At 72.8% G+C, this 56,310-nt stretch carries 53 protein-coding genes (2 of these 53 running past the window's edge); 14 read left to right on the forward strand and 39 right to left on the reverse strand.

Annotated features, from left to right (window positions below; translation table 11 throughout):
- The 14 genes in view from nuoN to V2S66_RS08170 are tightly spaced (at most 45 nt apart) and all read right to left on the reverse strand, a layout consistent with a single transcriptional unit that may run on beyond the window.
- A protein-coding gene (gene nuoN, locus V2S66_RS08105) for an NADH-quinone oxidoreductase subunit NuoN (protein ID WP_330793833.1) crosses the window boundary here: on the reverse strand, positions 1-950 show its 5' portion. Its footprint begins 715 nt before the window's first position; the window shows 950 of its 1,665 coding nt (coding positions 1-950); it begins with the start codon at positions 948-950; its stop codon lies beyond the left edge, outside the window.
- Positions 947-2,548, reverse strand: a complete 1,602-nt coding sequence (locus V2S66_RS08110; RefSeq protein WP_330793835.1) for an NADH-quinone oxidoreductase subunit M — start codon at positions 2,546-2,548, stop codon at positions 947-949. Before V2S66_RS08110 ends, nuoN begins: the two co-directional genes overlap by 4 nt.
- 5 nt (positions 2,549-2,553) lie before the next feature.
- Positions 2,554-4,458 carry an NADH-quinone oxidoreductase subunit L gene (gene nuoL, locus V2S66_RS08115; RefSeq protein WP_330793837.1) on the reverse strand — a complete coding sequence of 635 codons (1,905 nt, stop codon included), beginning with the start codon at positions 4,456-4,458 and terminating at the stop codon, positions 2,554-2,556.
- A 12-nt stretch (positions 4,459-4,470) separates the two neighbouring features.
- Positions 4,471-4,770, reverse strand: coding sequence for an NADH-quinone oxidoreductase subunit NuoK (gene nuoK / locus V2S66_RS08120; RefSeq protein WP_330793838.1), 300 nt, complete (start codon positions 4,768-4,770; stop codon positions 4,471-4,473).
- Complete coding sequence (locus tag V2S66_RS08125) at positions 4,767-5,660, reverse strand: NADH-quinone oxidoreductase subunit J (RefSeq protein ID WP_330793839.1); 894 nt, start codon at positions 5,658-5,660, stop codon at positions 4,767-4,769. The genes nuoK and V2S66_RS08125 overlap by 4 nt, the downstream gene beginning before the upstream one ends.
- A complete protein-coding gene (gene nuoI, locus V2S66_RS08130) occupies positions 5,657-6,307 on the reverse strand; it encodes an NADH-quinone oxidoreductase subunit NuoI (protein ID WP_330793841.1) in 651 nt (216 codons plus the stop codon). The genes V2S66_RS08125 and nuoI overlap by 4 nt, the downstream gene beginning before the upstream one ends.
- Entirely contained in the window at positions 6,300-7,712 is a 1,413-nt protein-coding gene (gene nuoH, locus V2S66_RS08135; protein WP_330793842.1) for an NADH-quinone oxidoreductase subunit NuoH, read from the reverse strand. The genes nuoI and nuoH overlap by 8 nt, the downstream gene beginning before the upstream one ends.
- The gene (locus V2S66_RS08140; protein WP_330793843.1) at positions 7,709-10,192 is read right to left on the reverse strand and encodes an NADH-quinone oxidoreductase subunit G; all 2,484 of its coding nucleotides are present in this window, start codon (positions 10,190-10,192) and stop codon (positions 7,709-7,711) included. Before V2S66_RS08140 ends, nuoH begins: the two co-directional genes overlap by 4 nt.
- Positions 10,189-11,523: an NADH-quinone oxidoreductase subunit NuoF gene (gene nuoF, locus V2S66_RS08145; protein WP_330793844.1), complete on the reverse strand. Its 1,335-nt coding sequence runs from the start codon at positions 11,521-11,523 to the stop codon at positions 10,189-10,191. The genes V2S66_RS08140 and nuoF overlap by 4 nt, the downstream gene beginning before the upstream one ends.
- On the reverse strand, positions 11,523-12,398 hold the full coding sequence (gene nuoE / locus V2S66_RS08150) for an NADH-quinone oxidoreductase subunit NuoE (protein ID WP_330793845.1): 876 nt from the start codon (positions 12,396-12,398) through the stop codon (positions 11,523-11,525). The genes nuoF and nuoE overlap by 1 nt, the downstream gene beginning before the upstream one ends.
- Positions 12,395-13,741 carry an NADH-quinone oxidoreductase subunit D gene (locus V2S66_RS08155; RefSeq protein WP_330793846.1) on the reverse strand — a complete coding sequence of 449 codons (1,347 nt, stop codon included), beginning with the start codon at positions 13,739-13,741 and terminating at the stop codon, positions 12,395-12,397. The genes nuoE and V2S66_RS08155 overlap by 4 nt, the downstream gene beginning before the upstream one ends.
- Entirely contained in the window at positions 13,741-14,472 is a 732-nt protein-coding gene (locus V2S66_RS08160; RefSeq protein ID WP_330793847.1) for an NADH-quinone oxidoreductase subunit C, read from the reverse strand. Before V2S66_RS08160 ends, V2S66_RS08155 begins: the two co-directional genes overlap by 1 nt.
- A complete protein-coding gene (locus V2S66_RS08165) occupies positions 14,469-15,023 on the reverse strand; it encodes a NuoB/complex I 20 kDa subunit family protein (protein ID WP_330793848.1) in 555 nt (184 codons plus the stop codon). Before V2S66_RS08165 ends, V2S66_RS08160 begins: the two co-directional genes overlap by 4 nt.
- A gap of 45 nt (positions 15,024-15,068) precedes the next feature.
- Entirely contained in the window at positions 15,069-15,428 is a 360-nt protein-coding gene (locus V2S66_RS08170; protein ID WP_330793849.1) for an NADH-quinone oxidoreductase subunit A, read from the reverse strand.
- 567 nt (positions 15,429-15,995) lie between these two features.
- Between V2S66_RS08170 and V2S66_RS08175 the strand changes: the two genes are divergently transcribed.
- A complete protein-coding gene (locus V2S66_RS08175) occupies positions 15,996-16,901 on the forward strand; it encodes a C40 family peptidase (RefSeq protein ID WP_330793850.1) in 906 nt (301 codons plus the stop codon).
- Positions 16,902-17,159: 258 nt separating this feature from the next.
- Positions 17,160-17,489 carry a hypothetical protein gene (locus V2S66_RS08180; RefSeq protein WP_330793852.1) on the forward strand — a complete coding sequence of 110 codons (330 nt, stop codon included), beginning with the start codon at positions 17,160-17,162 and terminating at the stop codon, positions 17,487-17,489.
- Between the two features lie 48 nt (positions 17,490-17,537).
- Here V2S66_RS08180 and V2S66_RS08185 read toward each other — a convergent pair whose 3' ends face one another.
- From V2S66_RS08185 to V2S66_RS08205, 5 genes are all read right to left on the reverse strand, one after another.
- Positions 17,538-18,827: a geranylgeranyl reductase family protein gene (locus V2S66_RS08185; protein ID WP_330793854.1), complete on the reverse strand. Its 1,290-nt coding sequence runs from the start codon at positions 18,825-18,827 to the stop codon at positions 17,538-17,540.
- A 126-nt stretch (positions 18,828-18,953) separates the two neighbouring features.
- Positions 18,954-20,483, reverse strand: a complete 1,530-nt coding sequence (locus V2S66_RS08190; RefSeq protein ID WP_330793856.1) for a hypothetical protein — start codon at positions 20,481-20,483, stop codon at positions 18,954-18,956.
- 347 nt (positions 20,484-20,830) lie between these two features.
- Positions 20,831-21,541: a demethylmenaquinone methyltransferase gene (locus V2S66_RS08195; protein WP_330793857.1), complete on the reverse strand. Its 711-nt coding sequence runs from the start codon at positions 21,539-21,541 to the stop codon at positions 20,831-20,833.
- 49 nt (positions 21,542-21,590) lie between these two features.
- Positions 21,591-22,793: a cyclic dehypoxanthinyl futalosine synthase gene (gene mqnC, locus V2S66_RS08200; protein WP_330793858.1), complete on the reverse strand. Its 1,203-nt coding sequence runs from the start codon at positions 22,791-22,793 to the stop codon at positions 21,591-21,593.
- 176 nt (positions 22,794-22,969) lie between these two features.
- Positions 22,970-23,266, reverse strand: coding sequence for a WXG100 family type VII secretion target (locus V2S66_RS08205; protein WP_330793859.1), 297 nt, complete (start codon positions 23,264-23,266; stop codon positions 22,970-22,972).
- A gap of 292 nt (positions 23,267-23,558) precedes the next feature.
- On the opposite strand from V2S66_RS08205, the gene V2S66_RS08210 reads away from it, so the two are divergent.
- On the forward strand, positions 23,559-24,560 hold the full coding sequence (locus tag V2S66_RS08210; protein WP_330793860.1) for a hypothetical protein: 1,002 nt from the start codon (positions 23,559-23,561) through the stop codon (positions 24,558-24,560).
- 13 nt (positions 24,561-24,573) lie between these two features.
- Here the strand turns inward: V2S66_RS08210 and V2S66_RS08215 are convergent, their stop codons facing one another.
- Positions 24,574-25,437, reverse strand: coding sequence for a menaquinone biosynthetic enzyme MqnA/MqnD family protein (locus V2S66_RS08215; RefSeq protein ID WP_330793862.1), 864 nt, complete (start codon positions 25,435-25,437; stop codon positions 24,574-24,576).
- Positions 25,438-25,690: 253 nt separating this feature from the next.
- Between V2S66_RS08215 and V2S66_RS08220 the strand changes: the two genes are divergently transcribed.
- A complete protein-coding gene (locus V2S66_RS08220; RefSeq protein ID WP_330793863.1) occupies positions 25,691-25,894 on the forward strand; it encodes a cold-shock protein in 204 nt (67 codons plus the stop codon).
- Between the two features lie 95 nt (positions 25,895-25,989).
- Here V2S66_RS08220 and V2S66_RS08225 read toward each other — a convergent pair whose 3' ends face one another.
- Both V2S66_RS08225 and V2S66_RS08230 read right to left on the reverse strand, forming a co-directional pair.
- Positions 25,990-27,900: an AMP-dependent synthetase/ligase gene (locus tag V2S66_RS08225; RefSeq protein WP_330793865.1), complete on the reverse strand. Its 1,911-nt coding sequence runs from the start codon at positions 27,898-27,900 to the stop codon at positions 25,990-25,992.
- A gap of 541 nt (positions 27,901-28,441) precedes the next feature.
- Entirely contained in the window at positions 28,442-29,737 is a 1,296-nt protein-coding gene (locus tag V2S66_RS08230) for an acetyl-CoA C-acetyltransferase (RefSeq protein WP_330793866.1), read from the reverse strand.
- A 140-nt stretch (positions 29,738-29,877) separates the two neighbouring features.
- Here V2S66_RS08230 and V2S66_RS08235 point away from each other — a divergent pair, with 140 nt between their 5' ends.
- The gene (locus V2S66_RS08235) at positions 29,878-31,140 is read left to right on the forward strand and encodes a 3-oxoacyl-ACP reductase (protein ID WP_330793868.1); all 1,263 of its coding nucleotides are present in this window, start codon (positions 29,878-29,880) and stop codon (positions 31,138-31,140) included.
- 1 nt (position 31,141) lies between these two features.
- Positions 31,142-32,026, forward strand: coding sequence for a MaoC/PaaZ C-terminal domain-containing protein (locus V2S66_RS08240; RefSeq protein ID WP_330793869.1), 885 nt, complete (start codon positions 31,142-31,144; stop codon positions 32,024-32,026).
- Positions 32,027-32,086: 60 nt separating this feature from the next.
- Here V2S66_RS08240 and V2S66_RS08245 read toward each other — a convergent pair whose 3' ends face one another.
- The 6 genes from V2S66_RS08245 to V2S66_RS08270 all read right to left on the reverse strand — a co-directional run bounded on the left by V2S66_RS08245 (position 32,087) and on the right by V2S66_RS08270 (position 36,337).
- Positions 32,087-32,731: a TetR/AcrR family transcriptional regulator gene (locus V2S66_RS08245; protein WP_330793870.1), complete on the reverse strand. Its 645-nt coding sequence runs from the start codon at positions 32,729-32,731 to the stop codon at positions 32,087-32,089.
- Between the two features lie 127 nt (positions 32,732-32,858).
- Complete coding sequence (locus tag V2S66_RS08250; protein WP_330793871.1) at positions 32,859-33,164, reverse strand: DUF4229 domain-containing protein; 306 nt, start codon at positions 33,162-33,164, stop codon at positions 32,859-32,861.
- A gap of 63 nt (positions 33,165-33,227) precedes the next feature.
- Positions 33,228-33,749, reverse strand: coding sequence for a GNAT family N-acetyltransferase (locus V2S66_RS08255; RefSeq protein WP_330793872.1), 522 nt, complete (start codon positions 33,747-33,749; stop codon positions 33,228-33,230).
- Positions 33,750-33,806: 57 nt separating this feature from the next.
- Positions 33,807-34,970: an aminofutalosine synthase MqnE gene (gene mqnE, locus V2S66_RS08260; RefSeq protein ID WP_330793874.1), complete on the reverse strand. Its 1,164-nt coding sequence runs from the start codon at positions 34,968-34,970 to the stop codon at positions 33,807-33,809.
- A gap of 79 nt (positions 34,971-35,049) precedes the next feature.
- Positions 35,050-35,505, reverse strand: coding sequence for an Lrp/AsnC family transcriptional regulator (locus tag V2S66_RS08265; RefSeq protein ID WP_330793875.1), 456 nt, complete (start codon positions 35,503-35,505; stop codon positions 35,050-35,052).
- A gap of 154 nt (positions 35,506-35,659) precedes the next feature.
- Entirely contained in the window at positions 35,660-36,337 is a 678-nt protein-coding gene (locus V2S66_RS08270) for a UbiX family flavin prenyltransferase (protein WP_330793876.1), read from the reverse strand.
- A 221-nt stretch (positions 36,338-36,558) separates the two neighbouring features.
- Here V2S66_RS08270 and V2S66_RS08275 point away from each other — a divergent pair, with 221 nt between their 5' ends.
- Positions 36,559-37,098, forward strand: a complete 540-nt coding sequence (locus V2S66_RS08275) for a rhomboid family intramembrane serine protease (protein WP_330793920.1) — start codon at positions 36,559-36,561, stop codon at positions 37,096-37,098.
- A 191-nt stretch (positions 37,099-37,289) separates the two neighbouring features.
- Positions 37,290-38,459 (forward strand): hypothetical protein, encoded by a 1,170-nt coding sequence (locus V2S66_RS08280; RefSeq protein WP_330793877.1) that lies wholly within the window; start codon positions 37,290-37,292, stop codon positions 38,457-38,459.
- Between the two features lie 39 nt (positions 38,460-38,498).
- On the opposite strand, the gene mqnP is transcribed toward V2S66_RS08280, so the two are convergent.
- Both mqnP and V2S66_RS08290 read right to left on the reverse strand, forming a co-directional pair.
- Positions 38,499-39,416 (reverse strand): menaquinone biosynthesis prenyltransferase MqnP, encoded by a 918-nt coding sequence (gene mqnP / locus V2S66_RS08285; protein ID WP_330793878.1) that lies wholly within the window; start codon positions 39,414-39,416, stop codon positions 38,499-38,501.
- Positions 39,413-40,870: a menaquinone biosynthesis decarboxylase gene (locus V2S66_RS08290; protein ID WP_330793879.1), complete on the reverse strand. Its 1,458-nt coding sequence runs from the start codon at positions 40,868-40,870 to the stop codon at positions 39,413-39,415. Before V2S66_RS08290 ends, mqnP begins: the two co-directional genes overlap by 4 nt.
- 96 nt (positions 40,871-40,966) lie before the next feature.
- Between V2S66_RS08290 and V2S66_RS08295 the strand changes: the two genes are divergently transcribed.
- On the forward strand, positions 40,967-41,371 hold the full coding sequence (locus V2S66_RS08295; protein WP_330793880.1) for a PLD nuclease N-terminal domain-containing protein: 405 nt from the start codon (positions 40,967-40,969) through the stop codon (positions 41,369-41,371).
- 1 nt (position 41,372) lies between these two features.
- Here the strand turns inward: V2S66_RS08295 and ccsB are convergent, their stop codons facing one another.
- The 7 genes from ccsB to hemL all read right to left on the reverse strand — a co-directional run bounded on the left by ccsB (position 41,373) and on the right by hemL (position 50,270).
- Positions 41,373-42,494: a c-type cytochrome biogenesis protein CcsB gene (gene ccsB / locus V2S66_RS08300; protein ID WP_330793881.1), complete on the reverse strand. Its 1,122-nt coding sequence runs from the start codon at positions 42,492-42,494 to the stop codon at positions 41,373-41,375.
- Positions 42,491-44,281 (reverse strand): cytochrome c biogenesis protein ResB, encoded by a 1,791-nt coding sequence (gene resB, locus V2S66_RS08305; protein WP_330793882.1) that lies wholly within the window; start codon positions 44,279-44,281, stop codon positions 42,491-42,493. The genes ccsB and resB overlap by 4 nt, the downstream gene beginning before the upstream one ends.
- A 4-nt stretch (positions 44,282-44,285) precedes the next feature.
- Entirely contained in the window at positions 44,286-45,059 is a 774-nt protein-coding gene (locus tag V2S66_RS08310) for a cytochrome c biogenesis CcdA family protein (RefSeq protein WP_330793884.1), read from the reverse strand.
- Between the two features lies 1 nt (position 45,060).
- A complete protein-coding gene (locus V2S66_RS08315; protein WP_330793886.1) occupies positions 45,061-45,675 on the reverse strand; it encodes a TlpA family protein disulfide reductase in 615 nt (204 codons plus the stop codon).
- 99 nt (positions 45,676-45,774) lie between these two features.
- A complete protein-coding gene (locus V2S66_RS08320) occupies positions 45,775-47,031 on the reverse strand; it encodes a polysaccharide deacetylase family protein (RefSeq protein ID WP_330793887.1) in 1,257 nt (418 codons plus the stop codon).
- Positions 47,032-48,240: 1,209 nt separating this feature from the next.
- Positions 48,241-48,942: a histidine phosphatase family protein gene (locus V2S66_RS08325; protein ID WP_330793889.1), complete on the reverse strand. Its 702-nt coding sequence runs from the start codon at positions 48,940-48,942 to the stop codon at positions 48,241-48,243.
- A 20-nt stretch (positions 48,943-48,962) separates the two neighbouring features.
- Positions 48,963-50,270 (reverse strand): glutamate-1-semialdehyde 2,1-aminomutase, encoded by a 1,308-nt coding sequence (gene hemL / locus V2S66_RS08330; RefSeq protein WP_330793922.1) that lies wholly within the window; start codon positions 50,268-50,270, stop codon positions 48,963-48,965.
- Positions 50,271-50,388: 118 nt separating this feature from the next.
- On the opposite strand from hemL, the gene V2S66_RS08335 reads away from it, so the two are divergent.
- Positions 50,389-51,057: a hypothetical protein gene (locus tag V2S66_RS08335; protein ID WP_330793890.1), complete on the forward strand. Its 669-nt coding sequence runs from the start codon at positions 50,389-50,391 to the stop codon at positions 51,055-51,057.
- A 123-nt stretch (positions 51,058-51,180) separates the two neighbouring features.
- Here V2S66_RS08335 and V2S66_RS08340 read toward each other — a convergent pair whose 3' ends face one another.
- The gene (locus V2S66_RS08340; RefSeq protein WP_330793891.1) at positions 51,181-52,422 is read right to left on the reverse strand and encodes an acyltransferase family protein; all 1,242 of its coding nucleotides are present in this window, start codon (positions 52,420-52,422) and stop codon (positions 51,181-51,183) included.
- Positions 52,423-52,773: 351 nt separating this feature from the next.
- Here V2S66_RS08340 and V2S66_RS08345 point away from each other — a divergent pair, with 351 nt between their 5' ends.
- From V2S66_RS08345 to V2S66_RS08360, 4 genes are all read left to right on the forward strand, one after another.
- The gene (locus V2S66_RS08345; RefSeq protein WP_330793892.1) at positions 52,774-53,394 is read left to right on the forward strand and encodes a cyclodeaminase/cyclohydrolase family protein; all 621 of its coding nucleotides are present in this window, start codon (positions 52,774-52,776) and stop codon (positions 53,392-53,394) included.
- Positions 53,391-54,296 carry a bifunctional 5,10-methylenetetrahydrofolate dehydrogenase/5,10-methenyltetrahydrofolate cyclohydrolase gene (locus tag V2S66_RS08350; protein WP_330793893.1) on the forward strand — a complete coding sequence of 302 codons (906 nt, stop codon included), beginning with the start codon at positions 53,391-53,393 and terminating at the stop codon, positions 54,294-54,296. The genes V2S66_RS08345 and V2S66_RS08350 overlap by 4 nt, the downstream gene beginning before the upstream one ends.
- Positions 54,297-54,386: 90 nt before the next feature.
- A complete protein-coding gene (locus V2S66_RS08355; RefSeq protein WP_330793894.1) occupies positions 54,387-54,908 on the forward strand; it encodes a hypothetical protein in 522 nt (173 codons plus the stop codon).
- 113 nt (positions 54,909-55,021) lie between these two features.
- Positions 55,022-55,783 (forward strand): SDR family oxidoreductase, encoded by a 762-nt coding sequence (locus V2S66_RS08360; RefSeq protein WP_330793895.1) that lies wholly within the window; start codon positions 55,022-55,024, stop codon positions 55,781-55,783.
- Positions 55,784-55,812: 29 nt separating this feature from the next.
- On the opposite strand, the gene V2S66_RS08365 is transcribed toward V2S66_RS08360, so the two are convergent.
- Positions 55,813-56,310 carry the 3' portion of a type 1 glutamine amidotransferase domain-containing protein gene (locus V2S66_RS08365; protein WP_330793896.1) on the reverse strand. It continues 198 nt past the right edge of the window, so 498 of the gene's 696 nt are visible here — the last part of the coding sequence; the start codon falls outside the window, past its right edge; the stop codon is at positions 55,813-55,815.

A 56,310-nucleotide genomic window follows, 5' to 3' on the forward strand; every position in this document is an offset into this window, starting at 1 on the left:
GCCATGAAGCCGGTGACCGGGGTGGGCGCGCCCTGGTAGACGTCGGGCGTCCACATGTGGAATGGCACCGCGCCGACCTTGAACAGCAGGCCCGCCGCGACCATCGCGAGACCGATCAGCAGCAGCGCGTCGTTGCCGGTGGAGTCGGCGAGGGCCGGTGTCATCTTCGCGGTGCCGTCGATCACCGACGAGATGCCGGAGTACGAGACGGTGCCCGCGTAGCCGTACAGCAGCGCGATGCCGAACAGCAGGAAGGCCGAGGAGAAGGCGCCGAGCAGGAAGTACTTGACCGCGGCCTCCTGGGACATCAGGCGGTTGCGGCGGGCCAGCGCGCACAGGATGTACAGCGGCAGCGAGAAGACCTCGAGGGCGACGAAGAGCGTCAGCAGGTCGTTGGCGGCCGGGAAGACCAGCATGCCGCCGACCGCGAAGAGCAGCAGCGGGAAGACCTCGGTGGTGGTGAAGCCGGCCCGGACCGCGGCCTTCTCCTGGTCGCCGCCGGGCACCGCGGACCCCTGCGCGGCGAAGGAGTCGACGGGCAGGCCGTGCGCCTTGGGGTCGAGGCGGCGCTCGGCGAAGGTGAACACGGCGACGATGCCGACCAGCAGGATGGTGCCCTGCAAGAAGAGCGCCGGGCCGTCGACTGCCACCGCGCCCATCGCCGCGATGTGCGCCTTGGTGGTGCCGTAGCCCTTCTCGGCCAGCGCGACGACCGCCGCGAAGGCCGCGGCGAGGCCGACCACGGAGAGCACGATCTGCGCGGTGTAGCGCTGCCGGCGCGGCAGGAAGGCTTCGAGCAGGATGCCGAGGGCCGCCGCACCGAAGACGATGAGGACCGGCGACAGCTGGGCGTACTCGATGTGCGGGGCCGGGATCTTGTCCGCGGGCGCCGCCGTCGTCCACAGGCTGTGGACGGACTGCGCCGCCGTGACGGCTGCGGGTGCGCTCACTTCTTCGCCTCCAGCGCGGGCTTGGGGTCGGTCTTGTGCACGTCGGAGAGCGTGTGCTGGACCGACGGGTTGACGATGTCCGTCACCGGTTTCGGGTACACGCCGAGGAAGAGGAGCAGGGCGATCAGCGGGGTGACGACGACGAGTTCACGCGCCCTCAGGTCGGCCATGCCCTCGACGCCGGCTTTCACCGGGCCGGTCATCGTGCGCTGGTAGAGCACCAGGACGTACAGCGCGGCCAGCACGATGCCGAGCGTCGCCACGATGCCCAGCACCGGGTAGCGGCTGAACGTGCCGACCAGCACCAGGAACTCGCTGACGAACGGCGCGAGCCCCGGCAGCGACAGCGTGGCGAGCCCGCCCACCAGGAAGGTGCCGGCGAGCACCGGCGCGACCTTCTGCACCCCGCCGAAGTCGGCGATGAGCCGCGAGCCGCGGCGGGTGATCAGGAAGCCCGCCACCAGCATCAGCGCGGCGGTGGAGATGCCGTGGTTGACCATGTAGAGCGTCGCGCCGGACTGGCCCTGGCTGGTCATCGCGAAGATGCCCAGGATGATGAAGCCGAAGTGCGACACCGACGCGTAGGCGATCAGCCGCTTGATGTCGCGCTGGCCGACGGCCAGCAGCGCGCCGTAGATGATGCTGATCACCGCGAGCACCAGGATGGTCGGGGTCGCCCACTTGGACGCCTCGGGGAAGAGCTGGAGGCAGAACCGCAGCATCGCGAAGGTGCCGACCTTGTCGACGACCGCGGTGATGAGCACCGCGACCGGCGCCGTCGACTCGCCCATCGCGTTGGGCAGCCAGGTGTGCAGCGGCCACAGCGGCGCCTTCACCGCGAAGGCGAAGAAGAAGCCGAGGAACAGCCAGCGTTCGGTGGACGTCGCCAGCTGGAGCCGGCCCGAGGCCCGCGCGCTCAGGATCTCCTGGAGCGAGAAGGTGCCGGTGCCGAGCTGCTTGGCGGTCGCCGCGTACAGCCCGATCACCGCGGCGAGCATGATCAGGCCGCCCGCCAGGTTGTAGAGCAGGAACTTCACCGCGGCGTACGAGCGCTGCCTGGCCGCCTCCTCCTCGCCGGCCGCGTGCGCGCGGTCGCCGAAACCGCCGATGAGGAAGTACATCGGGATCAGCATGGCTTCGAAGAAGATGTAGAAGAGGAAGACGTCGGTGGCCTCGAAGGAGAGCACCACCATCGCCTCGACCATCAGGATCAGCGCGAAGAAGCCCTGCGTGGGCCGCCAGCGCCGGTTCGGGTCGGCGTCCTCGAGGGGGTCCGCGTCGTGCCAGCCGGCGAGCATCACGAACGGGATGAGCAGCGCGGTCAGCGCGACCATCACCACCGCGATGCCGTCGACGCCGAGGTCGTAGCGCAGACCGAAGCTCTTCACCCAGGCGTGCGACTCGGTGAACTGGTAGCGGTCGCCGCCCGGGTCGAAGCGGACCAGGGTGACGAACGCCAGCACCAGCGTGGCCAGCGAGAAGCCCAGCGCGGTGAGTTTGGCGGCGGCCCGCCGGCCGGCCGGCACCGCCGCGGTGACGAGCGCGCCGACCGCGGGCACGGCGGCGGTCACCGTGAGGATCGGGAAGGAATCAGCCATGGGGTTCAGACCGCCCTCATCAGAAGGGTCGCGGCGACCACGACCGCGGTACCGCCGAGCATCGAGACGGCGTACGACCTGACGTAGCCGTTCTGCAGCTTGCGCAGCCGGCCGGACAGGCCGCCGACCGAGGCGGCGGTGCCGTTGACGACGCCGTCCACCAGGGAGTGGTCGAGGTAGACGAGCGACCGGGTCAGGTGCTCGCCGCCGCGGACCAGCACGACGTGGTTGATGTCGTCCTGGTACAGGTCGCGGCGCGCGGCCCGGGTGAGCAGGCTGCCGCGCGGCGCGACCGCGGGGACCGCCTTGCGCCCGTACATCAGCCAGGCGAGGGCGACGCCCACCACCAGCACCACCATGGTGCCCGCGGTGACCGCACCGGCGCTGACCGGCGAGTCGCCCTCGCTGTGGCCGGTGACCGGCTCCAGCCAGTGCAGGAACGACGAGTTGATGCTGAACAGCCCGCCCGCGAAGACCGAGCCGAAGGCCAGCACGACCATCGGGACCGTCATCGACTTCGGCGACTCGTGCGGGTGCGGCTCGTGGCCGTCCGCGTCAGCGGCCCAGCGCTTCTCGCCGAAGAAGGTCATCAGCATCACGCGGGTCATGTAGAAGGCGGTGACCGCCGCGCCGAGCATCGCCGCGCCGCCGAGGACCCAGCCCTCGGTGCCGCCCTTGGCGAAGGCCGCCTCGATGATCTTGTCCTTGGAGAAGAAGCCGGAGAGCCCCGGGAAGCCGATGATCGCCAGGTAGCCGAGGCCGAAGGTGACGAAGGTGACCGGCATGTACGTTCGCAGGCCCCCGTAACGCCGCATGTCGACCTCGTCGTTCATGCCGTGCATGACCGAGCCGGCGCCGAGGAAGAGGCCGGCCTTGAAGAAGCCGTGGGTGACCAGGTGCATGATCGCGAAGACGTAGCCGATCGGGCCGAGCCCGGCGGCCATGATCATGTAGCCGATCTGCGACATCGTGGAGCCGGCCAGCGCCTTCTTGATGTCGTCCTTCGCGCAACCGACGATCGCACCGTAGAGGAGCGTGACCGCGCCCACGGTGACCACCGCGGTCTGCGCGTCCGGAGCCGCGTTGAAGATCGCGCCGGAGCGGGTGATCAGGTAGACGCCCGCGGTCACCATCGTCGCCGCGTGGATCAGCGCGGAGACCGGGGTCGGGCCCTCCATCGCGTCACCGAGCCAGGACTGCAGCGGCACCTGCGCCGACTTGCCGCACGCGGCGAGCAGCAGCATGAAGCCGATGCCGGTGATGGTCGCGTGCTGCGAGCCCGACGCCTGGCCGACCTTGGGGAAGACGTCCGAGAAGGCGAACGACCCGAAGGTGGTGAAGAGCAGCATGATCGCCACCGAGAGGCCGATATCGCCGACCCGGTTGACCAGGAACGCCTTCTTCGCCGCGGTCGCCGCGCTCGGCTTGTGCTGCCAGAACCCGATCAGCAGGTACGAGGCGAGGCCGACGCCCTCCCAGCCCGCGTAGAGCAGGAAGTAGTTGTCGGCGAGCACCAGCAGGAGCATCGCGGCGAGGAACAGGTTGAGGAAGCCGAAGAACTTCCGCCGGTTCTCGTCGTGCTCCATGTAGCCGATCGAGTAGATGTGGATGAGCGAGCCCACCCCGGTGATCAGCAGTACGAACGTCATCGACAACTGGTCGAGCTGGAACCCGACCTGGGCCTGGAAGCCCTCCACCGGCACCCACGTCCACAGGTGCGAGGTCAGGGTGCGCTGGTCGGTGTCCTTGCCCAGCATGTCGAGGAACAGCACCACGCCGAGCGCGAAGGACACCAGGGCCAGCAGCGTGCCGAGCAGGTGGCCGGAGCGGTCGAGCCGCTTGCCGCCGGTCAGCAGGATGCCCGCGCCCAGCAACGGCGCCGCCACCAGCAGTCCGATCAGGGTTTCCACTGCGCAGCCCCTCTACAGCTTCATCAGGTTGGCGTCGTCGACCGAGGCCGAGTGGCGCGAACGGAAGATCGACACGATGATCGCCAGCCCGACCACGACCTCCGCCGCGGCCACCACCATCGTGAAGAAGGCGATGACCTGGCCGTCGAGGTTGCCGTGCAGGCGCGAGAAGGTGACGAACGCCAGGTTGCAGGCGTTCAGCATCAGCTCGACGCACATGAAGACCACGATCGCGTTGCGCCGGATGAGCACCCCGGACGCGCCGATGGTGAACAGCAGCGCCGAGAGATACAGGTAGTTGGCCGGATTCACTTGGCACCCTCCTCGGTCCGCGCGGGGTCGGCCGCCGGGTCGTCGCTGCGCACCGGGCCGAGGCCCTTGCGCTCCAGCCACTCGCCCGACGCCTGGTCCAGCGCCGCCAGCCGCCGCATCGCGTCCCGCGACACGTCGCGGACCTGGCCGCGGTCGCGCAGCGTGGAGCTGACCGACAGGTCGGCGGGCGTCCCGTCGGGGAGCAGCGCCGGGATGTCCACCGCGTTGTGCCGGGCGTACGTGCCGGGCGCCGGCAGCGGGGTGACCTGAAGGCCCGCGCGCACCCTGGCCTCGGACAGCTCGCGCTGCGTGCTGCGCTCCTCGGTGCGCTCGCGGTGCGTGAGCACCATCGCGCCGATCGCCGCGGTGATCAGCAGGGCGCCGGTGATCTCGAACGCCCACACGTAGTCGGTGAAGACCAGCTTCGCCAGGCCCTGCACGTTCCCGCCGGTGCCGGCGTTGGCCTGACCGGCCCCCGCGAAGGAGTCGAGCGAGGCGTTGCCGATGCCGGCGATCAGCAGGACGCCGAAGCCGAGGCCGCAGACGGCGGCCATCCAGCGCTGGCCCTTCAGGGTCTCCTTCAGCGAGTCGGCGGCGGTGATGCCGACCAGCATGACCACGAAGAGGAACAGCATCATGATCGCGCCGGTGTAGACGACGATCTGCACCACGCCCAGGAAGTAGGCGCCCTGGGCCAGGTAGAAGACCGCGAGCACGATCATCGTGCCGGCCAGCGACAGCGCGCTGTGCACGGACTTCTTCAGCAGGACGGTGCCGAGCGCGCCGAGCACCGCGACGGTGCCCAGCACCCAGAACTGCACGGCCTCGCCGGTGGAGGTCCGGGTGGTGGCCGCCAGGGTGCCGGCGGCCAGCGACAGGGTCGGTGTCATGCCTCGGCCCCCGTTCCCGCCGGAGCCGAACCGCCGGGGGCGGTCACCTCGTCGCCGGCGGCGTCCGCCGGGCCGGGTGCGGCCGTCTCCTCGGGCTCCTCGCCCTTGGAGACCGCCACCTGCCGTACGGTGCCGGGCGCCGCCTCGGTGACGGCGCCGCGGTAGTAGTCGCCCTCGTCCATGCCGGGGAAGATCGAGTGCGGCGACTCGACCATGCCCTCCTCCAGGCCGGAGAGCAGCTGCTCCTTGGTGAAGATCAGCGACTCGCGGGTGGAGTCGGCGAGTTCGTACTCGTTGGTCATGGTCAGCGCCCGGGTCGGGCACGCCTCGATGCACAGCCCGCACAGGATGCAGCGGGCGTAGTTGATCTGGTAGACGCGGCCGTAGCGCTCCCCCGGGGAGTAGCGCTCCTCCTCGGTGTTGTCCGCGCCCTCCACATAGATGGCGTCGGCCGGGCAGGCCCAGGCGCACAGCTCGCAGCCGATGCACTTCTCCAGCCCGTCCGGGTGCCGGTTGAGCTGGTGGCGGCCGTGGAAGCGGGGCGCGGTCGGCTTCTTGTACTCCGGGTACTGCTCGGTCAGCCGCTTCTTGAACATGGCCTTGAAGGTCACGCCGAAGCCTGCGACCGGGCCAAGGAACTCAGGCATCGCCGTCCTCCGTCTTCTGTGCGTCCTCGGTGTGCCCGCCGGCGGCGTCGGACGGGCCGTTCGCCCCGACGAGCTGGGGCTGCGCACGACTGGGGCGGCGCGGCACGCGCTCCGCCTGCTGTCCCGGCAGCGGCGGCACGGGGTAGCCGCCGGCCATCGGGTCGAACTGTTCCTGGGGCGCCAGCGGCCCGCTCTCGGCCTCGGTCCTGCGCTTGTCCTCGCGGTCCCGGAACAGGTCCACGATCAGCGAGAGCAGCAGCAGCGCCAGCACCCCGCCGCCGATGTAGAGGACGATCTTGGTGAAGTCGTAGTTCTCGTTGCGCATCGCGCGGACCGCGGCGACCAGCATCAGCCAGACCATCGAGACCGGGATGAGGACCTTCCAGCCGAGCTTCATCAGCTGGTCGTAGCGGACCCGGGGCAGGGTGCCGCGCAGCCAGATGAAGCCGAAGAGCAGCAGCTGGACCTTGATGACGAACCAGAGCATCGGCCACCAGCCGTGGTTCGCGCCCTCCCAGAAGGTGGAGACCGGCCAGGGCGCCCGCCAGCCGCCGAGGAAGAGCGTGGTGGCGACCGCCGAGACGGTCACCATGTTCACGTACTCGGCGAGCATGAACAGCGCGAACTTGATCGAGCTGTACTCGGTGTTGAAGCCGCCGACGAGGTCGCCCTCGGACTCCGGCATGTCGAACGGCGCGCGGTTGGTCTCGCCGACCATGGTCGCGATGTACACCAGGAACGACACCGGCAGCAGGATCACGTACCAGCGCGAGTGCTGCGACTCCACGATCGTCGAGGTCGACATCGAGCCGGAGTACAGGAACACCGCGGCGAACGACAGGCCCATCGCGATCTCGTACGAGATCATCTGCGCGGACGCGCGCAGGCCGCCGAGCAGCGGGTAGGTCGAACCGGAGGACCAGCCGGCCAGCACGATGCCGTAGATGCCGACGGACGCGGTGGCCAGGATGTAGAGGATGCCGATCGGCATGTCGGTGAGCTGCAGGGCAGTGCGGGTGCCGAAGATCGACACCTCGTTGTCCGCCGGGCCGAAGGGGATCACCGCGAAGGCCATGAAGGCGGGGATCGCGGCGACGATCGGCGCCAGGACGAACATCACCTTGTCGGCCCGCTTGACGTTGATGTCCTCCTTCAGCATCAGCTTCACGCCGTCGGCGAGCGACTGCAGCATGCCCCACGGGCCGTGCCGGTTGGGGCCGATGCGCAGCTGCATCCACGCCACGACCTTGCGCTCCCACACGATGGAGAACAGCACGGTCAGCATGGCGAAGGCGAAGCAGAAGACCGCCTTGAGGACGATCAGCCACCAGGGGTCGGTGCCGAAGAACGACAGGTTCTCCGTGGTGGCCGCCAGCTGGGCGGTGGCCGCGAACGGGGCGGTCATGCCTGCACCTCCGAGTCAGCCGCGCCGACGCCGACGACCTGGCCGGGGCGGGCGCCGGTGTCCGACGCCACCCCGCCTGCGACGGAGTTGAGCGGCACCCACACCACGCGGTCCGGCATCGGCGTGACGACCAGCGGCAGCGTCACGGTGCCGGCCGGGCCGGTCACCGTCAGCGGGTCGCCGTCCCGCACACCGGCCTCGGCGGCGGTCACCGCGGACAGCCGCGCCACCGCGGCGTGCCGGGTGGCGGCCAGCGCCTCGTCGCCGTCCTGCAGCCGGCCCTGGTCGAGCAGCATCCGGTGCCCGGCGAGCACCGCCTGCCCCGGCTCGGGCCGCGGCAGCGGCACCGACGAGGACAGCGGCGCGCTCGCGCGCTCCTCCCAGCCCGCCAGCGCGTCGAGTTCGGCGCGCGCATGGCGCACGTCGGACAGGCCGAGCGCCACGTCGAGCGCGTCGGCGAGCATCGTCAGCACCCGGGCGTCCGGCAGCTGGTGGCGAGTGGTCACCTGGTCGGGCTTGATCGCGGCCTCGAACATCCGGGCCCGGCCCTCCCAGTTGAGGAAGGTGCCGGACTTCTCGGCGACCGCGGCCACCGGCAGCACCACGTCGGCCCGGTCGGTCACCTCGCTCGGCCGCTGCTCCAGGCTGACCAGGAAGCCGACCGCGTCCAGCGCCTCGCGGGCGCGCGCCGGGTCGGGCAGGTCCGCGACCTCGACGCCGCCGACGACCAGCGCGGACAGCTCGCCGGCGGCCGCGGCCTCGACGATCTGCCCGGTGTCGCGGCCGTAGCGGGTGGGCAGGGCGGTCAGCCCCCACACCCGGGCGACCTGGTCGCGGGCCCGCGGGTCGGTGACCTGGCGGCCGCCGGGCAGCAGCCCGGGGAGCGCGCCGGCCTCGACCGCGCCGCGCTCGCCGGCGCGGCGCGGAATCCACGCCAGGGTGGCGCCGGTGGCGGTGGCCAGCCGCAGCGCGGCGGTCAGACCGCCGGGCACCGCGGCCAGCCGCTCGCCGACCAGGATCACCGAGCCGGCCGCGCGCAGCGCCTCCGCGGCCGCGCGGCCCGCCTCGTCGAGGCCGACACCGCCGGCGAGCGCGTCCAGCCACTCCGGTTCGGTGCCGGGCGCGGCCGGCAGCAGCACGCCGCCGGCCTTGTCCAGGCCGCGGGTGGCGTGGGTGGCCAGCGCGTAGGTCTGCTGCCCGGACTTGCGGTGCGCCTTGCGGAGCCGCAGGAAGACCCCGGGGGCCTCCTCCTCGGCCTCCAGTCCGGCGAGCAGCACCGCGGGGGCCTGCTCCAGCGCCCGGTTGGTCAGCCCGCCGCCCGCGGCCAGGTCCACTCCGCGCCCGGCGACGGCCGCGGCCAGGAAGTCGGCCTCCTCAGCGGAGTGCGGGCGGGCCCTGAAGTCCACGTCGTTGGTGCCGAGCACCACCCGGGCGAACTTGGCGTACGCGTAGGAGTCCTCGATGGTGAGCCGGCCGCCGGCCAGCACCGCGGCCCTGCCCTGCGCCGCGCCGAGCCCGGCGGCCGCGGCGGCCAGCGCCTCGGGCCAGGAGGCGGGCACGAGTTCACCCTCGGCGTCGCGGACCAGCGGGTGCGTCAGCCGCTCCGGGCGCTGCGCGTAGCGGAAGCCGAACCGGCCCTTGTCGCACAGCCATTCCTCGTTGACCTCGGGGTCGTCCGCCGCCATCCGCCGCATCACCTTGCCGCGGCGGTGGTCGGTGCGGGTCGCGCAGCCGCCCGCGCAGTGCTCGCACACCGACGGCGACGACACCAGGTCGAAGGGCCGCGAGCGGAAGCGGTACGCGGCCGAGGTGAGCGCGCCGACCGGGCAGATCTGGATGGTGTTGCCGGAGAAGTACGACTCGAACGGGTCGCCCTCGCCGATGCCGACCTGCTGGAGCGCGCCGCGCTCCAGCAGCTCGATCATCGGGTCGCCGGCGATCTGGTTGCTGAACCGGGTGCAGCGCGCGCACAGCACGCAGCGCTCGCGGTCCAGCAGCACCTGGGCGGAGATCGGCACCGGCTTCTCGTAGGTGCGCTTCCTGCCCTCGAAGCGGGTGTCGGGTTCGCCGACCTGCATCGCCTGGTTCTGCAGCGGGCACTCGCCGCCCTTGTCGCAGACCGGGCAGTCCAGCGGGTGGTTGATCAGCAGCAGCTCCATCACGCCGCGCTGCGCCTTCTCGGCGACCGGCGAGGTGAGCTGGGTGGAGATCACCATGCCGTCGGTGCAGGTGATGGTGCAGGACGCGACGGGCTTGCGCTGCCCCTCGATCTCCACGATGCACTGCCGGCAGGCGCCCGCCGGGTCGAGCAGCGGATGGTCGCAGAACCGCGGGATCTCGATCCCGACCAGCTCCGCGGCCCGGATGACGAGCGTGCCCTTGGGCACGGAGACCGCGATGCCGTCGATGCTGACGGAGACCAGGTCTTCCGGTGGCACCGCCGTTCCCCCGGAGGGTGCGCCGGTTGTCGTGACGGTCACGCGTTGACCTCCGTACGGGACTTGTCGGCCCAGGCGGTGGAGCGGGCCGGGTCGAACGGGCAGCCCCCGCGCTCGATGTGCTCCTCGTACTCCGCGCGGAAGTACTTCAGGGAGGAGAAGATCGGGGCGGCGGCTCCGTCGCCCAGCGCGCAGAAGGACTTGCCGTTGATGTTGTCGGCGATGTCGTTGAGCTTGTCCAGGTCCGAGGGGAGCCCGCCGCCGCTCTCGATGGACCGCAGCAGCTGGACCAGCCAGTAGGTGCCCTCGCGGCACGGCGTGCACTTGCCGCACGACTCGTGGGCGTAGAACTCGGTCCAGCGGGTGACGGCCCGCACCACGCAGGTCGTCTCGTCGAAGCACTGGAGTGCCTTGGTGCCGAGCATGGAGCCGGCCGCGCCGACGCCCTCGTAGTCCAGCGGCACGTCGAGGTGCTCGTCGGTGAACATCGGGGTGGAGGAGCCGCCGGGCGTCCAGAACTTCAGCCGGTGCCCCGGCCGCATGCCGCCGCCCATGTCGAGCAGCTGCCGCAGCGTGACGCCGAGCGGGCCCTCGTACTGGCCGGGCCTGGCGACGTGGCCGGAGAGCGAGTAGAGCGTGAAGCCCGGGGACTTCTCGCTGCCCATCGACTTGAACCAGTCCTTGCCGCGGTTGATGATCGCGGGGACCGAGGCGATGGACTCGACGTTGTTCACCACGGTGGGGCAGGCGTACAGGCCCTCCACGGCGGGGAAGGGCGGCCGGAGCCTGGGCTGGCCGCGGCGGCCCTCCAGGGAGTCCAGCAGCGCGGTCTCCTCACCGCAGATGTAGGCGCCGGCGCCGGCGTGGACGGTGATGTCCAGGTCGAAGCCGCTGCCCTTGATGTTCTTGCCGAGGTAGCCGGCCTCGTACGCCTCGCGGACCGCTTCGTGCAGCCGGCGCAGCACCGGCACGACCTCGCCGCGCAGGTAGATGAAGGCGTGCTGCGAGCGGATCGCCCAGCACGCGATGATCATGCCCTCGATCAGCGCGTGCGGGTTGGCGAACAGCAGCGGGATGTCCTTGCAGGTGCCCGGCTCCGACTCGTCCGCGTTGACCACCAGGTAGTGCGGCTTGCCGTCGCCCTGCGGGATGAACTGCCACTTCATGCCGGTGGGGAAGCCCGCGCCGCCGCGGCCGCGCAGACCGGAGTCCTTGACGTACGCGATCAGGTCGTCGGGCGCCATCGCCAGCGCCTTGGTGAGCGCCTGGTAGCCGTCGTGCCTGCGGTAGGTGTCCAGCGTCCAGGAGCGCGGGTCGTCCCAGAACGCCGACAGCACGGGCGCGAGCAGCTTCTCGGCCGGTTCCACGGTCATCACTCGCCCTCCTCCTCGGTGGCGTGGTCGGCGGCCGGGTCGGCGGGGTGCGCCGGGTCCGACTGCGCGGTGGTGTTCGGCGCGTCGTGCGAGCTGGGGTGCTCGGCGGGCGACGGCGAGCCGCCGGTGGCGTGCAGCCCGGCGTCGTCGCGCGGCTCCTCGGCGCGCTGGCTGACCACCCGCGCCGGGGCGGCCTCGCCGCGGTGCAGCCGCAGGCCGGCCAGCGAGGCGGGACCGGCGCCGCCGGTCGCCTCGACGGCGCCCTCGCGCTCGTCGGGGAAGCCGGCCAGGATGCGCGCGGTCTCCTTGTACGTGCACAGCGGGGCGCCGCGGGTGGGCCGGACCTCGCGTCCGGCGATCAGGTCGTCGACCAGCTGCCGGGCCGAGTCGGGCGTCTGGTTGTCGAAGAACTCCCAGTTCACCATCACCACCGGCGCGAAGTCGCAGGCCGCGTTGCACTCGATGTGCTCCAGCGTGACCTTGCCGTCGGCGGTGGTCTCGTCGTTGCCGACGCCGAGGTGCTCCTTGAGGTCGTCGAAGATCGCGTCGCCGCCCATCACCGCGCAGAGCGTGTTGGTGCAGACGCCGACCTGGTAGTCGCCGGACGGCTTGCGGCGGTACATCGTGTAGAAGGTGGAGACCGCGGTGACCTCGGCGGTGGTCAGCTCCAGCACCTCGGCGCAGAAGCGGACGCCGGTCCGGGTGACGTACCCCTCCTCCGACTGCACCAGGTGCAGCAGCGGCAGCAGTGCGCTGCGCGAGTCGGGGTAGCGGGCGATCACCTCCTTCGCGTCGGTCTCCAGCCGGGCCCGGACGTCGGCCGGGTAGTCGGGCGCGGGCATCTCGGGGATTCCCAGGGACACTTCGGCGCTCATCGGTCGACACCTCCCATCACGGGGTCGATGGACGCCACGGCCACGATGACGTCGGCGACCTGGCCGCCTTCGCACATCGCGGCCATGGACTGCAGGTTGGTGAAGGAGGGGTCGCGGAAGTGGACCCGGTAGGGGCGGGTGCCGCCGTCGCTGACGACGTGCACGCCCAGTTCGCCCTTCGCGGACTCCACCGCCGCGTACGCCTGGCCGGGCGGCACCCGGAACCCCTCGGTGACGAGCTTGAAGTGGTGGATGAGCGCCTCCATCGAGGTGCCCATGATCTTCTTGATGTGGTCGAGCGAGTTGCCCATGCCGTCCGGGCCCAGCGCGAGCTGCGCGGGCCAGGCGATCTTCTTGTCCTCGACCATCACCGGGCCGGGCGCGAGCCGGTCCAGGCACTGCTCGACGATCCGCAGGCTCTGCTCCATCTCGTGCAGCCGCACCAGGAACCGGCCGTAGGAGTCGCAGGTGTCGGTGGTCGGCACCTCGAACTCGTAGGTCTCGTAGCCGCAGTAGGGGTCGGACTTGCGCAGGTCGTGCGGCAGCCCGGCGGCCCGCAGGATCGGTCCGGTGGCGCCGAGCGCCATGCAGCCGGCCAGGTCGAGGTAGCCGACGTCCTGCATGCGGCCCTTGAAGATCGGGTTGCCGGTGGCGAGCTTGTCGTACTCCGGCAGGTTCTTCCGGAACTTCCTGACGAACTCCCTGACCTGGTCGACCGCGCCGGGCGGCAGGTCCTGGGCGAGGCCGCCGGGGCGCACGTACGCGTGGTTCATCCGCAGCCCGGTGACCAGCTCGAAGATGTCGAGGATCATCTCGCGGTCGCGGAAGCCGTAGATCATGATGGTGGTGGCGCCCAGCTCCATGCCGCCGGTGGCGATGCACACCAGGTGCGAGGAGATCCGGTTCAGCTCCATCAGCATCACGCGGATGACGGTCGCCCGGTCCGGGATGGTGTCGGTGATGCCGAGCAGCTTCTCCACCGCCAGGCAGTACGCGGTCTCGTTGAACAGCGGCGTCAGGTAGTCCATGCGCGTCACGAACGTGGACCCCTGGGTCCAGGTGCGGAACTCCATGTTCTTCTCGATGCCGGTGTGCAGGTAGCCGATGCCGGAGCGGGCCTCGGTGACCGTCTCGCCGTCGATCTCCAGGATCAGCCGGAGCACGCCGTGGGTGGACGGGTGCTGCGGGCCCATGTTGACGATGATCCGCTCGTCGTCGGCCTTGCCGACGGTCTCGGCCAGCTCGTCCCAGTCGCCGCCGGTGACGGTGAAGACGCGGCCCTCGGTGGTCTCCCGCTCCTCGGCCTGGGCGGGTGCGTGCGGTGTGCTGTGCGTGCTGCTCATCAGCTGTACGACCTCCGCTGGTCGGGAGCCGGGATCTGGGCGCCCTTGTACTCGACGGGAATGCCGCCGAGCGGGTAGTCCTTGCGCTGCGGGTGGCCGGGCCAGTCGTCCGGCATCATGATCCGGGTGAGCGCGGGGTGGCCGTCGAAGACGATGCCGAAGAAGTCGTACGTCTCGCGCTCGTGCCAGTCGTTGGTCGGGTAGACGCTCACCAGCGAGGGGATGTGCGGGTCGGCGTCGGGGGCGCTGACCTCGACCCTGACCAGCCGGCCGTGGGTGACCGAGCGCAGGTGGTAGACGGCGTGCAGCTCGCGGCCCTCGTCGCCGGGGTAGTGCACGCCGCTGACGCCGGTGCACAGCTCGAAGCGCAGCGCGGGGTCGTCGCGCAGGGTGCGGGCCACCCGCAGCAGGTGCTCGCGGGCGACGTGGAAGGTCAGTTCGCCGCGGTCCACGACGGTCTTCTCGATCGCGTCGGCGGGCGCCAGGCCCTGCTCCTCCAGCGCGCCCTCCAGCTCGTCGGCGATCTCGTCGAAGATCCCGCCGTACGGCCTGCTCGCCGCTCCGGGCAGGCGCACGGTGCGGACCAGGCCGCCGTACCCGGAGGTGTCGCCGCTGCTGCCGGCGCCGAACATGCCCTTGCGGACGCCGATGACCTCGCCGGCGCCGTCGCGCGGGGCGGGGACGCCGCCGCCTGTCCCGGGGGTGTCCGGGGTGCCGTTGGCCTCGCTCATCGCAGCAGCCCCTTCATCTCGATCGTCGGGAGCGCCTTGCGGGCCGCCTCCTCCGCCTCGCGGGCCGCCTCCTCGCGGTTCACGCCGAGCTTGGAGTGCTGGATCTTCTCGTGCAGCTTGAGGATCGCGTCCAGCAGCATCTCGGGGCGCGGCGGGCAGCCCGGCAGGTAGATGTCGACCGGCACGATGTGGTCGACGCCCTGCACGATCGCGTAGTTGTTGAACATCCCGCCGCTGGAGGCGCAGACGCCCATCGAGATGACCCACTTGGGGTTCGGCATCTGGTCGTAGACCTGGCGCAGCACCGGGGCCATCTTCTGGCTCACCCGGCCGGCCACGATCATCAGGTCGGCCTGCCGCGGCGAGCCGCGGAAGACCTCCATGCCGAACCGGGCCATGTCGTACCGCCCGGCGCCGGTGGTCATCATCTCGATGGCGCAGCAGGCGAGTCCGAAGGTGGCCGGGAAGACCGACGCCTTACGCACCCAGCCCGCCGCGGTCTCCACCGTCGTGAGCAGGAATCCGCTCGGCAGTTTCTCTTCGATACCCATGGGTTGGCTCCTGGTCCCCTCGGTCCCCTGGTCCTCGTGTGTCCGCTAGTCCCACTCCAGGCCGCCGCGCCGCCACACGTACGCGTAGGCGACGAAGACGGTGAGCACGAAGAGGAGCATCTCCACGAGCCCGAACATCCCCAGCCGGTCGAACGTGACGGCCCAGGGATAGAGGAAGACGATCTCGATGTCGAAGACGATGAAGAGCATCGCCGTCAGGTAGTACTTGATCGGGAAGCGCCCGCCGCCGGCCGGCTGCGGGGTGGGCTCGATGCCGCACTCGTACGCTTCCAATTTGGCCCGGTTGTACCGTTTGGGCCCGATGATCGAGGCCATCACAACGGAGAAGATCGCGAAGCCGGCCGCGAGACCTCCGAGTACGAGGATGGGCGCGTAGGCATTCACCGGACTCGCTCCTTCCAGTCGACAGTGACTGATGCATGCAGACCGTCACCCGGTGCGTGTGAGCGGTCACCCAGAGACGAAGATCGCGCCTATGTGAGGCAGTTCACAAGCCCAAGCTGCCCGCATCCTATGCCTGCCGGTCTGTGATCTGCGACACGGGGGTACGCACCGGCTTTGTGATCTCCACCACCCGGCGAACGATCATGAAGTCGGATGAGCGGTGATCTTGTGGCGGATGCGGCCCAAACGATCACTTCACGCCACATTCAAGGGCGTTACCGCTGGTCAGCAGGGCATGTGCACTACCAAACGAACGGCGTCCCAAGCAAATTGGAATTGGACTTCGGGCCGTGATAGCGCCCGCCGACCCGGCCGGGTGACCGCGGGAACCCCGAAATGACGCGTGTGAACGCGTGCACGAGCGCATACCTGACCGGACGGATCAAAACGGTTCAAAGCGTCCGTCAACCAAGATCCCGAAACGGGCAATTGGGCCGTGAACACGTCAAGTGTGGCGCATCCCACCTTTGTTGAACGGAACCTTTCGTTCCTGATAGCCAGAGACGCATGTCCCCGAACCAGCTGCGGACGCAACAGTCCGACACGCATACCCATACAGGCCGCCGACGGCACGCGGCGCCCAGCGAGACCCACTGGACTCGCCGGGCCGGACTCGTCGGCGGCGTCGTCAGCGCGCTCGCCCTGTGCGGCGCGGCCGCTCCGGCCATGGCCGAGAACACGCACGGACACCACAAGCACACCTCCGCGTCGCACGCCTCGCCGTCCGCCGCGGTGCAGACGGTGGCGCTGTCCGACGTCGCGTCCTCCCGGCAGGCCGCCGCCGCCTTCGAGCAGACCGCGATCCAGGCGCAGCTGGTCGCCACCCAGCAGCGCGACGCGGCCGCCGCCGCGAAGGCCGCCGCGGTGAAGAAGGCCGCACAGGCCAGGGCCGCCAAGGCCGCCGCCATCGCCAAGGCCGCCAAGGCGCGGGCCGCCGCGCAGGCCGCCTCCCGCTCCGCCGCCCGCACCCCGCTGGCGCTGGTGCCGACGGCGTCGACGACGCCGGCCGCCGCGACCAGGACGGCCTCGGCGAGCACCACCGTCGCCGCCGCCTCCTCCGGCAAGGTCGACCAGCTGATCGCCTTCCTGAAGTCGCAGCTGGGCAAGCCGTACGTGTACGGCGCCACGGGACCCGGTTCCTACGACTGCTCCGGCCTGACCCAGGCCGCCTTCGCCTCGGTCGGCGTCACCCTGCCGCGGACCTCGCAGGAGCAGTCCACCGCCGGCACCCCGGTGTCCGTCTCCGCCCTCCAGCCCGGCGACCTGATCTTCTGGGGCGGCGAGGGCAGCGCCTACCACGTGGGCGTCTTCATCGGCGACGGCCAGTACCTGGACGCGGCCAACCCGTCCACGCCGGTGGCCATCCACCAGCTGGCCGACTACATGCCCGACTGGGCGGTCCGGGTCCTCTGACCCGCTCCCCCTCTCCACCCCCCGGCCGTCCCGTCCGCGCCACCGCGGCGCACCGGCCGGACGCACCGTCACGCCCCGGCCCGCCGGCCCTGCCGCCGGCGGGCCCGGAGCGAGCCGGTCCGACGCCGGGACGCGGGTCCCGACCCCGGGAGCACCCCCCGGCGTCACCGGCCGCCGCCCTCCCGCCCGGCCCCACCCCCCGGCCCGGCGCGGGCGGCGGTCCCCGGACGGCGCGGCCCGCACCGGCACACTGGCGGCATGATCTTCGGCCGTGACCGCCGCAAGCGCCGCGAGCGCGCGCTCGTCCATCTGCAGAGCGCGGCGCGGCTGCTCGACGACGAGCGGCCCCACACGTACATCGCGGTGCTCGACCAGCTCACCCACTACCGGCTGCCGGCGGTCTTCCAGGCGCTCGCCGAGCTGGCCGACGGCGTGGCACTGCCCGCCTTCTGGCGCGAGCTGGACGGCGCGGCCCGCGAGCTGCGCCTCTACACCTCCGCGCAGCCGGCCAGGCTGCGCGCCGCCGCCGACCTGTGCCGCCGCCACGCCGGGCGCCCCCCGGAGGGCGGCCCGCCCGCGGCGGGCTGAGCCCGCCGCGGGCGGGCGCGGCGGCGGGCCACCGCCGAAGGGCAGCCGTCAGGCGCTGGGGGTGATCTTCGTCAGGCCGTTGATCACGCGGTCCATCGCGTCGCCGCCGGTCGGGTCGGTCAGGTTGGCGAGCAGCTTCAGGCAGAACCGCATCAGCATCGGGTGGGTGAGGCCGCGCTGGGTGCACATCTGGAGCACCTTCGGGTTGCCGATCAGCTTCACGAAGGCGCGGCCGAGCGTGTAGTAGCCGCCGTAGGTGTCCTTCAGGACGCGCGGGTAGTTCTGCAGCGCCAGTTCCCGCTGCCCCGCGGTCGCGCGGGCGTGCGCCTGGGTGATGACGTCGGCGGCGAGCTGGCCGGACTCCATCGCGTAGGCGATGCCCTCGCCGTTGAACGGGTTGACGAGGCCGCCCGCGTCGCCGACCAGCAGCAGGCCGCGGGTGTAGTGCGGCTGCCGGTTGAAGGCCATCGGCAGCGCCGCGCCGCGGATCGGCTGGGTCATGTTCTCCGGGGTGAAGCCCCAGTCCTCCGGCATCGAGCCGACCCACGCCTTGAGCACCTCGCGCCAGTCCAGCTCGCGGAAGGCCGCCGAGGAGTTGAGGATGCCGAGGCCGACGTTGGAGGTGCCGTCGCCGAGGCCGAAGATCCATCCGTAGCCGGGGAGCTGGCGGTCCTGCGGGCCGCGCCGGTCCCACAACTCCAGCCACGACTCCAGGTAGTCGTCCTCGTGCCGGGGCGAGGTGAAGTACGTGCGGACCGCGACGCCCATCGGCCGGTCCTCGCGGCGGTGCAGCCCCATCGCCAGCGACAGCCGGGTGGAGTTGCCGTCGGCGGCGACCACCAGCGGCGCGCTGAAGGCGACCGGCGTCTTCTCCTCGCCGAGCTTCGCGGTGACACCGGTGATCCGGCCGCTGCGCTCGTCCAGCAGCGGTCCGCCGACGTTGCACCGCTCGTACAGCCGCGCACCGGCCTTGACGGCCTGCTGGGCGAGGAGGTCGTCGAAGTCCTCGCGCTTGCGGACCAGTCCGTACTCCGGATAGGTGGCCAGCTCGGGCCAGTCCATCTCCAGCCGCATGCCGCCGCTGATGATGCGCAGGCCCTTGTTGCGCAGCCAGCCGGCCTCCTCGGAGACGTCGATGCCCATCGACACCAGCTGCTTGGTGGCGCGCGGGGTCAGGCCGTCGCCGCATACCTTCTCGCGCGGGAAGGCGGTCTTCTCCAGGAGCAGGACGTCGAGTCCCGCCTTGGCCAGGTAGTACGCGGTCGTCGAACCTGCGGGCCCGGCGCCGACGACGATCACATCGGCACTGCGCTCGGAAGGGGCGGCGGTGTCGGTCACGGTGGGCTCTCCCGTTTCGGCGAGGGGGTGTTGCTGCTGCTCGATGCGGTCGAGTCTATGAGGCCGCCGCGCCGGGCGGCGCGGCGGCTCTCGCGGACCGGCCCCCCGGCCGGGCGCCCGACGCGGTCAGCGGTGGTCCGGCGGCGCGCTCCCGCGCGGCGCCTGGTTCATCCGCGGCGGCTGCACGACGCCGAGGTCGTGGACGGTCTGCCCGGCGGACGGCGGCGCCACCGGCCCCGGCCCCGGCACGAGCTGCGGCCCGAACGGCGCGCCGCCCCCGGGGGGCGTGTACGCCGCGCCCGGCCCGTACACCTCGGCGCCGCGCACCCCCAACGACCGCGCCACGTACGGAGCGACGAAGACCCCGCCGAAGGACCACAGCAGCCCGAACAGCAGCGCGGAGCTGACGCTCGGTCCGATCGAGGCGCGGCTGTCGAGGCCGGTGACCAGCATGCCGCCGACGCTCGTCACCCCGGAGAGCCAGGCCAGCGCCACGAACAGCACCGTGAACAGCCCGGCGACCGCGAACTGCTCGCCCCTGGTCCGCCCGCGCCGCGCCGCGACGACCCCGATCAGCAGCGCGCACACCGCCCCGCCGGCGACCGCGCCGACCGCCGCCCAGCCGCTCCACACATGGCTGAGGTCGCCGAGGTCGTACGAGGTGTGCATGCCGGAGCTGCCCGACCGGTCCGACAGGTCGATCGGGCCGCCCCAGCCCAGGTTCAGCGCGCTCACCCCGACGTTCGGCAGGATGAACGCGTAGAGCACCAGGCCCCAGCCGGTGACGTCGTCGTAGTGGGCGAGCGCGACGCAGAAGACCACGATCGCGGCGACGCCCACGGTGACCGCCAGAGCGGTCGCCGTCGTGCGCAGCAAGCGCAGCGCGTCGACCAGTTGCGGCCGGGCGGCGAGCCAGGCGGCCCGGCCGGGACCGGCGAGCACCGCGAAGGCGGTGGCGAAGGCGAGCGCCAGGCTGCCGAGCGCGGCCAGCGCCGGCCCCGAGCCCACCTGCACCCCTTGCAGCGAGGGCCGGGCGGCCAGCGCGAGCACCAGCGTGGCCGCCGCGCTCAGCAGCGCGACCCGCACCGCCGCCTCGGGCCCCGTCTGGCGGCGGCGCATCGCGCGCACCGCCACGGCCAGCACCAGCACCCACAGCAGGGTGACCGTCAGCGGCACCATGCCCAGCGAGGAGTGCCCGGTGTGGTGACCCGACGTCATGAGGGCGGAGCCGCCGCCGTCGTCGAAGCCGCCGCTGCCGTCGCCGTACTCGAAGCTGCCGGAGCCGTCGTCGAAGGAGTCGGAGCCGTCGTCGCCGCTGTCGAGGGAGTCCGGCTCGTCCAGCGGGGCGCTGATGGAGACCGAGCCGCCGACGCCCTGCAGCAGCAGCGCGAGGGCGGTCCTGCTGCGCGTCATGAAGCCGATGCCGCTGCCGCTGAGCAGGCTGCCGGAGGTGGCGCCGAGCAGCCCGGCGAGGACGACGAGCAGCGCGGCGGGCGCGAGCGCCGCCAGCGCGGGCCGGTCCCAGCGGCCGGCGAGGACCCGGCGAACGAACTGCCCCGCGGGGGACGGCACCGCGGGCACCGCGGGCGCGGGCGGCGGCACGTACCCCGCGGGCACCGAGGTCCCGGGAGCCGACGGGAACGCGGGTACGGGCACAGGCGCGGGCGGCGGCGCGGCCGGAGGTATCGGCGGCGCCGCAGGCGGGGGCGGCGGCTCCGCGGCGGCGGGCCCGCCCGCGGCCGGAGCGGGCGGCGTCAGTTCCTTGCCGCAGCGCGCGCAGAAGCGTGTGTCCGCGGCCTCGGAGACGGGACTCCCGCACGCGGGACAGAACGACATGGGTCACTCCGGGATGGTTCGGTGAAGGCGCGGGAGAGCGTCCTGCCCGCAGACACCGCAGCTTAGAGGGGCGGTTGCCGCTCCGCTCCCGGATTGTTGACTTCCTCTTTACCGCCGGTCGCGCCCTGTCGGCGGCTCCCCCCGCCGGCCCTGGGGCCGGCGTGCCGTCAGCGTCCGCCCGGCGCGCCCGGGTTGGCGCCGCGGTGCAGCGCGACGATGCCGCCGGTGAGGTTCCGCCAGGCCACGCCCTTCCAGCCCGCGCCCTGCAGCCGGCCGGCCAGCGCCTTCTGGTCCGGCCAGGCGCGGATCGACTCGGCGAGGTAGACGTACGCGTCGGGGTTGCTGCTCACCGACCTGGCGACCGGCGGCAGCGCCCGCATCAGGTACTCCGTGTACACCGTGCGGAGGGGCCGGTACGTGGGGTGGCTGAACTCGCAGATCACCAGCCGGCCGCCCGGCTTCGCGACGCGCCGCATCTCGCGCAGCGCGGCGTCCGTGTCGTGCACGTTGCGCAGCGCGAAGGAGATGGTGACGGCGTCGAACACCCCGTCGGCGAACGGCAGCCGGGTCGCGTCGCCCGCGGTCAGCGGCAGTTCGGGGTGGCGCTTCTTGCCCTCGCGCAGCATGCCCAGGGAGAAGTCGCACGGCACGGTGTCGGCTCCCGCCGCCGCGAACGGCAGGCTGGAGGTGCCCGTCCCGGCGCCCAGGTCGAGCACCCGCTCCCCCGGCCGCACGTCCAGCGCCTGCGCCACCGCGCGCCGCCACAGCCGGGTCTGGCCCAGCGACAGCACGTCGTTGGTCAGGTCGTACTTCTCCGCGACGTCGTCGAACATCGCGGCGACGTCCTGCGGCTGCTTGTCCAGGGATGCACGGGTCACCCTGCCACCCTATGCGCCCGCGCCCGGCGGCGGTTCGGCGGCCGTCCGCTCAGCGGTCGGCGAGCAGCTTGAGCTCGGGGTGCGCGGTGCCGCCCTCGATCGCGGTGGACGACAGGTGGGAGACGACGTGGTCGTCGACCGGGTCGTGCGCCGGGTCGTCGTGCACCACCAGGTGCTCGTAGGTGGTGGCGCGCTGCGCGGGCACCCGGCCCGCGGCGCGGATGAGGTGGATCAGCTCCATCCGGTTGGAGCGGTGCCTGGCGCCGGCCGAGGAGACCACGTTCTCCTCCAGCATCACCGAGCCGAGGTCGTCCGCTCCGTAGTGCAGGGAGAGCTGCCCGACCTCCTTGCCGGTGGTCAGCCAGGACCCCTGGATGTGCGCGACGTTGTCCAGGAAGAGCCGGGCGATCGCGATGATCCGCAGGTACTCGAAGAGCGTCGCCTGGGTGCGGCCCTTCAGGTGGTTGTTCTCCGGCTGGTAGGTGTAGGGGATGAACGCGCGGAAGCCGCCGGTGCGGTCCTGCACGTCGCGGATCATCCGCAGGTGCTCGATCCGCTCGGCGTTCGTCTCGCCGGTGCCCATCAGCATGGTGGAGGTGGACTCCACGCCGAGCCGGTGCGCGGTCTCCATGATCTCCAGCCAGCGCTCGCCGGACTCCTTCAGCGGCGCGATCGCCTTGCGCGGCCGCTCCGGCAGCAGCTCGGCGCCGGCTCCGGCGAAGGAGTCCAGGCCGGCGGCGTGGATGCGGCGGATCGCCTCCTCCGCGCTCACCCCGGAGATCCGCGCCATGTGGTCCACCTCGGACGCGCCGAGCGAGTGGATCACCAGCTGCGGGAACTCCCGCTTGATCGCGGCGAAGTGCTCCTCGTAGTACTCCACGCCGTAGTCGGGGTGGTGGCCGCCCTGGAACATGATCTGGGTGCCGCCGAGTTCGACCGTCTCGGCGCAGCGCCGCAGGATGTCGTCGAGACCGCGGCTCCAGCCCTTGCCGGTGTCCTTGGGCGCCGCGTAGAACGCGCAGAACTTGCAGGCGGTGACGCACACGTTCGTGTAGTTGATGTTGCGCTCGATGATGTACGTGGCGATGTGCTCGGTGCCCGCGTACCTGCGGCGGCGGACCGCGTCGGCCGCCGCGCCCAGGGCGTGCAACGGCGCGTCGCGGTAGAGCGCGAGCGCCTCCTCCGGGGTGATCCGGCCGCCGGCGGCGGCGCGGTCGAGGACGGCGGTGAATTCGGTCGCCGGAGCAGTCACCGGTGCGGTCCCTTCGGAGGGGTCTTCGGACCAGGCCAGCGTACGCCAGCGCCAGCGCCGCCCGGCGGGCCCCCGGAGACGGCGGTGCGCCGTGGCGGAGCTGCTCCGCCACGGCGCACCGTGGTCCGTGCCCGAGGGGCGCGGGGGGGCGGCCGGCGCTCCGGCCGCCGGGCGGTTCAGCCGCCGAGGCCCTTGGCCAGCTGCTCGTCCGCCTGCTGGAACGCGTCGGCCGCCGACTCCAGGAACTTCGCCATGCCGTCCAGACCCTCGATGGTCTTGGTGGCACCGGTGTTGAACTCGCTGTAGGACTGGTCGAACTGCTTCGAGGAGCGGTCGGTCACGTAGCCGCCGTTGACCAGGTCCTGCACGAACTTCTGCAGCGTGTGCAGCTTCTCGGTGATCTCGTGCTGGCCGGTGCGCAGCTTGGTGGCCGCATCCCGCATGTCCTGGTACGTAACGTTCACATTAGCCATAGCGGCTCGACTCCTCATCGCACGTGTGCCGCAGGGCCTACCCCCGTGGCGCCTGAGATCCCTCAACCTACAGGGCAGGACGTGACGCTTGCAGCCCCCGGTTCCCGATCCCCACGTTGACGTGATCGCGTCGAATTCAGCCGAACACCCGCACGGCGGGGGCGCCTTCGCGAGCACACCGCGGAGGCGCCGGGCCGCCGCCGGGCCGCCGCCAGGCCGCCGCCGGGCAGCGTCGCGAGCGGGCCGGCCGGTCCCGGCTCGGTATCTTGCAGACGGCGAGGAGAGAGGTCGTATGTCCTGGAAGAGCTGGATGACCGTGCGGCAGGCGCAGGGGGACACGTTCCTGTGGCGGCGCAGGGCGGCCCCCGCGATCGACTTCAGTTACGGGGACCGGCGGCTGGCCGGCGTCCGGGCGGCGGCGCGGCACCGGGGCGCGGCGGGCTGGCCGGCGATCCGGGAGCAACTGGCCGCCGCTGAGGACGGCGAGGACCTGACGTTCCTGGTCGAGGGGGTGCAGGGCGTCTCCGGCGTGGAGCGGTGGATCGAGGAGGTGCTCCACGCGGCGCCCGGCGACGCGCACGCGCTGCTCGTCTCCGGCGCCCGGCACGTCGGCTGGGCCTGGCACGCGCGCGGCCGGTTCGCCGCCGGCGCGGCGCCCGAGAGCCAGCGGACGCTCTTCCGGGAGCGGCTGGAGACCGCGCAGCGGCGGCTGTTCGCGGCGGCCGAGCGGGAGCCGGCGTGGGCGGCGCCCTGGTACTTCCTGCAGCTCGCCGGGCAGGGGCTGGAGCTCGGGCCGCAGGTCGCCCAGGAGCGGTTCGCGGCGGCCTGCCGGCGCTCGCCCGGTCACGCCGCCGCACACCGGCAGCACCTGCGGCAGCTGGCCGCCCAGGGGGACGGCGCGCACGAGCGGACGCACGCCTTCGCGCGCGCGGCGATGCTCGACGCCCCGGAGGGCAGCCGGCTGGGCGAACTCGTCGCCCTCGCCCACCTGGAGGAGTGGCGGGACCGCGGCGGCGACCCCGACTCGGCGTGGCTGGGCCGGCCGCAGGTGATCGAGGCGCTGCGGGAGGCGGCCGCGCACTCGGTGCTGCACCCGGCCTTCGGCCGCCGGCTGGACTGGCCGCTGGCGCTCAACGCCTTCGCGATGGCGTTCGCCCTGGCCGGCGACCACCGCTCGGCCGCCCCGCTCTTCCGCGCCCTCGGCAACCGCCCGACCGAGACCCCCTGGATCTACCTGGACGCCCGCTCCCCGCTGGCCGCCTTCCGCACCTGGCGCGCCCGCGTCACCGGTTGAGCGGCCGGCCGGCTCAGCGGGCGGGTGCGAGGAGCTCGACGCGGGCGGCGGGCGGGAAGCCGACACGGCGGGCGAACTCCGCGATGCCGTTGAGCTGCTCGGCGCCCAGCGAGAAGTCGAGGGTGGTGAAGTAGCGGCGCAGCACGTCCTGGTCGAAGGACTCCCAGCGGGCGGACTGCTCGGCGACCTTCTCCACCTCCTCCAGGGACAGGTCGCGCGAGGCGAGGAAGGCGCGGTGCACCTCGTGGACGGCGTCCGGGTGCGCGGCGAGGTAGTCGCGGCGGGCGGCCCAGACGGCGAAGACGAAGGGCAGCCCGGTCCACTCCTTCCACATCAGGCCGAGGTCGTGGACCTGCAGGCCGAGCCGCGGCGCGTCGTGCAGGTTGGCGCGCAGGGCCGCGTCGCCGATCAGGACGGCCGCGGGGGCCTCCTGCATCATCAGCGACAGGTCCGGCGGGCAGCGGTAGTAGTCGGGGCTGACCCCGTACCGCTCGCTGAGCAGCAGCTCGGCGAGCCGGACCGAGGTGCGGCTGGTGGAGCCCAGCGCGACCCGCTCGCCGTCGAGCCGGTCGAGCGGCAGCTGGGAGACGATCACGCAGGACATCACCGGGCCGTCGCAGCCGACCGCGATGTCGGGCAGCGCGACCAGCTCGTCGGCGTGCTTCAGATACTCCATGAGGGTGATCGGACCGATGTCGAGCGCGCCCTCGACGAGCTGCGCGCTGAGCTTCTCCGGCGTGTCCTTGGTCAGCTCCACGTCCAGCAGCGCCCCCGTTCTGGCGAGGCCCCAGTACAGCGGGACGCAGTTCAGGAACTGGATGTGGCCGACCCGCGGGCGGACCCGGCCGCCGGCCCCGGCATGCGCAGAAGTGTCCATATCTCGGACGCTACTCCTCGGTCCCGGGGCGGCCGCGCGGGGGTGTCCCGGCGCGTCGCGCAAGCCGTGAAAGAGGGATCTTGCGAGCCTTCCCCGGCCCAGAGCCCGCATGCTACGCTCGTCGCAAGTTGCAGTTTGGTTTCCTTGCAGTACAAAGCCTGCGGAGCATGTAACCCGCAGGCTTTTGTAGTTTTCAGACATTGCAGTAGCAGGTTCTGGAGCAGGGCAACCCTTTGGGCCCAAGGAGGGCTTTATGGCTACCGGAACCGTGAAGTGGTTCAACGCTGAAAAGGGCTTCGGCTTCATCGCCCAGGACGGCGGCGGCCCGGATGTCTTCGTTCACTACTCCGCGATCAACGCGTCCGGCTTCCGCTCCCTCGAGGAGAACCAGCCGGTGACCTTCGACGTCACCCAGGGTCCGAAGGGCCCGCAGGCGGAGAACGTCACCCCGAGCTAGTTTCCGCTAGCCGGGACGGACGGCGCTGTCGCGCCCAGAACCTGTAGTACCAAGGGGCCCCGCACCGTGTGCGGGGCCCCTGCCTTTGCCGGCGCTCAGCGCCTTGCGGAGTACAGCTCCTCGATCTGCGCGGAGAAGTCCTTCAGCACTGCCGCCCGCTTCAGCTTCATCGACGGTGTGAGATGTCCGCCGTCCTCGGTGAATTCCGCCGCGAGCACCCGGAACCGCCGGATCGACTCGGCCTGCGACACCGTCGAGTTCGCGTCGTCCACCGCCTTCTGCAGCTCCGCGAGCAGGTCGGGGTCGGCGGCCAGCTCGGCCGGCCGCAGCCCCTCCTTGTGCCGCATCCGCTGCCAGTGCGCCAGCCCGTCGGCCTCCAGGGTGAGCAGCGCGGCCACGTACGGCCGCTCGTCGCCGATCACCATGCACTGACCGATCAGCGGGTGCGCCCGCAGCCGGTCCTCCAGCGGGGCCGGGGCCACGTTCTTGCCGCCCGCGGTGATGATGATCTCCTTCTTGCGGCCGGTGATGGTCAGATAGCCGTCGGCGTCCAGCTCGCCGATGTCCCCGGTCGGGAACCAGCCGCCGACGTGCGGCGCCCCGCCCTGGTCGTTCCAGTACCCGGCGAAGACCTGGCCGCCGCGCAGCAGCACCTCGCCGTCCGCCGCGATCCGCACCGCCGTGCCGGGCAGCGGCCAGCCGACCGTGCCGAGGCGCGGCCGCAGCGGCGGCGTCACGGTGGCGGCGGCGGTCGTCTCGGTGAGGCCGTAGCCCTCGAAGACCATCACGCCGGCGCCGGCGTAGAAGGCGGCGAGCCGCGCGCCGAGCGGTGAGCCGCCGCAGATCGCGTACCGCACCCTGCCGCCCAGGGCGGCCCTGATCCGGCGGTAGACCAGCGGGTCGTAGAGCGCGTGCGCGAGCCGCAGGCCGAGCGAGGGGCCCGGTCCCGCGCCGGACTCCCGGGCCATCAGCGCCTCGCCGTAGCGCTGCGCGATCACGGCGGCCCGGTCGAAGGACGCCGCCCGGCCCAGCTTCTCCGCGGTGGCCCGGCCGGTGTTGTACACCTTCTCCAGCACGTACGGGATCGCCAGCAGGAAGGTCGGCCGGAAGCCGGCGAGGTCGGCCAGCAGGTCGTCGGTGGCGATGCTCGGCGCGTGCCCCAGCCGCACCCGGGCGCGCAGGCAGCCGACCGCGACCATCCGGCCGAAGACGTGCGACAGCGGCAGGAACAGCAGCGTCGCCGCGGGCTCGGTGCTGACCGACGTGAAGACGGGGTGCAGCAGCTCGATGGAGTTGTCGACCTCGGCGAAGAAGTTGCCGTGCGTCAGGACGCAGCCCTTGGGGCGGCCGGTGGTGCCCGAGGTGTAGATCAGCGTGGCGACGGTGTCCGGGCTCATCGACCGCCGGCGCGCGGTGACCAGCGCGTCGGGCAGGGCACGGCCCTGCGCGGCGAGCCGGCCGACCGCGCCCGCGTCGATCTGCCACAGGTGCCGCAGCTCCGGCAGGTCCCGGCGGCGCGCGCTGACCAGCCGGGTCTGCTCGACGTTCTCCACCGCGCAGGCCGCGGCGCCGGAGTCGGCGAGGATCCACTGCGTCTGCGACCCGGAGGAGGTGGGGTAGATCGGTACGGTGATCAGGCCAGCCGCCCAGCCGGCGAAGTCCAGCAGCGTCCAGGCGTAACTGGTCCTGGCCATGATGGCCAGCCGGTCGCCCGGCCGCAGCCCGGCCGCGATCAGCCCCTTCGCCACGGACGTCACCTCCGCGGCGAACTCGCTCGCGCTCACGTCGCTCCACCGGCCGCGCTCGTCCTTGCGCGAGATCACGGGGTCGCGCGGGGCTTCACTCGCGTTGGCGTACGGGATGTCGGCGAGGCTGCCGCTGCGCGGCGGCTCCACCAGCGGCGGCACCGCCGCGAGCACGACCCGGTCGCCGCTGCGCGCGGTCTCCGGAGCGGTGTGCCCTGCGGGCGGCTGGGGGGTACGTGGTGGTGCCTGACGTATCGGCATCTGCGGCTCCAGTCGACAGTGAGGGGTGGCCGCCCGCCTCGCGCTCGGCGCGCGGCCGTTCTTCGCGGCCTGCGCGGTCCGGGCGTTGCACTCGCGCCCGGGGCGCCGGCCCGTTTTCTCAGGGGCGCCCCCGGACCACCGGCCGGCGGCCGGTTGCCCGCGCCCCTGGCAGGGCGCAACGCCCACCGCATTCCGGGCGCAGCCCGGGGCCTTTCAGGGGCGCGGGGAACGGCGCGACCAGCCACCACGACGGCTGCACGACGCCACCGGCCCGAGGGGGCAATTGCGGTCGCCCCCGGACCACCGCCCGGCGGCCGGTTGCCCGCGCCCCCGGTGCGGCGCAACGCCCACCGCAATCCGGGCGCAGCCCGGGGCCTTTCAGGGGCGCGGGGAACGGCGCGACCAGCCACCACGACGGCTGCACGACGCCACCGGCCCGAGGGGGCAATTGCGGTCGCCGACGGACCACCGGCCGGCGGCCGGTTGCCCGCGCCGTTCCCCGCGCCCCTGACGCGGCGCGACGCCCCGCGCAAACCGGGCGTCAGCCCGGGGGGCGTTCGAGGATGGCGGTGACGCCCTGGCCGCCGGCGGCGCAGACGGAGATGAGCCCGCGCCCCGGCCGCTCCCGCTCCGCGAGCAGCGCCGCGAGCGTCGCCACGATCCGCGCCCCGGTCGCCGCGAAGGGATGCCCGGTGGCGAGCGAGGACCCGACCACGTTGAGCCGGCCACGGTCCACGCTGCCGAGCGCCTCGTCCAGGCCGAGCCGCCGCACGCAGTAGTCCTTGTCCTCCCACGCGGCGAGCGTCGCCAGCACCTGGGAGGCGAACGCCTCGTGGATCTCGTAGAGATCGAAGTCGGCGAGCCCGAGTCCGGCCCGCGCGAGCATCCGCGGCACCGCGTAGGCAGGGGCCATGAGCAGCCCCTCGCGCCCCTCGACGAAGTCGACCGCGGCCGTCTCGTAGCCGGTGAGGTACGCCATCGGTTCGAGGCCGTGCTCGTGCGCCCACTCCTCGGAGGCGAGCAGCACCACGGCCGCGCCGTCGGTGAGCGGGGTGGAGTTGCCCGCGGTCATCGTGCCGTCGGGCCCGCCGTACACCGGCCGCAGCCGGGCCAGTTTCTCGGGGGTGGAGTCGGGCCGCAGGTTCTGGTCGCGGTCCAGGCCGCGGTAGGGCGTGACGAGCGCGTCGAGGAACCCGCGGTCGTACGCGGCGGCGAGCCGCTGGTGGCTGGCCGCCGCCAGCTCGTCCTGGTCGGCGCGGGTGACGCCCCACTGGCGCGCGGTGATCGCGGCGTGCTCGCCCATGGACAGGCCGGTGCGCGGCTCGGCGTTGCGCGGGACGTCGGGGGCGAGGTGCCGGGGGCGCAGGGCGGTCAGCGCGCGGGCCCGTGCGGCGAGCGAGGGGGCGCGGCGGGCGGCCAGCAGGGTGCGGCGCAGTTCGTCGTTGACGCCGAGCGGGGCGTCGCTCGCGGTGTCGGCGCCGCCCGCGACGCCGACGTCGATGACGCCGAGCGCGATCTTCGCGGCGACCGCGAACACCGCCTGCAGCCCGGTCCCGCAGGCCTGCTGGACGTCGTAGGCGGGGGTGTCGGGGGCCAGCACCGAGCCGAGCACGGTCTCGCGGGCCAGGTTGAAGTCGCGGGCGTGCTTGAGCACCGCGCCGGCCGCGAACTCGCCGACCCGCTCGCCGACCAGCCCGGTCCGCTCGGCGAGGCCGTCCAGCGCGGCGGTCAGCATGTCCTGGTTGGACGCGGTGGCGTACGGGCCGTCGGAACGGGCGAAGGGGATGCGGTTGCCGGCGATCACGGCGACGCGGCGGACGGTCTGCGCGGACTGCATACGGTCTCCCGGAGGGCTGCTCGGACGGTTCCTTCACGCGGCGCCGGCTACACCCGCAGGGCCATGGCGTCTTGGCCGGAGCGTTGACGCACCAGTAGCCTTACCGCCGGTAAACTTACTCCAGAGTAAGGAGAAGGCCAATGGCCGACCGCTACCTTCACTTCTCCGGCACGGCTCCCGGCCGATTCCTCACCCGGTCCCTGGGCCTGCCACAGCCCACCGCGCTGCGGCGGTGGTCCTCGGCGCACCCCGGACTCGACGGCGAGGTGCTGCGGCTGACGGCCGGCCGGCCCGCGGACGCCCCGCCGGCCGGGCGGTACGCCGGGGTGGTGCTGGACGCGACGGCGATCGCCGACCCCGAGGGCCTGCACGCGGTGTACGCCGCCCTGCACCCGCTGGTGCGCGGCCTCGCGCCCTGCGGCCGGATCGTGGTGCTGGCCGGCCGGCCGGACCCCTTCGACGTACGGCAGTCCGCCGCCCAGCAGGCGCTGGAGGGGTTCGTCCGCTCGCTGGCCAAGGAGATCGGCCGCGGCAGGACGGCGCTGCTGCTGCGGCTGGCGCCCGGCGCCGCGGCGGACTCCACGCTGGAGTTCCTGCTCTCGCCGAAGTCCGCCTACGTCAGCGGGCAGGTCGTCGAGGTCGGCGCGGCGCCGCGGCGGCCGGACCCGGCGCGGACCCGTACCGCGCTGGTCACCGGCGCCGCCCGCGGCATCGGCGAGGCGGTCGCGCAGACGCTCGCCAGGGACGGCCTGCACGTGGTGTGCCTGGACGTGCCGCAGGCGGCCGGGCCGCTGGCGGAGGTGGCGCGGCGGCTCGGCGGCACCGCGCTGCCGCTGGACGTCACCGCCGCCGACGCGGGCGAGCGGATCGCCGCCGCCGCGGCCGGGGCCGGCGGTCTCGACGTGCTGGTGCACAACGCGGGCATCACCCGCGACCGCCGGCTGGCGAACATGGACGCGGCCCGCTGGGACGCGGTGCTGGACGTCAACCTCGGCAGCGTCGTCCGCACCACCGAGGAACTGCTGAAGACCGACGCGCTCAACCCGCACGCCCGGATCGTCGCCACCGCGTCCATCAGCGGCATCGCGGGCAACGCCGGGCAGACCAACTACGCCGCGTCCAAGGCCGGCATCATCGGCTTCGTGCACGCGCTGGCCGCCGACCCCGCGGTCGTCGAGCGCGGGATCACGGTGAACGCGGTCGCGCCCGGCTTCATCGAGACGAAGATGACCGCCGCGGTCCCGTTCCTGATCCGCGAGGCGGGCCGCCGGATGAACTCCCTCGGCCAGGGCGGCCTGCCGGTCGACGTCGCGGAGACCGTCGCCTGGCTCGGCGCGGCCGGCTCGGGCGGGGTGACCGGCCAAGTGGTGCGGGTCTGCGGCCAGTCGCTGCTGGGGGCGTGAGATGGCGCTCGCCCTGACGCTGGTGCGCGGAGCGGTGTCCGGACTGGGCAAGCGCCCCTCCCCCGCCGCCGGCCTCCCGCCGACCCGCCGCACCGAGCACGCCGTCCGCGTCGACCCGCGGCGGGTCGCGCGGTACGCCCGGCTGACCGGATTCACCCCCGGCGCCTCCCCGGGCGACTCCCCCGGCGGCGCTGCGGGCGCCGGACCGGGCGCCGAACGGGACGCCGCCGAGCTGCCGCTGACGTATCCGCATGTGCTCGGCTTCCCGGCGGCCGCGCGGATCATGGCGGCGCGGGCGTTCCCGCTGCCGCTGCTAGGGCTGGTGCACACCTCCGTCGAGGTGGTCGCGCACCGCCCGCTGACGGTGGCCGACCGGCCGGACCTGACCGTGTACGCGGCCGGGCTGCGCCCGCACCGGCGCGGCACCGAGGTCGTGATGGTCACCGAGGCGCGGCTGCGCGGCGCGCTGGTGTGGGAGGACCGCAGCACCTACCTGGCCAGGCACCGGGTGGAGCCGCGCCACGACCAGGGGGCGGGCGGCAGCGCGGCCGCGCCCGCCGCAGAACGGCCGCCGCTCGCGCCGCTGCCCGAGATCGAGCGCTGGACGCTGCCCGCGGACCTCGGCCGCCGGAACGCGCGGGTGACCGGCGACTGGAACCCCATCCACCTGCACCCCTGGACGGCCCGCCCGCTGGGCTTCCCCCGCGCGATCGTCCACGGCATGTGGACGGCCGCGCGCTGCGCCGCGGCGGCGCCGGGCTCGCGCCGGCTGCGGGTGGAGTTCCGCCGGCCGGTCACGCTGCCCGCGACCGTGGTCTACGCGGCCGCGGGCGACGCCTTCGAGGTGCGGTCGGCGACCGGCCTGCATCTGACCGGCACCCGCTGAACGGCCGGCCCCCGCGCGGTCCGCCCGGCCTCCCTGCCAGGCCCGGCGGGCCCGGCGGGCTCAGCGCGAGGGCGTCCAGGGGCGGCCGTCCATCAGGTTGGCCAGCCCCGACCAGGCGAAGTTCATGAGGGTCGCCGCGTTCTCGCGGCCCGAGGAGGCGGCCGTGCCCCCGAGGGCGCGGCCGGCCAGCGACTCGGCCGCGCCCACCAGTGCGTGGGCGAGCGCGGCGACCTCCCGCTCGGCCAGGTCCCCGTCGTCGCAGTCGGCGTCCCGCGCGGCCGCCGCGATCAGCCCGCGGACGAACTCGACGATCTCCGCGCGCATCGCGGCCACCTCGTCGGCGAACGGCTCGCCGACGGTCCTGGCCTGGCTGTAGAGGACGGTCCAGCCGTCGGGGTGCGCCGCGGTGTGCTCGAAGAAGCCCAGCAGCCCGCTCCACAGCTGCCGGTCCGCCGGGCCGTCCAGCTCGACCGCCGCGCGCACCGCGGCCTTCAGCGCCGCGGCCTCGCGCCGGATGCACGCGGTGAACAGGTCGTCCTTGGAGTGCAGATAGAGGTAGACCAGCGGTTTGCTGACACCGGCCGCCTCGGCGATCTCGTCCATGGAGGCGGCCCGGTACCCGCGTCTGGCGAACGTCGCGACCGCCGCGTCGAGCATCTGCTGCTCCCGTACCGCGCGCGGCACCCGCTTCCCCTGGGCTCCCACCGGCCCCACCTCTCCCCTCGGCCACCCCCGGGCAAGCCTATGAGACCGGAGCCGTGCCCGACGGCGGCGCCGACCGGCGCCGGAGGCGTCAGCCGCGCAAGGAGGCGTCAGGCCGCGGCGGGACGGGTCAGGCGGTGTGGGGCTCGCCGGCGGAGCGGGCTGCGTCGTCCGCCTCGTCCTCCTCGCCGGCCGCGGCGGCGAAGTTCGCCCGGGTGCGCTCGACCCGCTGGGAGACCTGGAGCGCGGCCCTCTCCCGTACGCCGCGCAGCAGCACCCAGCTCAGCGGGGCGGAGACGACGAGTGCGAGCAGCCCGACCCACAGGTAGTTCGAGTCACCGAGCCCGGCCGGCAGGATCCGCAGCCGGACGAGTCCCCAGATGACCCCGAAGCTGGCGACGATGAGGCCGAAGCGCAGTGCGGTGTAACGGAGCATGCGTCCAGTGAAGCACGGCGTCCGGGGCCGGCCGCGCGCAGGGCCCCGCGGGCCCCCGGCGCCCTACAGGGTAAGCAGCATGACGATGTCGTCGCGGTCGTCGCCGGGCGCGACCCGGATCGCCGCCGGGACGCGGCCGACCTCCTTGTAACCGCAGGTGGCGTAGAACATGTCCACGCCGGTGCCGCCGCGGCAGGTCAGCCGGATCGCCTCGATGCCGTGGAAGCCGCGCGCGGCCTGCTCGACGGCGGCCATCAGCGAGCGGCCGTAGCCCCTGCCCTGGCGGCCGGGGTGGATCATGACGGTGTAGAGCCACAGCCAGTGCGCCATGAGGCGGTGGCTGTTGTACGTCAGGAAGGCGGTCGCGACGATCCGGCCGTCCTCGTCGCGGCCGACCAGCAGCCGGCGCTGCCCGGCCTCGACGGCGGCGAGCGAGCGGTCGAGGTCGGGCCGGACGTCGTCGGCGGTGACCGGCGGCACGAAGCCGACGGCGCCGCCCGCGTTGGAGACGTCCGTCCACAGCGCGAGGACGCCGTCCCGCAGTTCGTCGTCGAGCACCGGATCGAGCTGGCACGTAAGTGTCATAGATCCAAGGTAGCCATTACCGACATCGTTACCGACCCGTAAGGGCTGTCGCCCCGGTCACACCCGCATGGCCTGCGGCTCGTCGCGGCGCGCGCCGTCCGGGCCCGGGTACTCCTTGATGATCTCGTAGCGGGTGTTGCGCTCGACCGGGCGGAACCCCGCGTCCCTGATCAGGTCGAGGATGTCGTCCCTGGTCAGCTTGTTGGGCGTGCCGTAGTCGTCCGCGTCGTGGGTGATCTTGTACTCGACCACCGAGCCGTCCATGTCGTCCGCGCCGTGGTTGAGCGCCAGTTGGGCGGTGGACAGGCCGTGCATGACCCAGAACACCTTCACGTGCGGCACGTTGTCGAACAGCAGCCGCGAGACGGCGAAGGTCTTCAGCGCCTCCGCGCCGGTCGCCATGGTGGTGCGCGCCTGGAGGGTGTTGCGGACCTTGCCGTCCTTCATGTCCACGAAGTCGTGCTGGTAGCGCAGCGGGATGAAGACCTGGAACCCACCGGTCTCGTCCTGCAGTTCGCGCAGCCGCAGCACGTGGTCGACCCGGTGCCGGGGCTCCTCGATGTGGCCGTAGAGCATGGTGGCCGGGGTCTTCAGGCCCTTGGCGTGCGCCAGGCGGTGGATGCGGGACCAGTCCTCCCAGTGGGTGCGGTGGTCCACGATGTGCTGCCTGACCTCCCAGTCGAAGATCTCGGCGCCGCCGCCGGTCAGCGACTCCAGGCCGGCGTCGATCAGCTCGTCGAGGATGTCGGAGGCGGAGAGGCCGGAGATCGTCTCGAAGTGGTGGATCTCGGTGGCGGTGAACGCCTTGAGCGACACCTGCGGCAGCGCTTCCTTCAGCGCCTTGAGCGAGCGCGGGTAGTAGCGCCACGGCAGCGTCGGGTGCAGGCCGTTGACGATGTGCAGCTCGGTGAGGTTGTCGCCCTCCATCGCCTTGGCCAGCCGCACGGCCTCCTCGATGCGCATGGTGTAGGCGTCCTTCTCCCCCGGCTTGCGCTGGAAGGAGCAGTACGCGCACGACGCCGTGCACACGTTGGTCATGTTCAGGTGGCGGTTGACGTTGAAGTGCACCACGTCGCCGTTCTTCCGCGTGCGCACGTGGTGGGCCAGACCGCCCAGCCAGGCCAGGTCGTCGGACTCGTAGAGGGCGACGCCGTCCTCGCGGGTCAGCCGCTCCCCGGCGTAGACCTTCTCCTCCAGCTCACGCTTGAGCCCCGCGTCCATGCCGCGCCTCCTTCTGCCGAATCAACCGGATCGACCCTACTCCCCCGTATCCCCCGGCCCTCGGCCGCGGGCACTCGCGTCAGGCTTCCTCGGGCAGCGGCCCGACGCGGTTCTCCCACTTGGTGGAGAGCACGATCGTGGTACGGGTGCGCGCCACGCCCTTGGTGCCGGACAGCCGCCGGATGGTGTGCTCCAGGCCGTCCACGTCGCCGACCCTGACCTTGAGCATGTACGAGTCGTCGCCGGCGATGAACCAGCAGTCCTCGATCTCGTCCAGGTCGCGCAGCCGCCGCGCCACCTCCTCGTGGTCGGCGGCGTCGGACAGCTGCAGGCCGACCAGCGCGGTCACGCCCAGGCCCATCGCGGCGGGGGCGACGGTGGCCCGGTAGCCGGTGATCACGCCGGCCTGTTCGAGCCGGTTGATGCGGTCGGTGACGCTCGGGCCGGAGAGACCCACGAGCCGGCCCAGCTCCGCGTACGACGCGCGGCCGTTCTCGCGCAACGCCTGGATGAGCTGTCTGTCCACCGCGTCCATCAGAATGGACCCTCCCGTTCGTGCCGTGACTGCGCTGTCCGGACACGAATCTAAGGCATGAACAGGTCCGTGCCCTGCGCATCCATTCTTCGCGGGAGGAATTGCGGTCCGCCGGAGGCCGCGGGGCCGCGGCGGGGAGAGGCGGCGGGGGCGGTCAGCCGTCCGCGGCGCGGGCCGCGCCCAGCTCGCCGCCCCACCGGCGGTACAGCTTGTGCGGCACCCCCGCGGCGTCCAGCGCCCGGCCGGCCACGAAGTCCACCAGGTCCTGGATGTGCGCGGCCCCCGCGTAGAAGGCCGGCGAGGCGGGCAGCACCACCGCTCCCGCGTCGTCCAGCGCGACCAGGTGGCGCAGCGTCGGCCCGTCAAGCGGCGTCTCGCGCACCGCCACCACCAGCGGCCTGCGCTCCTTGAGCGTCACGGCGGCGGCCCGCTGCAGCAGGTCCTTGGAGAGCCCGAGCGCCACCCCGGCCACGCTCGCGGTGCTGGCCGGCACGATCAGCATGCCCTTGGCCGGGTACGAGCCGGAGGACGGCCCGGCCGCCAGGTCGCCCGCGGGCCAGTACCGCACCCCCGACAGGTCGGGGCCGGGCGCGAACCGGTCGGGCGAGCCGTCCGCGCCGCGGGCCAGCCAGCCGGCGAGGTCCTCGCGCCAGTGCCCGTCGCGGAAGGCGGTGCCGGTCTCGTCCAGCAGGGTGAGCCGGGCGGCTCGGCTGACCACCAGGTCCACCGCCTCGCCGGCCGCCAGCAGCGCGCGCAGCACCGCGGCGGCGTAGGGCGTGCCCGACGCCCCCGACACCCCCACCACCCACGGCTCCCGCCTGCGCTCCTCCACCACCTCACCCTAACTCCGGGCGACCGGCCGGTCCTGGCGGGCCCGCCCGGCGGAGGAAAACGGGAACCGCCGGACGCCTCGCGAGCGTTGTGCACAATAGGGGCATCGGACCGAGGGGGGATCTGATGGCGTACGGATCGACCGCACACCGCACGGCCACGAAGGACGTGCTGCTCACACCGCTGCGCGCCGGCGGCCGCGTGACCACAGCCGCCGCGCTGATGCTCGGCTGGGTGGCGCTGCTGTGGGCGCTGGAGGCGATCGACACGATCGCCGGACACCGGATGGACTCCTTCGGCATCGAGCCGCGCAAGCCGTCCGAACTGCTGGACATCGTGCCGTCCGCGTTCACGCACTTCGGCTTCGCCCATGTCGCCGCCAACAGCCTGCCGCTGCTGGTGCTCGGCTTCATCGCGGCGCTGCGCGGTATCGGCCGGTTCCTGGCCGTGGCGCTCACCGTCATCGTGATCGGCGGCCTCGGGGTGTGGCTGGTCTCCCCCGCGCACACCAACACCGCGGGCGCCTCCGGCCTGATCTTCGGCCTCTTCGCCTACCTGCTGGTGCGCGGCTTCGTCGACCACCGCCCGCTCGACATCGTGGTGGGCCTGTGCGTCGGCGTGTTCTACGGCTCCATCCTCTGGGGCGCGCTGCCCACCGCGCAGGGCGTCTCCTGGCAGGGTCATCTCTTCGGCCTGGTCGGCGGGGTGGCCGCGGCGTTCCTCTTCAGGGAGCGCACGGCCGCCGTCACCGCCGGGCCCTGACAGTCGCTCCACGGTCGCCCCACGGCCGCCCACACCGCCGTCAGGGGCCGATGTCACGGACCGCGTCGCCCCGCCCCGCCTGCCGGTTCCCGGCAGTGAAGAGGCCCGCGAAACTCCGTGAATACCCGAGTGAGAGCACAGCCTCCCCACAGCTACGCTCTACCCGTCCGTCCGCTCGTCATATATTCCAATTGGCCAAGGAGTTCGACATCAACAGCATGCGCAAGACCCTCGCCGCCGCCGGAGTGGTGGCCCTCATAACCGCCGGGTCCGCCGCGTGCGGGACGGACAAGACCACCCCGCAGGGCAAGGTGAGCAACGCCTTCCAGAACCTCGGGAAGCAGAACACCGTGTCCCTGGGCCTGGGCTTCGACGGCTCGGCGGACCAGATCTACGCGGCCCTCAAGGGTGAGGACGACTTCACCCAGGCCGACGCGAAGATGCTCTCGTCGCTCAACCTCTCGCTCGGCGTCACCTCGAAGAAGTCCTTCAGCGTCCTCGGCAAGACCCAGTCCACGCAGGGCGGCGCCGTCAGCTTCGCGCTGACCAGCGAGGAGTCCGGCGGGAAGGCGCTGGCCGAGATCCGCGTCGTCGGCCAGAAGCTGTACCTGCGCGCCGACGTCAAGGGCCTGGAGAAGCTGGACACCAGCAGCTCCGCCGCCTCCGACGAGGCCCAGTTCAACCAGTTCCTCGCCCAGGCCGACCAGCTGCCGTCCTCGCTGGACTCGGTGAAGTCCGCGCTCAAGGGCGAGTGGATCAGCATCGACCCCAAGGCGTTCACCGAGTTCGCCAAGAGCATCGCGGGCGGCGCGGGCGCGGGCAGCGACGGCGACAGCGCGTCGCCGCTCGACGGCATCCCCGGCGCGCCGAAGCTCGACCCCGCGACGGTGAAGAAGCTCGTCGCCGCGCTCAAGGCGTCGCTGTCCACCAACGTCACCTACAAGGACCTCGGCAGCCGCGACGGCGCCGACCACATCCTGGTGTCCGCCCCGGCCCGGCAGCTCGCCAAGGCGCTCGGCGACAACCTCACCCCGGTCCTGAAGGACATCCCCGGCTTCGACGCCAAGGACCTCCAGGACACCAGCAGCGTGCCGAACAAGACGCTGTCGGTGGACGTGGCCGTCAAGAACGGCGACGTCTCGGCGATCACCTTCGACATCGCGCAGCTCGACGACCAGGCGCAGGGCAAGCTCCCGCTGACCGTGACCCTGGACGGCAGCGCCAAGCCGGTGACCGCCCCGGCGGGCGCCAAGGTGGTCAACCCGCAGGACATCATGAGCCTGGTGATGTCCAGCATGGGCCAGGACTCGTCGGACGGGTCGGGCACCTCGGACTCGTCCTTCGACGACTCCTCCTTCTGAGCCCCGCGCCGATCGGTCGGTGACCGCGCGGTCCCGGCGCTACCAGCCGAGGCCGCGCGCCACCAGGTCGCACAGCGCGAACAGGAACAGCGTGATCCCGATGACGCCGTTCACCGTGAAGAACGCCCGGTTCAGCCGGGACAGGTCGTGCGGCTTGACGATCGAGTGCTCGTAGAGGAAGGCCCCGGCCACCACGGCCAGGCCCGCCCACCAGAAGCCGCCGGCGTGGGTCGCGACGCCGTACCAGACCAGCAGGCCGGTGGTGACGGCGTGGCAGACCCGCGCGCCGTAGAGGGCCGCGGGGATGCCGAAGCGGGCCGGCACCGACCGGACGCCGTGCGCGCGGTCGGCCGCCACGTCCTGGCAGGCGAAGATCAGGTCGAAGCCGCCGATCCAGACGCCGACCGCCAGCCCGAGGATCACCGCGTCCCACGACCAGGAGCCGGTGACGGCCAGCCAGGCGCCGATCGGGCCCATCGCCTGCGCGACCCCGAGGATGGCGTGCGGGTAGTGGGTGAACCGCTTGCCGTACGGATAGACCACCATCGGCACGACCGCGATCGGCGCGAGCGCCAGGCAGAGCGGGTTCAGCAGCGCCGCCGCGCCGAGGAAGACCACCACCGCGACCAGCGCGCCGGCCCACGCCGAGCGCACCGACAGCGCCCCGGTGACCAGTTCACGCCGGGCGGTCCGCGGATTGCGCGCGTCGATCTCCCGGTCGATGATCCGGTTGCAGGCCATCGCGAAGGTGCGCAGGCCCACCATCGCGACGGTGACCAGCAGCAGCGTGCCCCAGCGCACGTCGCCCTTCTCGCGGAACATCGCGGTCAGCGCGGCGATGTAGGCGAAGGGCAGCGCGAACACCGAGTGCTCGATCATCACCAGCCGCAGGAACGCGCGGACTTTGCCGTGGGGCCGGGGCTCGGACTCGAAGAGGTCCGGGGTCGTCGCGCTCACAGGCCGTATTCCTTCCACCGCTTGGTCACCCGTTCGGCGGTCTCCGGGTCGGAGAGCACCATCTCGGGCCAGCCGCCGTCGCGGGTGTAGCCCTCCTCGGGCAGCTTACGTGTCGCGTCGATGCCCGCCTTGCCGCCCCAGAACTGCTGGTACGAGGAGTGGTCGAGGTGGTCCACCGGGCCCTCGACGACGGTCAGGTCGCGGGCGTAGTCGGTGTTGCCGAGCGCCCGCCAGGCGACCTCGTGCAGGTCGTGCACGTCGCAGTCGGCGTCGACCACCACGATCAGCTTGGTGAGCGACATCATGTGGGCCCCCCAGATCGCGTGCATCGTCTTCTGGGCGTGCTTGGGGTACTTCTTGTCGATCGAGACGATCGCGCAGTTGTGGAAGCCGCCCGCCTCCGGCAGGTGGTAGTCCACGATGTCCGGCACGATGATCTTCAGCAGCGGCAGGAAGAACCGCTCGGTGGCCCGGCCGAGCGGGCCGTCCTCGGTCGGCGGCCGGCCGACCACGATGGACTGGAAGAGCGGCCGCCTGCGCATCGTCACGCAGTCGACGGTCAGCGCGGGGAACGGCTCCTGCGGGGTGTAGAAGCCGGTGTGGTCGCCGAACGGCCCCTCCGGCAGCGTCTTCCCCGGCTCCAGCCAGCCCTCCAGCACCACCTCGGCCTGCGCGGGCACCTGGAGCGGCACCGTCTTGCAGTCGACCAGCTCCACGCGCTTGCCCTGCACGTAGCCGGCGAACAGGTACTCGTCGATGTCCGCGGGCAGCGGCGCGGTGGAGGCGTAGGTCACGGCGGGCGGGCAGCCGAAGGCGATGGCGACCGGCAGCCGCTCGCCGGCGCGCAGCGCGGCCTGGTAGTGGCTGCGGCTGTCCTTGTGGATCTGCCAGTGCATGCCGATGGTGCGGCGGTCGTGCCGTTGCAGCCGGTACAGGCCCAGGTTGCGCACCCCCGTCGCGGGGTCCTTGGTGTGGGTCAGGCCCAGGTTGAAGAAGGAGCCGCCGTCCTGCGGCCAGGTGAAGAGCGCCGGCAGCCGGTCCAGGTCGACGTCGTCGCCGGTGACCACCACCTCCTGCACCGGCGCGTCGCCGGACTTCACCTTCTTCGGCGGCACGTGCACCATCCCGGCGAGCTTGCCGAACGCCTCGCGGACCCCGACGAAGCCGTGCGGCAGCTCCGGCCTGAGCAGCCCGGCGATCCGCTCGCCGATGTCGGAGTAGCTCCGCAGGCCGAGCGCCTTCAGCATCCTGCGGTCGGTGCCGTAGACGTTCATCGCCAGCGGGGCGTCGGAGCCCCGGACGTTCTCGAAGAGCAGGGCGGGGCCGCCGGCCTTGTTCACCCGGTCGGTGATCTCGCCGACCTCCAGGTACGGGTCCACCTCGGCGGTGATGCGCCGCAGGTCGCCGTCCTTCTCCAGGGCCCGCAGGAAGGATCGGAGATCGTCGTAAGCCATGCGCCCAGTCTTCCATCCCGCGCAGGGCCTACGCTGGGGGGTCGTCGTGGGGGCGGCAGGAGCCCCCGCCGTGCTTCCTAGGGGGAGTTGCCGTCCATGCTGCGGTATGCGCCGTATCTGGTGATCCTCGCGCTGTGGATCTACGCCCTCGTCGACTGCATAGGCACGCCAGAGCGGCAGGTGAGGTTCCTGCCGAAGCTGGCCTGGCTGATGATCATCGTCTTCTTCGGCTGGATCCTGATCGGCCCGCTGGCCTGGCTGGTCGCCGGCCGCTTCCGGTACGCGACGCCGCCCGGGGGCGCCACCGCGGCGCAGTGGCGCGGCGAGCACCGGGAGGACGCCCGGCCCGAGGACCGGCATCCGGCGGCGCGGCGGGGCCGGCACCCCGCGCAGGGGCGGGAGCTGCCGCGGGAGGAGTGGATCGCCCCGGACGACAACCCCGAGTTCCTGCGCTCGCTCGGCGAGGCGAACCGCAGGAACCGGGGCGACGACGCCGAGTGAGTCAGACCCCGGCGTAGGAGTGCTTGCCGGTGACGAAGATGTTCACGCCGTAGTAGTTGAAGAGGAAGCAGGCGAAGGCCACCAGCGCCAGGTAGGCGGCCTTGCGGCCCTTCCAGCCGGCGGTCGCCCGTGCGTGCAGGTAGCCGGCGTAGGCGACCCAGGTGATGAACGACCAGGTCTCCTTCGGGTCCCACTCCCAGTAGTGGCCCCACGCCGCCTGCGCCCAGATCGCGCCGGCGATGATGGTGAACGTCCACAGCGGGAAGACCAGCGCGTTCATCCGGTAGGCGAACTTGTCCAGGGTCGCCGCGGCCGGCAGCCGCCGCATGACGTCGCCCCAGCGGCCGCCCTGCGCGCGGCCCGCGGTCAGCGCCACCTCGTAGTGGTCGCGGAACAGGTAGAGCATCGTGCCCACCGCGGCCAGGTAGAACACCGCGCCGGAGATGATCGCGCAGGACACGTGGATCCACAGCCAGTACGAGTGCAGCGCGGGCACCAGCTGGTCGCTGGAGGTGTAGAGCACCGACAGCGCCAGGCCCAGGTCGAGCAGCACCGTGGTGGTCAGGAACAGGCCGATCCAGCGGACGTCCTTCTTGAGCAGCAGCAGCACCAGGTACGCGCCGACCGCCACCATGCCGAAGGTGGTGGAGAACTCGTACATGTTGCCCCAGGGGGCACGGCGCACCGAGGCGGCGCGGAAGACGACGCCGCCGAGGTGCAGCATCCAGGCCAGCACGGTGAAGGACACCGCGATCCGGCCGTAGAGGTCGCCCTTCTCGGTGCCGCCCGCGGCGCCGGGGCCGTCGGCGATGCCGCGGTCGCTCGCCGAGGCCCGGGTGACCACCGTGGGGCGGACCGCCACGGGGCGCTCCAGCGTGGTGGTGCCGGCCGCGCCGCGCCGCACGACCGTCACGGCGGCCGCGGTGCTCCCGGCCTGCGCGCCGTCCGCCCGCCCGGCGTCCGCGGCGAGCGCGGCGGACTGCACCGCGATCCGGCTGCGACCGCCGAAGACCCACTCCGCGAGGTGCGCGAGGAAGGCCAGCGCGTACACGAACATCGCCGAGCGGATCAGGTAGTTGCTGTAGTTCGCGAAGTTCTCGTTGACCGCGGCCGCGATGATCACGCGCGCGCTCCTTCGTCGTCAGGCAGGGGGGTGGGGTCTGCGGGGGACTCGTCCGAGGGGGCGGACTCGTCCGGGGCCGGGGGCCCGGGGGCGGCCGGCGGTTCGGCGTCGTCGTCGGGCCGGGGCGGCGCCGCCTCGGCGAGCTGCTGCGCCACGTCGCCGAGTTCGTCGGCGATCCGGGTCGACTCGCTGCGGCCGAGGCCGCCCATCTCCACCACGGTGGCGCCGTCCTCGCCGCGCACCGCGCGGACCCAGATCCGGCGGCGCTGGATGAACAGCGAGCCCATCAGGCCGAGGATCGCGGCGGCGCCGCTGACCAGCGCGCCGGTGTTGCCCGACTGGTGGGAGACGGTGAAGCTGGCCCAGGTGCTGACGCCGTCGAAGGTCAGCGAGCCGGCGCCGTCGGGGAGGGTGAACTTCGACCCGACGCCGAGCGCGACGCCGTTGACGCCGGTCTTGGTGTCGAGCTTGAACTGCTTCATGTGCGTGGTGTCGAGCTGGTACACGTTCTGCGCGATGCCGGCGTCCATGCCCAGGTCGCCGTGGAAGGCGTTCAGCCACAGGATCGGCTGCTCGAGCGTCGGGAAGAGCGACATCGGCCCGACCGAGGTGTCGCCGGTCGGCGTGAAGTAGCCGTTGAAGGCGAGCTGGACGGGTTTGCCGTGCTGGTCCACCGCGTCGGGGACCTTGACCACGCCGCTTGACGTCAGGTTGGTGTCCTGCGGCAGGAACGGCACCGGGCCCTGGAAGGCCACGTTGCCCTTCGCGTCGCGCACGGTCACCCTCGGCGCGTAGCCGTGCGAGATCAGGTAGACCTTCTCGCCGCCGATGCTCAGCGGGTGGTTGACCGAGATCGAGCCCTTGACCGGGGTGCCGTTCGCGCCGTTCCAGTAGTGGATGTTCGCCTGGAACTTCAGCGCGGTGCCTCGGTCGGGGCCGGAGGCCGAGTACTTCTGCTCGAAGCTGTCCAGGTGGAAGCCGAACGGCTGCAGGTCGTCGGCGCCGTAGAGGGTGGCGCCGTTGAAGTCGTCGTACTCGGTCAGGTTGTTGACGAAGCCGTCGCCCTGCACCACCAGCCGGCCGCCCTGCGCGCCGTACAGCGAGGTGACCGCGAAGGAGATCAGCAGGCCGAACAGCGCGACGTGGAAGAGCAGGTTGCCGGCCTCGCGCAGGTAGCCCTTCTCGCCGGCCACCGAGGCGCCGGTGGCGCTGACCCGGAAGCGGCGGCCGCGCAGCACGCTGCGGGCCGCTTCGGTGACCTGCTCGGGATCGGCGTCGGTGCGCCAGGTGCTGTACGCGGGCAGCCGGGTGAAGTGCCGCGGCGCGGCCGGCGGCCTGGCGCGCAGCTGCCCGACGAACTGCCAGCTGCGCGGGATGATGCAGCCCGCCAGCGACACGAACAGCAGGATGTAGATCGCCGAGAACCACGGCGAGCTGTACACGTGGAACATCCCGAGCCGCTCGTACAGCGGGGTGACGTCGGGGTGCGTCCGCTTGAAGGCGTCGACCTTGAGCTGGTCGGAGTGCTGCGGGATCAGCGACCCGGGGATCGCGGCGAGCGACAGCAGGAACAGCAGGATCAGCGCCACCCGCATCGAGGTGAGCTGGCGCCACATCCAGCGCGCCCACCCGAGCGCGCCCAGGCCCGGGGCCTGCGACAGCGTGTCGGCGGGAGCGGTGCTCAGCTGCGCGCCGGCCGCGCCCAGCCCTTCCTGCCGGTCGGCGTCGCCCTGCTGCGCGGTCTCGCCGCTGCGCGGGGCCCCGCCGTCGTCGTGCGTGATGCTCATGGGTTCAGACCCCTGGGGTGAAGCTGCTCGACCAGATCTGCATCTGGTAGGTGATGTGGTCCCACACGCCGGTGACGAGGAGCACCCCGACGGCGACGAGCATGCCGCCGCCGATCCTCATCACCCAGGCGTAGTGGCGCTTGACCCACGCGAACGCACCGAGCGTACGGCGGAAGGCGACGGCCGCCACGATGAACGGCACGCCGAGACCGAGGCAGTAGAAGACCATCAGCAGCGCGCCGCGGCCCGCGCTGGCGTCGCTGAGCGCGAGCGACTGCACCGCGCCGAGGGTCGGCCCGACGCACGGCGCCCAGCCGAGGCCGAAGAGCACGCCGAGCAGCGGCGCCCCGGCCAGGCCCATGGTGGGCCGGTAGTGGAAGCGGAACTCGCGCTGGGTGACGCCGCCGACTATCCCCATGAACGCCAGGCCGAGCACGATGGTGATCGCGCCGAAGATCCGCATCAGGGTCTGCCGGTGCTCCTGCAGCGTCCAGCCGAAGTTGCCGAACAGCGCGCCGGAGGAGACGAACACGGCGCTGAAGCCGAGCACGAAGAGCGAGGCGCCGGCCACCATCCGGCCGCGCCGGGCCTCGGCGAGGTCGGTGCCGGTGACGCCGGTCACGTAGGAGAGGTAGCCGGGCACCAGCGGCAGCACGCACGGCGAGAAGAACGAGACCAGGCCGGCGAACATCGCGATCGGGATCGCCGCCAGCAGCGCCCCGCTGATCACGGTCTGGCTGGGGTCGGCCGCGAGGACGGTCAGCGTGCCGGCGGCCATCTCACTTCTCCGCGGCGACGGGATCGACGATCTGGTGCAGCTCGTCCTCGCTGAGCGCCTTTAGGGCGCGCACCGCGATCCGCCCCTGCCGGTCGATGACCAGCGTGGCGGGCAGCGACTGCGGGTTCAGGCTGCCCTTGGGGAACTGCAGGATCAGCTTGCCGTACGGGTCGTACAGGCTCGGGTAGGTGATGCCGAAGCGCTTGTCGAAGCGGACCGCGTTGGACTTCGACAGGTCGCGGGTGTTGATGCCGAGGAACTGCACGCCCTTGGCCTGGTCGGCGGCGGCGACGGCGGCCAGGTTGGGGGCCTCGGCGCGGCAGGGCGCGCACCACGAACCCCAGATGTTGACCACCACGACCTTGCCCTTGTAGGCGGCCAGGCTGTCGGTGCCGCCGCTGACCGTGGTGCCCGACAGGGCGGGCGCGGGGTCGCGGTCGGCGGGCTTGACGGTGGTGATCTCGCCGTTGCCGCCGACGAAGTTGGAGCCGCCGGTCCCGGAGCCGGAGGTGCCGGACGAGCACGCGGCCGCGGTGAGCGCCAGCGCCGCGGCCCCGGCGAGCGTCGCGGCGCCGCGCAGCGGGCGGCGGCGGAGGGCGGCACGGAGAGGACTCATGTGAAAAGTTTCGCATGGCCCTTGTGGCACTTCGTCCCGCCCCCGACCGCGACCCCAAAAGCGGCAATTGCCCCAAGTAAGGATCGGGCCGCGGCCGGCTCAGGCGGCCACCAGGAACTCCTGCCAGCTGCCGGTCGGCTGCTGGCCGACCTCCAGCGTGCGGAGCCGGTCGAGCAGCGCCGGGTCCTGTGCGTCCAGCCAGTCGGTGAACTGCCGGAAGGAGACCATCCTGACGTCCTTGTGGCCCTGCGAGGCGATGTGCTTGAGCGCCTCCTCGACGGCGTCCATGTAGATGCCGCCGTTCCACTGCTCGAAGTGGTTGCCGATGAAGAAGGGCGCGCGGTTGGTCTCGTACGCCCGCTCGAAGCCGGCGATGTAGGAGGCGGTGGCCTGGCTCCGCCAGCCCGGGTAGTTGCGCGGGTCGGACTTGGTGGCGGCGTGGGACTGGTTGGCCAGGATGTTGTAGTCCATCGAGAGCACTTCGAACCGGTGGCCGGGGAAGGGGATGGCCTGCAGCGGGAAGTTCCAGACGCCCTGGATCTTGTCGGGCCAGACCTGGTTGCCGCCGGGGTTGCTGGTGTCGTAGCGCCAGCCGAGCGCGGCCGCGGTGGGCAGCAGGTTGTTCTGCCCGAGCAGGCAGGGGGTGCGGCTGCCGGTCAGCTCCTTGGCGTAGTCGAACGGCAGCGGGTCCTCGTCGTGCCAGCCGGTGTTGGTCTTCCACTGCGTGACGAAGGACACCGCCTGGTCGATCTCGCTCTTCCAGTCGTCCGGCGTCCAGCGGCCGACGCTGCCGCGTCCGGCGCAGAAGTGGCCGTTGAAGTGGGTGGCGATCTCGTGGCCGGCGTCCCAGGCCTGGCGGAGGTTGTCCAGCGTCATCCTGATGTGGTCGTCGGCGAGGTAGCCGATGTCCGAGGCGCCCAGCGGGCTGTTCGGCGGCGCGTACATCATCTTCTTGCTCTCCGGCAGCAGGTAGATGCCGGAGAGGTTGAAGGTCATGAGGGCGCCGTTGTCCGCGGCGAGCTTGAGGAAGCGGGGGAACAGGCCGTTGCCGACCTCGCCGGCGCCGTCCCAGGAGAAGATCACGAACTGGGGCGGGGTCTGACCGGGTTCGAGCCGGTCGACGACGGGCTGGTTGGGCTGCGGGCCGGTGTCGGCGGTGGAGCCGTCGCCGATCAGGCGAATCGATTTTGCGGGAGCGGCCTGCTGCCCGCTCGCGCCCGAGTGCTGCCCGGTCCCCTGCACGGACGGGGCCGCCCCCGCCTTGCCCTGCGGCTGCGCGCCGCACCCTGCGATCGCCGCTCCTGCCGCGGCTCCTGCGGTCGTCGTCAGCAATGCCCTGCGGGTCATGGCACTCATACCGTCCCCGATCCTCGCGGTTCCCCCGCCGAGGGGCGGCGAGCCACCACCTGAGCGGAGGATTAGTCATTCAATACGACGTTCACACGTTCCTCCTGGTGGCGACAAACAGGACGCGATCCGGCTACCGCCCCCCGGATGGCCGATAAGTATCACTGGGTTGCGCCTTTTCCGCCGCCCTCTCGCCTCCGGACCCTCGGGTCCGGGGCGCAGCCCCAGGGCGCGGCGCCTGCGCGGCGCGGCGGGACGGGGCCTGGGGGCGCAGCCCCAGGGCGCGGCGCCTGCGCGGCGCGACGGGGCCAGCCCCGAACCCGGGCGCAGCCCCGGCAGGGCGCGGGGCGGGCCCCGGCGCGCCGGGCGCAGCCCGAACACGGCCGCCCACACGGCGTCCATGCTGGCGGCTGCTGAACCGCTGGGCGCGGCGCCCCCGCGCCAACACGGGGTCACCGGGCGCAGCCCCGAGCCGGGCCCAGCCCCAGCACAGCGCCTGCACGGCGCGCCCTCACGAGTCCGGGGCGGCCCCGGACCGTGGGCAACCCCGGCACGGCGCGGCACCCGGCGCCAACACGGGGTCCCGGGCGAGCCCCAAAGCCCGGCGCAGCGTCCGCCGGGCAGGCCCCGAAGCCGGGCGCAGCCCCCAGCGCGACGCCCCGCGCCATCACGGGGTCGCGGGGCCGGGGCCCCAGAGCCGGGCGCAGCCCGAACACGGCCGCCCACACGGCGTCCATGCTGGCGGCTGCTGAACCGCTGGGCGCGGCGCCCCCGCGCCAACACGGGGTCACGGGCGAGCCCCAAAGCCCGGCGCAACGTCCGCCGGGCAGGCCCCGAACCCGGGCGCAGCCCCCCAGCGCAGCGCCCCGCGCCAACGCGGGGTCACGGGGCGCAGCCCCAGGGCGCGGCGCCTGCCGGGGGGTCCCGGCGCGCTGGGCGCCGCGCATGCGCGGCGCGACGCGCGCCCTCACGAGTCCGGGGCGGACCCCCGCGTCAACGCAGGGTCACGGGGCCGGGGCCCCGAAGCCGGGCGCAGCCCGAACACGGCCGCCCACACGGCGTCCGTGCTGGCGGCCCCCGAAACGCTGGGCTCGCCCGCACAGCGCGGCGCCCCGCGCCATCGCGGGGTCACGGGGCGCAGCCCCAGGGCGAGGCGGCCGGCGCCGGGAGAGGGTCACGGGGCCGGGCGCCGCGCCGGGAGCAACCTCAGCGGAGCGCTTACGCTCCGAAAGCCTTCGCCCCGCCCTTCTGGGCCTTCGCTCCCGCCCGCAGGTGGGCCGGTACCAGGTCGAGGGCCGGCTCGCTGTAGCCGACCGAGACGATCTCGTCGCCGCGGTAGGTGAAGCTCGTCAGGCTGGCCAGCGTGCACTGCCGCTTGCGCGGGTCGTGCCACAGCCGGCGCCGCTCGGCGAAGGAGCGCACCACCCAGATCGGCAACTGGTGGCTGACGCACACCGCCTCGTGCCCGCGTGCGGCGTCCCGGGCCGCGCCGAGCGCCGCCGTCATCCGCACCACCTGCTCGACGTACGGCTCGCCCCAGCTCGGCTTGAAGGGGTTGGTCAGGTACTTCCAGTTCGCCGGCTTGCGCAGGGCGCCGTCGCCGACGCCGAAGGTCTTGCCCTCGAAGCGGTTCAGCGCCTCGATCAGCCGCGGGTCGGTCGCCAGCTCCAGGCCGTGCGAGGCCGCGATCGGCGTCGCGGTCTCCTGGGCGCGCTCCAGCGGCGACGCGACCACGTACCGGATGTCGCGGTCGGCCAGGTGCGCGGCGACCCGGTCGGCCATCTCGCGGCCCAGCTCGGACAGGTGGAAGCCGGGCGCCCGCCCGTACAGCACCCCGCCGGGGTTGTGCACCTCGCCGTGCCGCATCAGGTGGACCACGGTCAGCTCGTCGCCGCCGCCTCCCTGCGTCGTACCGGTCATCCTCGACACCTCACCGTCGGTCATGCGCGGGCCTCCGCCGCGGCGCGGGCTGCTGCGGGCAGTGCGGCGGCGATCCGCTCCACGGCCCGCTCGTCGTGTGCGGTCGACACGAACCAGGACTCGAACGCGGACGGCGGCAGGTACACGCCCTGCGCCAGCATCGCGTGGAAGAAGGCGGTGTAGCGGAACGCCTCCTGCTGCTTGGCGTCCTCGAAGTCGCGGACCTCCTGGGCGGTGAAGAACACCGAGAACATGCTGCCCGCGGTCTGCAGCCGGTGCGCCACGCCCTCCTTGGCCAGCGCCCCGGTCACCAGCTCCTGGATCTGCCGCGAGACCGCGTCGACCTTCGCGTACGCGGCCGCGTCCAGCAGCCGCAGCTGGGCCAGCCCGGCGGCGGTGGCGACCGGGTTCCCGGAGAGCGTGCCGGCCTGGTAGACCGGCCCGGCCGGCGCGAGGTGCGCCATCACGTCGGCGCGGCCGCCGAACGCCGCGGCCGGGAAGCCGCCGCCCATCACCTTGCCGAAGGTCATCAGGTCGGGCCGCACGCCGTCCAGCCCGTACCAGCCGGCCGCGCTGACCCGGAAGCCGGTCATCACCTCGTCGGAGACGTACAGCGCGCCGTCGTCCGCGCACAGCTGCCGCAGCCCCGCGTTGAAGCCGTCCGCCGGCGGGACCACGCCCATGTTGCCGGGCGACGCCTCGGTGATGACGCAGGCGATCTCGCCGGGGTGCGCGGCGAAGGCCGCCCGCACCGCCGCCAGGTCGTTGTACGGCAGCACCAGGGTGTCGCCGGCCTGCGCGCCCGTCACCCCCGGGGTGTCGGGCAACCCGAACGTGGCAACACCGGAACCCGCGGCCACCAGCAGCGCGTCCACATGACCGTGGTAGCAGCCCGCGAACTTGACCACCTTGGTCCGCCCGGTGAACCCCCGGGCCAGCCGGATCGCCGACATGGTCGCCTCGGTGCCGGACGACACCAGCCGTACCTGGTCGAGCGGTTCGACCCTGGCCGTCATGGCCTCGGCCAGCGCGACCTCGCCCTCGCCCGGGGTGCCGAAGGAGGTGCCGAGGGCCACCGCCTCCTGCACCGCGGCGATCACCTCGGGGTGCGCGTGGCCGAGGATCATCGGCCCCCACGAGCAGACGAGGTCGACGTACTCGCGCCCGTCCGCGTCGGTCAGATACGCGCCGGCGCCGGACACCATGAACCGGGGCGTTCCGCCCACGGCGCGGAACGCGCGCACCGGAGAGTTCACGCCTCCTGGCGTCACGGCCGCCGCGCGGTCGAAGAGTTCCTGGGACACTGGTGCTTCGTACGGATAGCTCACGGGATTGCTCACGGACTCATGCTCTCAAATGCCGGGCGTTGCGCCGCAACGTCTCAACCCTGCATCTGAGACGATGATCGGGTTGCATGGTTGGGTCAGCGAATGGTCGGGTAGTGGAATGCAGCAGCGTGGTGGCGGACCGGGTGAAGGGCCTGGCGATCACGGCGATCATGGCTCCGAGGACCCCCGTCCCACCGGCAGGCGCCGCCGCATCCCGCAGGACCGACCCACACCGCACGAGCGCAGCACAGAAGACCGCGATCAAGAACACCACGAGCAACAGGACGCACACGGCGAACACCGCCCGGCGGGACGCCGATCGACCGCAGAAAGCAGGAGCAGGGGTGGCCGAGTGGGGGTGACCTACAAGTACTTCGGTGCACCCGACGGTGCCACGGCGGCACGCGTCCCGATCTCCATGCGCCCCGAGGAACTCGGCGGCGACGAACTCGGCCAGGGGATGTACACCAAGGTCAAGCCGGAGACGATGGCGGCGATGGTCCTCACCGGCATCGAGGGCATACCCCCGTCCAAGGTGCCGCCGCTCGAACTCGTCGTCCTGCACCCCGACTACGCCGTCGTCCGGCTGCCCGCCTCCGTCGTGGAGCCGCTGCGCACCGCCGACGAGGAGTCGCTGGGCGCCGCCGCCTTCATCTGGTCCACCGTCCCTGACCGGCGCGGCCCGCGCGACGCGTTCGTCATCTACCAGATGCTCCACGAATGGCAGGATTTCGCCCGCCGCTGCGAGGAGTCGGGCCACCAGCTCTACTGCCTGGTCTGGCCGTGACCCCCGGCGGACGCCGGCGCCGCCCTTCGTCCCCTTCGCCCGCTTTGCCTCTGGCGGATCGCCGCAACGACTCGGACACGCAGCTGGCCGCCCGCGGGCCGGCCGCCGGGCCGGGGCCGGGCCCTACGCGTCGAGGTGCGCGAAGGCGTCGGTGAGCCCGCGCTTGAGCAGGCGGGACAGCGGCCGCTCGACCAGCCGGTGCACCGCGTAGCTGAGCAGCAGGCCGCCCGCGATGAGCCCGGCGACCAGCACCCGGGCGTCGGCGCGGTCGCGCAGGTAGTGGATCGCGGTGGTGCCCGCCGCGTAGTGCAGCAGGTAGAAGGGGTACGTCAGGGAGCCCGCGGTCACCAGCCACTTCCACTGGAAGCGGTCGGTCGCGCCGAGCGCCACGCACACCATGAACGCCAGGAAGAGCGTGTAGACCACCAGCGCCCCGCGCCAGCTGGAGACGTGCTCGACGGTGTCGATACGGCGGCCCAGCTCGTCCTGGGCCATCAGCCAGGACAGCGCGAGGATGCCCCACAGCAGGAGGTCCTGCCCGAACCGGTACATCAGGAACAGCGCGAGGCCGGCGATGAAGTACCAGGCGCCGTCGGGGTCCGCGAGCAGCACCAGCGCGGGGAGGCCGGACACCGGCGCGAGCATGGCCAGCGCCCCCCACACGCAGCAGAACACCACGACCCTGCGGTAGGTGAGCCCGAACGCCACGACCGCCAGGAAGATCAGGTAGAAGCGCAGCTCCGACCAGAGCGTCCAGTAGACGCCGTCGACGTTCCCGATCCGCGAACCGGACTGCAGCATCGAGAGGTTGAAGAACGCCTGCCGCGGCGACGGCTTCGGCCAGATGGCCGGCCACGCGGTGAGCACGACGGTGGTGAAGACCACGCCGAACCAGTACGCCGGGTAGAGCCGGATCACCCGGGAGACGAAGAAGTCCCGCGGCCTGCGCCCCCAGCAGGACATGCAGACCACGAACCCGCTGATGACGAAGAAGATCTCGACGCCGATCCAGCCGTAGGAGGCGACCCGGAAGACGCTCGGCATGATGTCCGAGACCGGCCGGCCCCAGATGACGTTCCGCGGGCGGTCCACCCGGTAGGTGCCGACGTAGTGGTGCAGGGCCACCATGACGGCGGCGAGCAGGCGCAGCGCGTCGATGACGTAGAGCCGGGCCCGGCGCGGATGCTGCGGCGCGGCAGGCTGCGGCGCGGGCGGCTGCGGCGCGTCCGGCCGCGGCGCGGGCTGCGGGGTCAGGGCCCGCGGGTCCTCCGCGCGCGTCGGCCGACCCGGGTCGTACGGGGGCTGCGCGGACTGCGGGAGCCGCGGCGGGCCCGGCAGGCGGGGCGCCGACGGCGTGGTCCGCACCCCGGCGGGAGCGCCTCCCGGGACTGTCACCTTGGGGTGCGGCCAGTCGTCCGCCCCACCACCCGCATGCCTCATCAGCCGTCCCCATCAACCTGAAGAAAGCATCAAGCTACGGTAGTGACCCGAGACGGAAACGGGGCGATCCGGGCAATCGAACACGGTTAACGCAGACTTGGCCGGGCGCTCCCCGACCCGAAACCCGAAGTTCGCCGAATCTCCATCCCGCGCGCATCACGCCTGGTCGCGCCCCGTCACAGCGCCGCCTCCCGGCCCCGCCCGCACCCCATGGGATCATGGCGCAGGACCGGACACGCGGCCCGGCAGAGCCGGCCACGGCGGAAAGGCAGCCCCGTGCACGAGCAGACGATCGGCGACTACCTCGAACGGCTGGCCGCCCGCGAGCCGGCTCCCGGCGGCGGCGCCGCGGCGGCCCTGCACGCCGCCCAGGCCGCGGCCCTGCTCGCCATGGTCGCCCGCTACACCACCGGCGTGAAGTACGCCGCACACGCCGGACCGATCGCCGCGGTGATCGCCGAGAGCGACGAACTGCGCACCCGCGCGCTGCGGTTGGCGGCCGACGACGCCGCCGCGTTCACCGCGGTGACCGACGCCTACCGGCTGCCGCACGCCGACGACGAGGAGCGGGCCGTACGGTCCCGGGCCATCGCCGCCGCGCTGGAGGTCGCCGCGCGGCCGCCGGCCGACGTGATCATCGCCGCCGCCCGGATCACCGCCCTCGCCGAGACGCTGCTGCCGATCGGCAACCCGAACGTGATCACCGACGTCGCCGCCGCGGCGGAGGCCGCCCGCGCCGCGGCGACGACCGCCCGCGTCAACGTCGAGATCAACCTCGGCGGCATCAAGGACGAGACGGTCCGCGCCGAACTCACCGCGGCCGTACGGGACGTGGACGACATCGCGGCCCGTGCGGCGGCCGTCACCGAGGCCGTGCGCAAGGAGATCGCCCGATGAGCGGGCAGGAGCCGGCGGCAGCGGCCGAAGCGGCGCCGCTGGGCCTGTCCGGGGCCGCGCGCGCCGCGGAGCTGCGGGCCGAGGTGACCGCGCGCGTCGCGGAGTCGGCCGCGGCGGGCGTCACCGTGCGGCTGGCCGTGGTGGTCGCCACCGAGGACGAGTCGACCGCCTGGTACGTCCGGTCCATCGCGCGGGCCGCCGGCCGGACCGGCATCGCGTGCGACACGGTCACCCTGCCGCCGGACGCCACCGCGGACCTGCTCCGGGCGCGGCTGGCGGAGCTGAGCGCGGACCCGGCGGTGCACGGCGTCATCCTGCAGACGCCGCTGCCTCCGGGGGTGGCCGCCGCGGACGTGGCCGCCGCCATCGCCCCGGACAAGGACGTCGACGGCGCCAACCCGCTGAGCCTCGGGCGGCTGGCGGCCGGCCTGCCCGCCTTCGCGCCCGCCACCGCCGAGGCGGTCGTCCAGCTGCTCGACGCGCACGGCGTGCCGCTGGCCGGCCGTACCGTCGCGGTGGTCGGCCGCTCCACCGTGGTCGGCAAACCGCTCGCGCACCTGCTGCTCGACCGGGACGCCACGGTGACCGTCTGCCACTCGCGCACCGCCGAACTCGCCTCTGTCACACGGCAGTCGGAGCTGGTCGTGGCCGCCGCCGGGCGGCCGGGGCTGATCACCGCCGCGCACCTGGCGCCCGGCGCGGTCGTGGTGGACGTCGGCACCAACCCGACTCCCGACGGCGGCCTGACCGGCGACGTGGACGCGGAGTCCGTACGGTCGCGGGCCGGCGCGCTCTCCCCGGTCCCCGGCGGCGTCGGCCCGATCACCACGGCGCTGCTGCTGCGGCACACCGTGCAGGCCGCCGGGGCGGCCGCGGCGACCGGGGCGGCGCGGCCCGCCTGAGGCGGCCGGTCCGCGGCATGACAGATGTCATGCCGCAGACCGGATGTCCGGCTCTGCCGCGCGGCGCACGCCGCACGCGAGACTTCTGCCATGACGATCACCGAGGCAGTCACCGCGCAGCAGCCCGCCCCCGCCGCCACCGCTCCCGCCGTGACCGGGCCCGCCGTGACGCCGGCCGCGGAGAAGCCGGCCGAGTACAAGCCGATCCCGGTCGCCTTCTTCGCCTTCGAGGGCCTGATCGGCGCCTCCTACGACATCCTCAAGACCAGCTCCTACGCGTGGGTGGTCATCGCGATCGCCATCGCCACCAACATCGCGCTGGCCCGGACGGTGCTGCGCGGCCGGCTGAAGACGGCCCGCGCGATGCTCAAGGGCCGCAGGACCCGCAAGCTCGCCGTCGGCCTGATCGCCCTGCGGGTCGGGGTGCACTTCGTCTTCGGCGCGATCGGCGTGGCGGCCACCTCGCCCGCCGCCCACCTGGCCTTCGCGGTGGCGATGTGCGCGACGACGGTCGCGCTGCTGGCCTTCGACCAGAAGGTGATGCTGCGGGCGCTCGACGCGGAGGCGGCGCGGGCGTCGCGGGCCGCGCAGCCGGCGGCGCAGGCCGCCTGACCGGGTCCGGTCCCGGGCGCCGCCGCGGCCGCACCTATCCTTCGGTCAAGGACCGGCCACGACGGCCAGGACCGACCGGCACCGACCGGCACCGACCAGGAAGGCAGCACGACATGAGCCCCCGCCCCCGTACCGCAGTGGTGACCGGCGCGAGCAGCGGCATCGGCGCCGCGACCGCCCGCAGGCTGGCCGAGGCGGGCTTCCACGTCGTGCTCACCGCCCGCCGCGCCGACCGTCTCGCCGCCCTCGCCGAGGAGCTGGCAGCGGCAGGCCACAGCGCCGAGGTGCGGGCCCTGGACGTCACCGACCGGGCCGCCGTGGACGCCTTCGCGGCCGCCCTGGACTCCTGCCACGTGCTGGTCAACAACGCGGGCGGCGCGCTGGGCGCGGACCCCGTCGCGACCGCCGATCCGGCCGAGTGGCGCACGATGTACGAGGTCAACGTCCTCGGCGTGCTCCACGTCACCCAGGCCCTGCTGCCCGCGCTGACCGCCTCCGGCGACGGCACGATCGTCGTCATGTCCTCGACCGCGGGTCTGGGCACCTACGAGGGCGGCGGCGGATACGTGGCCGCCAAGCACGGCGCGCACGTCATCGCCGAGACGCTGCGGCTGGAGCTGAACGGGCAGCCGGTGCGCGTCGTCGAGATCGCCCCGGGCATGGTCAGGACCGAGGAGTTCGCGCTGACCCGGTTCCGCGGCGACTCCGACCGGGCCGCGGCCGTCTACGCGGGCGTCGACGAGCCGCTGACCGCCGACGACGTCGCCGACACCGTGGCCTGGGCGGTCACCCGCCCCGCGCACGTCAACGTCGACCTCCTGGTGCTGCGCCCGCGCGCCCAGGCGTCCAACTCCAAGGTCCACCGCAGGCAGTGAGCCGCAGGCAGTGAGCCGCGAGCGGCGACCTACGTGACGATCTCCAGCAGCCGGTCGCCGAGCACGGCGGCCGAGTGCGGGTTCTGGCCGGTGACGAGGTTGCGGTCCTCGACCATGTACGGCTCCCAGATCGGGCCGCGGCTGTACTGGACGCCGACCTTCTCCTTCAGGTCGTCCTCCAGCAGCCACGTCGCCCTGGCGGCCAGGCCGACCGCTTCCTCCTCCTCGTTGGTGAACCCGGTGACCTTGTAGCCCTTGAACGGGGACTCGCCGTGGATCCTGGTGGCGAGCAGCGAGGCGGGGGCGTGGCACACGATGAACAGCGGGTTGCCCGAGGCGAGTTGCGCCGTCAGCAGCCGGCCCACGTCGGCGTCGAACGCGAGGTCCGACATCGGGCCGTGTCCGCCGGGCAGGTACACCGCGTCGTAGTCCTCGAGGCGGACGTCCGACAGCTTCAGCGGCCGCCGCATCACCTCCGCGGAACGGATGACGGCCTCCAGCTCCAGGGCCCCGTCCTCGCCGCCCGC

This window comes from Actinacidiphila polyblastidii, from assembly GCF_036353415.1.
Taxonomy (GTDB): Bacteria; Actinomycetota; Actinomycetes; order Streptomycetales; family Streptomycetaceae; genus Actinacidiphila; species Actinacidiphila polyblastidii.

Coding starts and splice junctions, on each gene's coding strand:
- mqnE (WP_330793874.1), bottom strand. CDS start 34,970: ATGGACGCGGGGCTCAAGCGTGAGCTGGAGGAGAAGGTCTACGCCGGG.
- V2S66_RS08180 (WP_330793852.1), top strand. CDS start 17,160: ATGATCTTCGGCCGTGACCGCCGCAAGCGCCGCGAGCGCGCGCTCGTC.
- V2S66_RS08255 (WP_330793872.1), bottom strand. CDS start 33,749: ATGACACTTACGTGCCAGCTCGATCCGGTGCTCGACGACGAACTGCGG.
- V2S66_RS08355 (WP_330793894.1), top strand. CDS start 54,387: ATGACGATCACCGAGGCAGTCACCGCGCAGCAGCCCGCCCCCGCCGCC.
- V2S66_RS08155 (WP_330793846.1), bottom strand. CDS start 13,741: ATGAGCAGCACGCACAGCACACCGCACGCACCCGCCCAGGCCGAGGAG.
- V2S66_RS08230 (WP_330793866.1), bottom strand. CDS start 29,737: ATGCAGTCCGCGCAGACCGTCCGCCGCGTCGCCGTGATCGCCGGCAAC.
- nuoF (WP_330793844.1), bottom strand. CDS start 11,523: ATGACCGTGGAACCGGCCGAGAAGCTGCTCGCGCCCGTGCTGTCGGCG.
- V2S66_RS08325 (WP_330793889.1), bottom strand. CDS start 48,942: ATGACCGGTACGACGCAGGGAGGCGGCGGCGACGAGCTGACCGTGGTC.
- V2S66_RS08250 (WP_330793871.1), bottom strand. CDS start 33,164: ATGCTCCGTTACACCGCACTGCGCTTCGGCCTCATCGTCGCCAGCTTC.
- V2S66_RS08160 (WP_330793847.1), bottom strand. CDS start 14,472: ATGAGCGAGGCCAACGGCACCCCGGACACCCCCGGGACAGGCGGCGGC.
- V2S66_RS08205 (WP_330793859.1), bottom strand. CDS start 23,266: ATGGCTAATGTGAACGTTACGTACCAGGACATGCGGGATGCGGCCACC.
- V2S66_RS08360 (WP_330793895.1), top strand. CDS start 55,022: ATGAGCCCCCGCCCCCGTACCGCAGTGGTGACCGGCGCGAGCAGCGGC.
- V2S66_RS08210 (WP_330793860.1), top strand. CDS start 23,559: ATGTCCTGGAAGAGCTGGATGACCGTGCGGCAGGCGCAGGGGGACACG.
- V2S66_RS08275 (WP_330793920.1), top strand. CDS start 36,559: ATGCTCGGCTGGGTGGCGCTGCTGTGGGCGCTGGAGGCGATCGACACG.
- V2S66_RS08215 (WP_330793862.1), bottom strand. CDS start 25,437: ATGGACACTTCTGCGCATGCCGGGGCCGGCGGCCGGGTCCGCCCGCGG.
- nuoE (WP_330793845.1), bottom strand. CDS start 12,398: ATGAGCGCCGAAGTGTCCCTGGGAATCCCCGAGATGCCCGCGCCCGAC.
- V2S66_RS08335 (WP_330793890.1), top strand. CDS start 50,389: ATGCAGCAGCGTGGTGGCGGACCGGGTGAAGGGCCTGGCGATCACGGC.
- V2S66_RS08295 (WP_330793880.1), top strand. CDS start 40,967: ATGCTGCGGTATGCGCCGTATCTGGTGATCCTCGCGCTGTGGATCTAC.
- V2S66_RS08290 (WP_330793879.1), bottom strand. CDS start 40,870: ATGGCTTACGACGATCTCCGATCCTTCCTGCGGGCCCTGGAGAAGGAC.
- V2S66_RS08310 (WP_330793884.1), bottom strand. CDS start 45,059: ATGGCCGCCGGCACGCTGACCGTCCTCGCGGCCGACCCCAGCCAGACC.
- V2S66_RS08350 (WP_330793893.1), top strand. CDS start 53,391: ATGAGCGGGCAGGAGCCGGCGGCAGCGGCCGAAGCGGCGCCGCTGGGC.
- V2S66_RS08125 (WP_330793839.1), bottom strand. CDS start 5,660: ATGACACCGACCCTGTCGCTGGCCGCCGGCACCCTGGCGGCCACCACC.
- V2S66_RS08320 (WP_330793887.1), bottom strand. CDS start 47,031: ATGAGTGCCATGACCCGCAGGGCATTGCTGACGACGACCGCAGGAGCC.
- V2S66_RS08165 (WP_330793848.1), bottom strand. CDS start 15,023: ATGGGTATCGAAGAGAAACTGCCGAGCGGATTCCTGCTCACGACGGTG.
- resB (WP_330793882.1), bottom strand. CDS start 44,281: ATGAGCATCACGCACGACGACGGCGGGGCCCCGCGCAGCGGCGAGACC.
- V2S66_RS08110 (WP_330793835.1), bottom strand. CDS start 2,548: ATGGCTGATTCCTTCCCGATCCTCACGGTGACCGCCGCCGTGCCCGCG.
- V2S66_RS08265 (WP_330793875.1), bottom strand. CDS start 35,505: ATGGACGCGGTGGACAGACAGCTCATCCAGGCGTTGCGCGAGAACGGC.
- V2S66_RS08240 (WP_330793869.1), top strand. CDS start 31,142: ATGGCGCTCGCCCTGACGCTGGTGCGCGGAGCGGTGTCCGGACTGGGC.
- nuoI (WP_330793841.1), bottom strand. CDS start 6,307: ATGCCTGAGTTCCTTGGCCCGGTCGCAGGCTTCGGCGTGACCTTCAAG.
- V2S66_RS08225 (WP_330793865.1), bottom strand. CDS start 27,900: ATGCCGATACGTCAGGCACCACCACGTACCCCCCAGCCGCCCGCAGGG.
- V2S66_RS08175 (WP_330793850.1), top strand. CDS start 15,996: ATGTCCCCGAACCAGCTGCGGACGCAACAGTCCGACACGCATACCCAT.
- nuoH (WP_330793842.1), bottom strand. CDS start 7,712: ATGACCGCCCCGTTCGCGGCCACCGCCCAGCTGGCGGCCACCACGGAG.
- V2S66_RS08315 (WP_330793886.1), bottom strand. CDS start 45,675: ATGAGTCCTCTCCGTGCCGCCCTCCGCCGCCGCCCGCTGCGCGGCGCC.
- V2S66_RS08220 (WP_330793863.1), top strand. CDS start 25,691: ATGGCTACCGGAACCGTGAAGTGGTTCAACGCTGAAAAGGGCTTCGGC.
- V2S66_RS08235 (WP_330793868.1), top strand. CDS start 29,878: ATGGCCGACCGCTACCTTCACTTCTCCGGCACGGCTCCCGGCCGATTC.